Origin of the sequence: Geothrix terrae (assembly GCF_022808775.1) — a bacterium.
GTDB lineage: Bacteria > Acidobacteriota > Holophagae > Holophagales > Holophagaceae > Geothrix > Geothrix terrae.
The window spans coordinates 112013-167341 of the sequence record NZ_JAKZLA010000003.1 but is presented as its reverse complement, the minus strand read 5'-3'; the positions used below and the strand labels follow the sequence as shown (position 1 = coordinate 167341).

Sequence of the window (55329 nt, the reverse complement as noted above, 5' to 3'; positions counted from 1 at the left end):
ACCTGGCCAAGCCCCGCCAGTGGGACATGACCTTCATCCGCAATTTCATGCTGGTGATCGGCCCCGTGAGCTCACTCTTCGATTTCCTGGTCTTCTTCATCCTGCTGAAGACCTTCCATGCCGGCGCGGAGTTGTTCCACACCGGCTGGTTCATCGAATCCATGGCCTCGCAGGTCCTCGTCATCTTCATCATCCGCACCCGCATGAATCCGTTCAAAAGCCGCCCGAACGCATGGATCGTCGCCTGCTCGCTCGCCGTGGTGGCGGTGGCCATCGGCCTGCCCTTCACACCTGCAGGCGTCCACCTCGGGTTCGTGGCGCCTCCGGCCTTCTTCTTCCTGGTGCTGGCCGGCATCCTGGTGGCCTACCTGCTGGCTGTCGAGGGCGTCAAGCAGTGGTTCTTCCGCCACCTGGCCCCGACCTAGATGGTTGTCAGTCCAAACCGAGCCGCGCTCGTAGCGCGACACACGCCCGGGCGCGGTGGCTGAGGGTGTGCTTGGTCTCCGGGGGCAGCTCGCCAAAGGTCCGGTCGAAGCCGTCGGGGATGAAGATGGGGTCGTAGCCGAAGCCGCCGTCGCCGCGGTGATCGAAGGCCAGAGAGCCCTCCACCGCCCCGCTGGCCGTGAGGGATTCGCCGCGCAGGGGCGCGTAGGCCAGCACGCACACGAACCGGGCCGAGCGGTCCGCCCCATCCGGGACCATGGCCAGCAGGCGGCGGTTCTTGTCGCGGTAGGTGGGCAGGTCAGGTGCGAATCGGGCGGACAATACGCCCGGGCCGCCCCACAGCGCGTCCACGCAGAGGCCCGAATCATCCGCCAGCACGCCATCCACGGGCTCCGCACCGTGCTCGCGCCACCAAGCCCGCGCGCCCTCCGCCTTCTGCAGGGCATTGTCCTGGAAGAACGCACCGGTCTCCGGCAGCTCCGGCGCGTCCGCCGGCCAGGGCACGAAGGTGACCTCAGGCAACAGCTCCGTGAATTCGCGCAGCTTTCCGGCGTTCCGGGAGGCGAGAACGATCTTGAGGGGGGAATGGACGATCAAGCATTCACCTGATTGAGAGAGGAATCATGGCTGGGTGGCGAGGTCTTGCGTATCGCCGCAGGCGATACCAAGAGGAGGATCTTCAGCATGGGGATATCACCTGTGCATCAGAGACAAGGAATGTTGAAAGCGGAGGAAAGCAGAGGAGCCGAGGGAAACGGAGGCTGTGGAGGGCGATGATTCTCCGCTTTCCTTCGCCCCCTTCGTAGTCCTCCGCTTATCCCCATTTCTCTTCAGCCTCAGCACCCCACGACCTCGGTGTACCAGCTGCGGGCGCGCTCGGGGGTCATGGGGCCGTGGACGAGGGCGCGGCCGTCGGCGAAGAGGGTGATCTCGTCGGGGCCGTCCTGGCCCTTGAGCATGAGGCCGGCCTGCTTCCAGGGGCTGCGGGTGCGGGTCTCCAGGCGGGCCTTCAGCGCCGCCAGGTCCAGTTTCCCGGGCGGATTGACACGGATCTGCACCCCCTCCAGGCCGCAGAGGGCACTGGCCTTGAGGGTCCAGCGGTCGTCCAGGAATTCGGTGACCTTCTCCGTGCAGAAGCGGCAGCGGGTCTTGGGAGGCTTCAGGAACTGGCGCTCGTCGTGCCAGAAGTCGAAGCGGGCCAGGTCGGCATGAGGCGTCTTCCCCGTAAGGACCTTGATGGCCTCCAGGGCCGCCCAACTGGCGATGACCCCCACGGCGGGGCCCAGCACGCCGGCGCTGTCGCAGGTGTCCACGTCGCCACCCGCCGGGGGCTCCTCGAGGAGGCAGCGCAGGCAAGGCGTGTGCGGCGGGTTCAGGGGCCAGACGACGCCTTCGCCGCCGATGGCGCCGGCGTAGATCCAGGGCGTGCCCGTGAGGATGGCCACATCGTTGATGAGGAAGCGGGCCTCGAAGTTGTCGGTGCCGTCGCAGATGAGGTCGAAGCCCGACAGCAGCTCCCGGGCGTTGCCGCTGGTGAGGTCCGCCACCACGGGCGCCAACTCGATGCTCGAATTGGCTTCATTCAGCCGCTCCGCGGCCACTTCCGCCTTCGGACGGCCCAGGTCCGACTCGCCGTAGAGGAGCTGGCGCTGGAGGTTGCTGGCCTCCACCAGGTCGCGGTCGATGAGGGTGAGGTGGCCCACGCCCGCCCGGGCCAGCCAGGGGGCGATGACCGAGCCCAGGGCCCCCAGGCCCAGGACCGCCACGCGCTTGGACCGCAGAGCCTCATCCGCCTCGCGGCCTAGAAAGATGCGTTGCTTGGCGTAGCGGTCGGACATGGCGCCCTTTTGGCCTCCGCCTTCCAGTCTAGGGGCAATGGCGCTCGGTGGATGCGGCCCATCCGAGGAGCCCGGGAAGTCATCGGGATCTCCGATGGCTTTCATCGAATCTTCCCGTTTCCAGCCGGGGCCCTCCCCCCGGGATACTCCCCCATCCGCCGGGTGACTCCAGCGGGAAGGAGGAACATGGACATGATGAACGCACGCCTGGCCCGCCACATCCTCGTCGTCGGGGGGAGTTCGGGCATGGGGCTCGCCCTGGCGGGGAGTCTGCTGGCCCAGGGTGACACTGTGACGATCGTGGGCCGATCGCCGGAGCGGCTGGCGAAGGCCTGCACCGAACTGGCTGCTCTGGGTCGGCCCAGGGCCCTCGTGGCGGACGCCACGGACGAGGCGGATGTGGTCCGGCTGTTCGAGGAAATCGGGCCGCTGGATCACCTCGTGACCACAGCGGCCGACATGAGCGGCGCCTACGCCCCGCTCCCGGACCTGGAGGTGGCGGCCGCGCGGCGGGTGATGGACTCGAAGGTGATCGGCCCCTGGCTGCTTGCCAAGCATGGCGCGCCGAGGCTGGCTCCCGGAGGAACGATCACGTTCACCTCCGGCATCGCCGCCCATCGCCCGCTGTCCAAGGGTTCCCTGGTCGCGGCGGCCAACGGCGCGCTGGAGTCGCTGGTGCGGGCTCTGGCCGTCGAACTGGCGCCCATTCGCGTGAATGCGGTCTCTCCAGGGTGGGTGGACACGCCGATCTGGGAGGCCGTCGCGGGGGCCGGCAAGGCCGAGATCCTGGAGGGCATGGCGCGACGTCTACCCGTCGGGAGGATCGGAAGACCCGCCGACATCGCCGAAGCCATCGAGGCCGTCATGCGGAATGGATTCATCACGGGAACGGTGCTTCACGCGGACGGCGGCCATCGCCTCATTTGACGAACCAGGGCCCCTGGCGGGCCATGGCCAGGAACGACCCGAGCGCGGGCGGCGGCTCCCGGTGTCTCCGCCACAGCAGGGTGACCTGGGCGGAACGGAGGGGGCCGTCCCAGGGGAGGGCCACGAGGCTCCCGCGCAGGATGGCCTCGGCCACCGCGGCGAACGGAACCAGGGCGCAGCCCGAGCCAGCCTCCACGAGGGACCGGACGGTTCCCAGGCTGCTGAACTCCCCCACGATCCTGGGTGGGGGGAGGGCGGCCGCCTCGAAAGCACGGTCGAGCAGCTGGCGGTAGACGCAACCGGGTTCCGTCGCGAGGAAGGCCTCGGCGGCCAGGTCGGCGGGCCGGACCGGGCCGAGGCCTTCCAACCGGTGTCCCGGGGGGACGGCCAGCACCAGCCGCTCCTCGCCGACCGGTTCTTCCTGGAGGTCGGAATCCTCGCCTGGGGGGCCGAGCACGAAGGCGGCATCCACGGCCCGGCCCTTCACGCGCTCCCGCAGCTCGCGGCTGTTGCCGGTCCCCAGCACGAGCTTCACGCCGGGGTGCGCCCGGCTGTAGGCCGCCAGCAGCGCCGGCACCCGGCCCGAGGCCAGGGTCTCGAGGGTGCCCAATCTCAAGGTGCCCCCCATGGCCCTCGTCGACTTGGCCACGGCGTTCCGGGCCTCCGCGGCCAGGTCCAGGAGCTCCTGGGCGTAGGCCAGCAGCCGGACCCCGGCGGGGGTCAGGGCCAACTTCCGGCCGGAGCGGTCGAACAGGGCGGTCCCGAGGTCCTGCTCCAGGGCCTGGATCTGTTCGGTCACGCTCGACTGGGCCAGGTGCAGCCGTTCGGCGGCGCGCGTGACATTCAGCGTGGCCGCCACCATCGCGAAAGTCTCCAGATGCCGGAACTGCACGTGCCTGCCCTCCCTGGAATGGGCCGGCCGTCAGGGCCGGCTGAAAAAAGCGCGGCGCCCGAGGGCGCCGCGCTGGAAGCCGACAGCCTGTGGGCTGAAGCTCAGTTACCGCCCTGTCCGGCCTCGGCCATGGCCTTCTCGTACTCGGCCTGGAGGCGGCTGGCGTCGGAGATGGCGAACTTGTAGACGTATTCGAAGCGGTCGGCGCCCTTGGTGAGGGCGATGATCACCTCGTAGACGCCTTCGGCGGTCACTTCGAAGGGAGCCGCGATGACGTTGAAGGTGCCTTCCTTGGCGCCGTCGGGGATCTGCACGTCGCTGTCGCGGATCACGTCCTTGCGGTCACCGGTGGGGCTCACGATGGAGAAGCCGAACTTGAACTGGCCGTCCATGCGCGAGAAGCGGGTGTAGAAGCACACCTTGGGCAGGGTGAAGGGCACCTGGGGCACCACGATGTGGTGGTCGTACAGGCCCATCAGCGAGGTCTTGCCGCCCATTTCCTGGCGGATATCATCGCAAAGCAGTGTGAATTCGTGCTTGGGGGCCTTGATCTGGACTTCTTGCATGGGGGCTCCGGAAAGAGGGGGCATCCTTGGGTGAAGGGAAAGTTTACCCTTGAAGACGGTCCCATCCAACCACGGGTTGGCGGCCGGTCCCGGAGGCTGCATGCGCCATTGGTTCTGGATCCTGTTGATCGCGCTGGGCCTCCAGGCCCAAGAGGCCCGGATTCAGATTCTTGGCACCACGGATATGCATGGGCACGTGATGGCCGAGGACACCTTCAGCCTCCAGCCCGCGAACCTGGGCTGGGCGAAGGTCGCCACGCTGATCCGCCGGCAGAAGGCCCTGAACCCGGACACGATCCTGGTGGACTGCGGGGACACGATCCAGGGCGAACCGCTCAACTATGTGCGGAACACCCTCCGCCGCGACCTGCCGGAACCCAGCGTGGCCATCATGAACACGCTGGGCTATGCCGCCATGGCCGTGGGCAACCACGAGTACGACTTCGGCCAGGATCTGCTGCGCGAGGTGGAGAAGCAGGCCCGGTTCCCCTTCCTGTCGGCCAACACCCTCACGGCCAAGGGCGGCCAGGCCTTTCCGGCCCACGTCCTGGTGACCGTCGGCGGCATCCGGGTGGCCCTCGTGGGCTTCACCACCCCCCGGACCGCCGTCCTGGCCGGACCGCAGAACGGGGCCGGCCTGGCGTTCCGGGATATCGTGGCCACCGCCCGCGAGCTGGTGCCCCGCCTCCGCGACAAGGAGAAGGCCGACGTGGTGGTGGCCCTGGTCCATTCGGGCCTGGGGCAGGCCGACGGCAGGGAGGGCGACGAGAATGAGGCGCTCCGCCTGGCGGATCAGGTGCCCGGCCTCGATGCCATCCTCACGGGCCATACCCACCAGGCCATCCAGACCGAGCACAAGGGAATTCCCATCCTGCAGGCCCAGGCCCATGGCCGGGCCCTCGCCGTGGTGGACCTGAGCCTGCGGAAGGAGCGGGGCCGCTGGCAGGTCATCGCGAGCCAAGGCAGGCTCATCCGGCCGGAGTCCGACACGCCGGTGGACCCGGAGGTGCTGAGCCTGACTGCGGACCTGCGCGCAGCCACGGATCGCTACCTCGACACCGCCGCCACCAGCCTGACGGTGGACCTGGACAGCCGCTGGTCCCGCATGGAGGACACCCCGCTGATGCAGTTGATCCACCAGGTGCAGCGGCAGGCCACGGGGGCCCAGCTTTCCGCCGCGGCCAGCCCCGGCGCCAAGCTCTTCATCCCCAAGGGCCCCACCAGCGTGCGGCAGTTCTACGCCCTGTCGCCCTACGAGAACCAGGTGGCGCGCATCCGCATCACCGGGGCCCAGCTCAAGGCCTACCTGGAGCATGCGGCCCGGCACTACACCTACAGCTGGGAGCCAGAACTCTACAACCGCGACGTGCCCATCCACGACTTCGATCTGGTGGATGGCGTGGCCTACGCGCTGGACCTGGGCCGGCCCGTCGGCAGCCGGGTGGTCGGCCTCAGCTTCCAGGGCCAGCCCGTGAAGCCCGCCCAGACCTTCACCCTCGCCCTCTCCACCTATCGCCTGTGGGGCGGCGGAGGCTACATGGAGGCCATCGGCTTCAAGGGCGCTCCGGACCTGGTGACCGAAGCCTCCCAGCGGAACCTGCTGCTGGCCTATGTCCTGGCCCATCCCACGCTGAATCCGGCCGTCCCCAACACCTGGCGGACCATCCCCTACCTGGATCGGGAAAGGGTCCTGAACCAGGCCCGGTGATCCCCGGCTCGGGTGGCTGGAGCTACTTGACGCCCACCAGCATCAGGCCGCCCTTGGGATTGACGAACACCGCATCGGAATCCAGGACACCCACCAGGATGTGGCTCTCGTCCAGGCCGGTGGGCAGGAAGTCGAGGCTGGCGTGCGGGAGGTCCAGCCGGGCCAGGGCCAAGCCCTGGAGGGTGCCCCGCTGGGCCGCCGGCACCTGGGAGGCCTTCACGGCGGCGAAGATCACGCCCTTGCCCACCCAGACCGCCAGGGGGCCGCGGCTGGTGGTGTCGCCCTCGAGGGCCGGAGTGGGGGCGCCGTGGAACTTCAGGGCGGTTTCGCCGATCTTCCGGCCGGTGTTGGCGTCCAGGATGCTGAGGTTCAGGGAGCTGCCATCGGCCATCAGGATGTTGCCGCTGTCGTCAAGCGCGAGGGGACGCCGGTTCTGGGGGGCCGGACCCTCCTTCTTCGAGGGCTTCGCGCCGAAGGACCAGATCACCTCCGCGTTGCGGAAGTCGCGCTTCTCGACATAGGGTTCGGGCGTGCGGAAGGAGAGGATGATGCCCACCGCGTCCCAGCAGACATCGCTCACCTCGGCGTGGAGCTTCACGCTGCCCAGCACCCGGCCGGTCCGGTCGATGTGGGTCAGGGAGGTGCCGTGGGCGATCCAGGCGGTGTTGCGGGGGTCGATGACCCAGCGTTCCGGCTCCTCATCGAGCTTCCCGAGGGGCAGGGTCCCCAGGAGACCGCCGTCCCGGACCCAGGTGTAGAGGTTGCGCGTGGAGGCGTCGTAGAAGGTGAAGGAATCATCCCGGTCCTGCTTGGCCCAACTGGTCGCCTTGCCGGCCGCATCCCAGGCCTGGGCGGAAGCCGTCACGGAGGTTAGACAGAGGAGGGCGCCCAGGATGGACGCGTAGATAGGGAATGACCTCACGAGAGCCTCGGGAAAGAACGCGCTGCCACGGCGGGTTGGGACCAACCATAGGAATTCCAGCGATCTTTCGCAAGGTTTTACTTAGATGTCACGGAAGAAAGTCCGGATCCTGCCTTCGAGCGCCTCGGGGCTGAGGCCTTCTTCTTCCAGCAGGCGCCTGGGATCGCCATGGTGGATGAGATGGTCGGCAACGGCGCAGCGGAGGAGGGGCCGGATCAGGCCCGCATCGGCCAGCGACTCGGCCACGGCTCCGCTGAAGCCGCCCGGGGCGCAGCCTTCTTCGAGGGTCACCACGGCCTTGCAGCGGCCCGCCCAGGCATGGATGAGGGCGCCGTCAAGGGGCTTCACGAACCGCGCGTTGATGACGGCGCAAGAGATTCCCTCTCCGGCCAGGGCCTCCGCGATCTTCCGGGCCGGCTCCACCATGGCGCCCAGGGCGCAGAGCAGCAGGTCGGTTCCTTCGCGCAGCAACTCGCCCTTGCCCACGGGCAGGGCCGTGATGGGTTCCTCCAGGGCCACGCCCAGGCCGTTGCCCCGGGGGTAGCGCAGCGCGGCGGGATGGCCGCAGTAGAGGGCCGTCAGCAGCATGCGCCGCAGCTCGTTCTCGTCCTTGGGGGCCATGAGGATGAGGTTGGGCAGGCAGCGCAGGTAGGCCAGGTCGTAGAGGCCGTGGTGGGTGGGGCCATCGGCGCCCACGATGCCGGCCCGGTCGAGGGCGAAGGTCACGGGCAGGTCCTGGATGCAGACATCGTGGGCCACCTGGTCGAAGCCCCGCTGCAGGAAGGTGCTGTAGATGGCGCACACGGGCCGCATCCCCTGGGCCGCGAGTCCCGCGGCGAAGGTGACGGCGTGCTGCTCGGCGATGCCCACGTCGAAGCAGCGGTCCGGGAAGGCCTTCTGCAGCAGGTTCAGCCCGGTGCCGTCGAGCATGGCGGCGGTGATGCCCACGATCTTCTCGTCCCGCCGGGCCAGGTCCACCAGGGCCTTGCCGAAGATGCTGGTGTAGCTGGGCGGGGCCGGCTTCGCCGGGTCCCCCTGGACCTTGATGATCTCGCCGGATTCGGCGTCGAAGGCCGTCACGCCGTGCCACTTCAGGGGATCCTGCACGGCGGGCTCGTAGCCGTAGCCCTTCTTGGTCTGCACGTGGAGCAGCACGGGGCCGTCCTTCATCTTCTCCTTGGCTTCGGCGAGGGCCTTGGACGTGGCATTCAGGTCATGGCCGTTCACGGGCCCGATGTAGCGGAATCCCAGGTCCTCGAAGAGCAGGCCCGGCACCATCAGGCGCTTGATGCTCTCCTCGCTCCACTTGGCGGCCTTGGCCACGCCCTTGCTGAGGCCTTCCAGCGGGATGGCCTTGATGGCGTGCTCGATGCGGTCCCGCCAGCGCTGGTAGTACTGGCCCGACATGATCTGGTTCAGGTAGCCCTGCAGCGAGCCGACATTCGGGTTGATGCTCATGTCGTTGTCGTTGAGGATCACCAGGAAGTTCTTCGTCTCCAGGTAGCCCGCCTGGTTGAGGCCCTCGAAGGCCATGCCGGCGGTCATGGAACCATCGCCGATGACGGCGATGCAGGCGTGATCCTGCTTCTGGAGATCCCGCGCCTTGGCCATGCCGAGGGCGGCGGAGATGCTCGTGCTGGCGTGGCCGGCGCCGAAGTGGTCGTAGGGGCTCTCGTCCCGCTTGAGGAAGCCCGACAGGCCGTGGTGCTGGCGCAGGGTGGGGAAGCGGTCCTTGCGGCCCGTGAGGATCTTGTGGGGATAGGCCTGGTGGCCCACATCCCACACGATGCGGTCCTGGAGGAAGTCGAAGTGGTGGAAGAGGGCCACCGTCAGCTCCACCGTGCCGAGGTTGGAGCTGAAGTGGCCGCCGGTCTCAGATACGGAGGCGATGATGAAGGCCCGCACCTCCGCCGCCAGCTGCTCCAGCTGCTCCGGGGTGAAGTGGCGGACCTGCTGGGGGGCGACCAGGGAGTCGAGCAGGGGGTACGGGCCGGAGGGCTGGTCCACCTGGACGCCTAATTCGCCCGCTGGGCCAGATACCGGGCCCAGGCTGCCAAGGACGTGCGATTGGGAAGGGCTGCTAGATGACATAAGGCGTTCTCGGTCGCTTCACTCAGGGCTTTGCGGGCACCGTCCAGGCCCAGGAGGGAAGGGTAGGTGATCTTACCCTTGCCCGCATCTTTTCCGGCGCGCTTGCCCAGGTCCGCGTCGGTGGCGGTGGCGTCCAGGATGTCGTCCTGGATCTGGAAGGCGAGCCCGATGGCTTCGCCGTAGGCCCGCAGGGCGGAGCGGTCCGCCGGAGCCGCGCCGCCCAGCACCGCGCCGATCTCCAGCGAGGCGCGCAGGAGGGCTCCGGTCTTGAGGCGGTGGATGAGGCGCAGGTGGTCCAGGTCGTAGCTGTCCAGCTTTTCACCTTCGAGGTCCAGCGCCTGGCCTCCGGCCATGCCGCGCCAGCCGGCGCCTTCGGCCAGCAGCGCCAGGGCCTCGGCCCGCCGGCCGGGATCCAGGTCCGCGGAGGCCAGCACGCCGAAGGCCTCGGTGAGCAGGGCGTCGCCGGCCAGGATGGCGTGGCCTTCGCCGAAAACCTTGTGGTTGGTGGGCCGGCCCCGCCGCAGGTCGTCGTCGTCCATGGCTGGCAGGTCGTCGTGGATGAGCGAATAGGTGTGGACGTATTCCAGGGCCAGGGCGCCGGGGAGTGCCTGTGCCGCCGTCCCCCCCACGGCCTCGGCGGCCAGCAGGCACAGGACAGGCCGCACGCGCTTGCCGCCGGCCTCCAGGCTGTAGCGCATGGCTTCACTCAGGCGGACCGCTTCGCCCTCCTGGAAGGGGGCCGTGAGACGGACGTCCAGCAGGGGGAGCAGACGGTCCAGGTCGGCCTGCACCTGCGAGGCGGGCTCGCTCATCGACCTTCCCTGCCTTCGTCCAGGGGTTCGGCCCGGTATTCACCGCCCAGGCCCGCCTTGAGGACTTCTACCCTGCGTTGGGCCTCCGCCAGCTGCTTCTGCAGCGCCTGGCTCAGCTGGACGCCCTCCTCGAAGCGGGCCAGGGCCTCTTCCAGGCTGAGGCTGCCGGACTCCAGCTGCTGCACCAGGGCCTCCAGCCGGTCGAGGCCATCGTCGAAGGAGGGTTGGGCGCTCATGGGGATTCCGCAAGGAAGGGGCCCGCTAGCTGATCGCTGGGGGCCCCGCCCAGTCTACCGCTTCCCCTTCGCGGCGTCCTTCATCTCCTTGCCGCCGTCCTTCATGGCGTAGCCCGCGGGCAGGGCCCAGGTGCTTTCAGGGATGGCGGCGGTGGAGACTTCCGTGGCCACGGTGGTCACGTCCGTGCCCATGAGCCCGGTGATGTGGGTCTTCAAGGGCACGCCCTTGAGCTTGGCCGTCTCCTGGTAGACCCGCTTGAAGAGGGCGCCCATGGGCCCCGGAACGCGGTTCAGCATGGCCATGGACTTGGCGTAGTCCTTGACGGGGAATTGGAGGGAGGGATCGATGCTCAGTTCCTCCACCATCTTGCCGAGGATGACGCGCACTTTCTTGCAAGGCCGGCCCAGGACGGTGTCCGGGCCTAGCTGCTCGACCTTCACGTCGGACACGTCGCCGAACATCATCTTCGTCACCATCTCGGGCATGCCGGCCATCTGGTCCTCCAGGGCCTGCATGGCTTCCTGCATGTCCTTGAACGTCATCTTGGTGATGACTTTCTTTCCGTGATCGATGCTGTAGAGCACCTCGTGGCCGTAATCCACCAGGCTGTCGACCTTCGATCCGGCATGGTTGATCCGCATCTTCGTGGCGCTGATGTACTGGACTTGGGAGCCATCCTTGGCCAGGGCACCCTTGCCCGTGACCTGGGAGGTGATGGTGAGGTCGCCCGCGGTGAGGCTGGCCATGGAAACGGCCATTCCGAAGGCAAGAGCCAGAAGGGGTCGCATGGGAATTCTCCGTTGGAAGGGTATCGTGAGCATACCCTGGGGACTCGCCGGGGGCCAGGTGGGATACCTTCAAGGGTGGGGGTGGCCATGGCCCGTGTCCTCGTGGTGGACGACAGCAAGGAGACCTGCGAGTTCCTGGAGGAGCTGCTGGGGACCATGGGCCTCGATGTCGCCAAGGCGACGCATCCCGACAAGGCCATCGAGCTGCTGCGGAAGGGAGGCTTCGACCTGCTGCTGTCGGACATCAACCTCGAGGCCAAGAAGGACGGCCTGGACCTCCTGCGGGAGGCCAAGCCCCTGGGGGTGGACACCATCCTGCTGTCGGGCTTCGGCACCCTGGAGACCGCCATCGAGGCCGTGCGGGAGGGCGCCTTCGACTTCCTCAGCAAGCCCTGGAACAACGAGGAGCTGAAGGCCCTGGTGACCCGGGCCCTCGCGCGGCGGCAGTCGGCGGGCCAGGGCGAAACCCAGGACACCTCGCCCAAGGCCAAGCGCAGCCTCATGATCGGCTCCAGCCCGAAGATGATGGTGGTCTACAAGACCATCGCGAGCCTGCAGAACAGCCGGGCCACGGTGCTCATCACGGGTGAGAGCGGCACGGGCAAGGAGCTGGTGGCCCGCAGCATCCACCTCTCCAGCGACCGGCGGGACCGCGCCTTCGTGGCCGTGAACTGCGGCGCCCTCACGGAGACCCTGCTGGAATCCGAGCTCTTCGGCCACGTGAAGGGCTCCTTCACGGGCGCCGTGGGCGAGAAGCCGGGCCTGTTCGAGGAGGCCTCCGGCGGCACCATCTTCCTGGACGAGATCGGGGAGACGAGCCCCAGCTTCCAGGTGCGGCTGCTGCGGGTGCTGCAGGAGCAGGAGATCCGCCGGGTGGGGGGCAACAAGACCATCAAGGTGGACACGCGGGTCATCGCCGCCACCAACCGGGATCTCCAGCAGATGGTGAAGGCGGGCACCTTCCGCGAGGACCTCTACTACCGCCTCAGCGTGGTGGAGCTGGCCGTGCCGCCCCTCCGCGAGCGCGGGGACGACGTGGGCGCGCTCCTGGACCACTTCCTGGCGGAGTTCGGGCAGAAGGACCAGCAGACCTACCGCCTGCATCCGGAGGCCCGGCGGGTGCTGGAGGCCTATTCCTGGCCGGGCAATGTGCGGGAACTGGGCAATGCCGTGGAGAACCTCACCCAGCTGAGCCGCGGCCGGGAGATCACGGTGGACGACCTGCCGGCCAAGATCCAGGCCGACGTGCTCAAGCGGGCCCTGCTCAAGCCCGAACCTTCCGAGGAGGCCCCCTCCCTGATCGGGGATTGGCCTTCCCTGGACGAGCTGGAGCGCCGCTACATCCAGATCCTGCTGGGCCGCCACAAAGAGAAGCAGCGCATCGCCGACATCCTGGGGGTGGACAGGACCACCCTCTACCGGAAGCTCAAGCGCTACGGATTCCACGAAGGCGAGTAGCAGGCTGCCACGAGTGGCAGAATGCAACGGGCTTTCCAGGATCGCACGTTATATAAATATTGATTACAATCATGTTAACATTTGGCCCGGATGATGCAACCCTGGAGGCACTTCCGGCCGTGCCGGATCAACCCAGGGAGAACCCCCATGAAGAAGCTTGCTGCGCTGCTCGTCGCCGCCGCTCTGATCAGCCCCGTGTTCGCGGAAGAGGCGAAGAAGCCTGAAGCGAAGAAGGTCGAGACCAAGAAGGCCGAGAAGAAGGCTGAGAAGAAGGCCGAGCCCAAGAAGGAAGAGGCCAAGAAGGCCCTGACCGTCGCCGAGGAGAAGAAGGCCGAGGCCGCTCCCAAGGCCGAGAAGAAGGCTGAAGCCGCCCCCAAGGCCGAGAAGAAGGCCAAGAAGCACCACAAGAAGGCCGAGAAGAAGGCCGAGCCCGCCGCCCCTGCCGCCGAGAAGAAGGCCCTGACCTCCGAGGAGAAGAAGGCCGAGAAGAAGGCCGAGCCCAAGAAGGAAGAGAAGAAGGCCGAGAAGAAGGCTGAGAAGAAGGCCGAGGCCAAGAAGGCCATGACCGCCGAAGAGAAGAAGGCCGAGGCCGCTCCCAAGGCCGAGAAGAAGGCCAAGAAGGCGAAGAAGGCTGCCAAGAAGGCCGAGCCCGCCGCTCCTGCCGCCGAGAAGAAGGCCCTGACCTCCGAGGAGAAGAAGGCCGAGAAGAAGGCCGAGCCCAAGGCTGAGAAGAAGGCCGAGAAGAAGGCTGAGAAGAAGGCCGAGGCCAAGAAGGCCATGACCGCCGAAGAGAAGAAGGCTGAAGCCGCCCCCAAGGCCGAGAAGAAGGCCAAGAAGGCTGCCAAGAAGGCCGAGAAGAAGGAAGAGGCCAAGAAGTAACAGGCTTCACCAGTTCACGAAAAGGCGGGCTTCGGCCCGCTTTTTCGCGTACGGCTTTCCGGCGGGGCGCCCCCGGGGCCATGATGGGAACCATGATCGACCCGCTGCTCGACCTCACCGCAGAGATCCGTGCCCGGCTTCAGCCGCTTCCCGAGGGCCGGAGGCCCCAGCTCCTGGGGTGCGTGGAGGGCGCCTGCCTGCTCCACGACCATGCGGGGCTGCACCATCGGACCTCGGCGCAGACGGCCCTCCCTGCCGGGCCCTGGGACCTCGCCCCCCTCATCGACCACACCCTGCTGAAGGCCGAGGCCACGGGTGCCCAGGTGGAGGCCCTCTGTGCCGAGGCCCTGGAGCACGGCTTCGCCTCGGTCTGCGTCAACCCGCTGTGGGTGCCGCTGGCCTCGTCCCTTCTGAAGGGCAGCGCCGTCCGGACCTGCACCGTGGTCGGCTTCCCCCTGGGAGCTTCCTCCCTGCTCGCCAAGGCCCACGAGGCAGAAGTGGCCGTGAAGGAGGGGGCGCAGGAGGTGGACATGGTGCTGGCCATCGGCGCCGCGAAGGGCGGCGACTGGGACACGGTCCGCCGGGACCTGGAAGGGCTGAGAGCTGCCGTTCCCGCGCCCACGGTGCTCAAGGTCATCCTGGAGACCTGCCTGCTCGCGGATGGCGAGAAGGAGCGGGCCTCGGCGCTCGCGCTGGAGGCGGGCCTCGATTTCGTCAAGACCTCCACGGGCTTCTCGACGGGCGGCGCCACCGAGGCCGATGTCGCGCTCATGCGCCGGACCGTGGGCACGGGCATGGGCGTGAAAGCCTCCGGTGGCATCCGCACCTACGAGAAGGCGTTGGCCATGGTCCTGGCCGGCGCCACCCGCCTGGGGCTTTCCGCCTCCGTGGCGGTGATTCAGGGGGGGGCCGGCTCAGAGGCTTACTGAAAAGTGCTATCCTCACAGATAGCAGTCCCGGCGGAGGTTCTTGTGGCAAAGCTTGATCTCATCATGTTCGAGGAGGAGTACAAGCTCCTCCACGAGATCATCGGCCGCCTCCAGAAGGATGCCTCCGCCAAGGTGGTGTTCCTGGTGGACAAGAACGGCCAGCAGATCGCCGCCGCGGGCGACGTGAAGAGCATCGACGCCACCAGCCTCGCCTCCCTCACCGCCGGCAATGTGGCGGCCACGGACGGCCTGGCGAAGCTCATCGGCGAAAAGGAATTCAGCCTCCTCTTCCACGAGGGCGAGCGGGACAACCTGCACATCTCGATCGTGGGCAAGCGCGGGATCCTGGTGGTCATCTTCGATCAGAATTCCAGCCTGGCGCTGGTGCGCCTGCGGGTGAAGAAGGCCAGCAAGGAGCTCCAGGAGATCTTCGACCAGGTGGAGCAGCGCGCGCAGAAGGAATCCGACAGCGGCAACCGCTTCGAGAGCCCCTTCTCGGAGATCACCGACGAAGACATCGACCGCCTCTTCGGCGACTGAGCTCCGGGGCCGCGACATGACCTTCATCAACTACGCGTCCCGCGAGATCAACTGCAAGATCGTCTACTACGGCCCCGGGCTCTGCGGCAAGACGACGAACATCCAGTGGATCTACGAGCAGGCGAATCCCGACAAGAAGGGCAAGCTGGTCAGTCTCGCCACCGAGACGGATCGCACCCTCTTCTTCGACTTCCTGCCCCTGGACATGGGCACGGTCAAGGGTTTCAAGGTGCGGTTCCATCTTTACACCGTGCCTGGCCAGGTGTTCTATGACGCCAGCCGCAAGCTCATCCTGCGCGGCTGCGACGGCATCATCTTCGTGGCCGACAGCCAGAAGGCGCGTATGGAAGCCAACATCGAGTCCATCGCGAACCTGGCGACCAACCTCAAGGAAAACGGCTTCGACGTCCGCAACATCCCCTACGTCCTCCAGCTGAACAAGCGGGACATGCCCTCCGCCGTGCCCGTGGCCGAGATGGAGCGCCTGCTCCGGTTCCGGAGCGAGCCCATGATCGAAGCCGTGGCCAGCCAGGGCACCGGCGTCATCGAGACCCTCAAGGCCGCCGCCAGGCAGATCCTGATGGAGCTCCAGAAGAACTAGGATCTGTTTCCAGGGCAGGGTGCGGCCGCGCGACCCGGATCACAGGTCCCAACCCTCCCCGCTTGAATCCAGGCCCACCTCCGGTAGAATGGACGTTCACGCTTTCCGGAGTAGCTCAGGGGTCAGAGCGGGTGACTGTTAATCACTAGGTCGGGGGTTCAAATCCCTCCTCCGGAGCCAAAACAAGAAGAGGTCCCACCGGGACCTCTTCTTGTTTTGGATGAGAATTCGAGGGATTTGAACCCCCGAGTGGCAGCCGGCCCGCGAGCGCGCCGTTCCGGCAGCGCGGGGCGCTGCCGGAACGGATGAAGCGCGAGTGGATGCCGGCAACGGGTTCAAATCCCCACGCCTTTGGGTTCACCTGGACCCCTTGGGGAGCAACCCCCGGATGCTCCGATTCTGCGAGCGAGCGTAGCGAGGAGCGGGAGCGCCCTGCGGGGCAGGGCGCGTCAGGCGGAGGGTGGCCGGCCCGTGAGCGCGCTGTTCCGGCAGCGCAGGGCGCTGCCGGAACGGATGAAGCGCGAGTGGATGCCGGCAACGGGTTCAAATCCCTCCTCCGGAGCCAGGCAAGACGCCCCACCAACTCGGTGGAGCGTTTGATTAACGGGGCAGCGCCGAGGTGGAGGCTGGAATCCCCGCAGCGTCCGGGCGTCCGTGATTCCTCGATCCAGTAGCCGACCGGTGCGCCTCCATCGGACGGTTCCTCGAAGCGCTGACGGTTGAACCTAGCCGATCTGCGCTTCGGCTGATGCCTCCAGTCCGAGAACGCACCGATCTCAAGCCGCACACGACCGCAAGGATCGGAATGCAGGGCGACGTTCTTTCCGGGACGGTGGGGGCGGGCCCTCTTGGGCGCCCTCAGCAAGGAGCGATTATGAACGCAGGACTGGAATACGGGATCCCGGGCAGGCGCCTGGGGGGAAAGGTCGCGCTGGTGACGGGCGCGAGTCGGGGGATCGGGAGGGCCATCGCCCTGCGCCTGGCCCGGGAAGGTGCCTTCACGGTGATCCACTACCGGCGCGAGGAGGCTGCCGCCCAGGCTCTGGTGGAAGAGATCGAGGGAGCCTCGGGAGCGGCCTGGGCCATCCAGGCCGATCTGGGCACGATGGCTGGGATCGAGCGCCTCGTCCGAGAGCTGGAGGAAGGACTCCTCGGGCGGCTGGGTTCCATCGGGCTGGACATCCTCATCAACAACGCGGGGATCGCCTCCCAGGGAACCCTGGGCGCGACGACGGAGGCCGCCTTCGACGAAGTGTTCGCGGTGAACGTGAAGGCTCCCTTCTTCCTGCTGCAGGCCCTGGTCCCCAGGCTCCGCGACGGCGGCAGGATCATCAACCTGTCCTCACTGGTGACGCGCATGGCCTACCCTCCGGAGGCCGCCTAGGCCATGACCAAGGGCGCCATCGACACGCTGAGTCTGCTGCTGGCGAAGGAACTCGGCCCACGCGGGATCACGGTGAACGCGCTCGCCCCAGGCGTCATCGACACGGACATGAACGCCCGAATGCTGAGCGACTCCGGGAACCGGCGTTACGTGGAATCCCTGTCCGCCCTCGGCCGAGTGGGAACGGTCGAGGAGGTGGCCGATGCGGCGGCTTTCCTCGCTGGTCCCGAAAGCCGCTGGATCACGGGCCAGTACCTCGACGTCTCGGGCGGGTCCTTCCTTGGATGAGGGTGACTTGGCCGGTGCCAGGCGACGTCCATGGACTGGTCCATCCCCCTGTGGCGGAGGCTCCATGAAGGCCCGGGCGATCCGTCTCAACCGCACTCGGCGCAACAGACGGGTGGGTCGCGGATCTCCGGCGCCCCACCTTCGACGCAGGACGACCCAGGAGCTTCCGAGATGCACCCCATGAGCCCCGATGTCCACGCCCTTCCCTGGGATCGGGTCCAGGAGGAGCTCTGGTCTCGCGGCGTGGCCCGAATCCCCGGCCTGCTGGCGCCTGCAGCCTGTCAGAAGCTTGCCGCCACCTACGACACGGGGGTCTTCCGCAGCCGCATCGACATGGCCCGTCACCGCTTCGGAAAGGGGGAATACAAGTACTTCGCCGCACCTCTGCCGTCTCTGGTGCAGGCCCTGCGTTCGGAGGTCTACGCCGGGCTGGTCCCCCTGGCGAATGCCTGGATGGAGGCCCTGCGTCAGTCGGTGCGGTTTCCGCCCACCCATGCGGCCTTCCTGGAGGCCTGCGCCGCCGCGGGGCAGACGCGTCCCACGCCCCTGCTCTTGCGCTACGGCCCCGGGGACCACAACTGTCTGCACCAGGACCTCTACGGAGACCTCGCCTTTCCGCTGCAGATGGCGGTCTTCCTCGATGATCCCGGGCTGGACTACGAGGGCGGCGAATTCCTGCTGGTGGAGCAGCACCCCCGGGCCCAGTCCCGAGGCCTGGCCTTCCTCCCGGCCCAGGGCGAGGCCCTGATCTTCCCGAGCCACGTCCGGCCTGGCCGCGGGGAACGCGGCTTCCACCAGGTGCGTGTGCGGCACGGCGTGAGCGAGGTGCGGGCCGGGCGGCGCCATGTGCTGGGCCTGATCTTCCAGGATGCGGCCTGAACGGCGGATCCCAACCCCTGCCATCTTCCAAACCCTCGTCCGTTCCGGGGAGGACTGATCACCGGAACAATCCCATGGGGTGGATCTCTCCAAGCCACTCCGGGCCCGGATCGGGTGCGCCTCTTCCACGCAAGGGGCTATGGGCTATTACTGAGGCTTTTCGTCTCCAGCTAGCGGTGTTCCCTGTTTCGTCTCGAGCTGTTCCCTGATCCTTCCCCAGGGAATCCGTCCGAGAACGAGTGCCATAATGACGGCTGGCTGGTCTTTGGACGCCCACCTGATCCATCAGGGCGATTCGATATTCGCGCCATTCCCTGTTTATGGCCTGTTACCAGGGGATCTGTAGATGCGTCTCACCGGGAAGTTGGTCGGCCGGATTCACTTCGAAGCCCAAACGAAGCCCTGGGATCCAACGATTCTGGGGCTTTTGCGTGTGCCAAAAACCAGTGGCAGATGCCCCTTCCTCGATCTGACAATGAACCCAAGGATTCAAGGGGGAACTTACAATGAAGCGCCAAGCGCTGGGGATGTCTCTATTCTTGTCGCTTTTGTTCCTCGATTGTACTGGTGGATCCGGGACCCCTTCGGCTTCGAGCCCACCCCCACCCCCGCCCCCTCCGCCGAGTCATCAATGGGCCCTTCAGGAAACCGGGTCCCTCAGCCAGGACCGACGTTTGCATACGGCGACCCTGCTCTCCGATGGGAAGGTGCTGATCGTCGGGGGAGAGACCCTCGGCCACACCCTCCTTTCGGGAACTGTGGCGCTTGCAGAGCTCTATGATCCCGCCGCAAAGACGTTCTCGCCCGCAGGCAATCTAAACATTCCCCGGTTCCTGCATGACGCGGTTCTCCTGCCGAGTGGACATGTCCTTGTGGTCGGGGGAGCGGGGCTGAGTTCGGGGAACGGGTTCCCCGTCAGCGAAATAGAAGAATGGAACCCCGATACGAAAACCTTCTCCGTCGTGGGTTCCACAGTGGTCCCGAGACCCGGATGCAAACTGTTTCTTCGGCAAGACGGGAAAGTGCAGATTGTCGGTGGCTATGACGACAATGTCGGGATAACAGCTTCGGATTTTTCTACCGAAGTGTTCGATCCGGCCACTCACCTCGCCCAGTTTGACTTCGCCCTCATGGACGTAGAGCAGAACGCCACCCTCGTGGCTCTGGATCCATCGCACTTCATGCTGATGGGCGGGGAGAATGGCGAGGGAGGCTGGCACCAGCTGAATTCCGCCTATGAATATGTGACCGATGGGAGCCCTCCCAACCCCTCTAGGGGGGGGACGATGCCCTACTCCTTCACCCATGGCGCAGGAGTAAATCTTCCGACGGGCAAAGTGTTTGTCGCTGGCGGGTACTCCTATTCGCTCCCGATTGGAATCCATTCTGCAGGGGGCGTGTTGGCAGAGGGAGTGATCATCGACTACACGAACGTTCCTTCAACCATGGTTCTCATCCCTTTGATGGAGGCGAGGATGGGACATCAAGCCATTCTTTTCCCAGATGGAACCGTGGGGCTGGTTGCAGGGGAAACCTTCACAGGCTATGTGAATACCCAATTTCTCTCTGATATCGAGGTGGTGGATGTCGCGAAGATGCAAAGCCACCTCCTCCAAGCCACCTTGAAATACCCAAGGTCCAATCACACAGTCACCCCACTGAAGGATGGAAGTTTTCTGATTGCAGGTGGTTATAACTATATTTCGGCTAGTTACACATCGATGCGCGAGTGTGAGGTGTTGATCTACCAATAAAAGAACGGGCCTTATCGCTGGCTCTGCATGTTCCAGGGTGGGTGATGGCAGTCACGATCCGTCCCGTCACAGCCACTCAGAGGTGTCGAGAGAGGGCTTGAGAAGTAAGCCGGCGCCGGCAGACTTGAAGCGGCAGGACCTGTCATCACACCCGTTCTGGAGGAGATCCCCATGCCCCATGCGATGCCAGTCTGGCCTCTCGCCCTGCTGGCGCTGACGCTCACGGCGGCGACACCCGCTCAGGCGGCTGGGCGCCCCAAGGCGAAGGCGCCCGCCCTGGTCACCACGGCCAGCGGGTTGAAGTACGTGGACACGAAGGTGGGCGCGGGAGCCGCGCCTCAGCGAGGCCAGCGCTGCGTGGTCCACTACACGGGCTGGCTCTCGGACCACGGGAAGAAGGGGAAGAAGTTCGACAGCTCCGTGGATCGCGGGGAGCCCCTGGCCATCCCCATCGGCGTGGGCCGCGTCATCAAGGGCTGGGACGAGGGGCTCATGACCATGAAGGTGGGCGGCAAGCGCACCTTGTACATCCCGGCGGTGCTGGGCTACGGCGCCCGCGGCGCGGGCGGGGACATCCCACCCAACGCCGATCTGATCTTCGACGTGGAGCTGCTGGGGGTCCAGTAGAGGTCAGTCGAAGGCCAGGGCCCGGGCCAGGTCCGCGCGCAGGTCCTGCACGTCCTCCAGGCCCACGGAGAGCCGGACGAGGTCGTCGCCGATGCCGGCCCGCTGCCGGGCCTCGGGTGTCATGGAGGCGTGGGTCATGGACGCGGGGTGTGCGACCAGCGACTCCACGCCGCCCAGGCTCTCCGCCAGCGTGAACCAGCGCAGCTTCCGGAGCACGTGGTTCAGGCGTTCCGCGCCGCCCTCCTTCAGCTCGAAGCTGAGCATGGCGCCGAAGCCGCGCTGCTGCCGCTTCGCGAGCCCGTGCTGTGGGTGGCCCGGCAGGCCGGGGTAGTGGACCTTCCCCACGGCGGGATGGGCCGCCAGGAACTCCGCCAGCACCTGGGCCGTGGCCTCGTGCTGGCGCATGCGAAGGGGCAGGGTCTTCAGGCCGCGCAGCACCAGGAAGCAGTCGTGGGGCACCTGTGAGGTGCCCAGCAGGTTGTTCACGCTCTGGATCTGCTGGGTGAGGGCCAGGCGGCCGGGCCCCGCCACCACGGCGCCGCCCACCACGTCGCTGTGGCCATTGAGGTACTTGGTCGTGGAGTGGATGACGAGGTCGGCGCCCAGCTCGAAGGGGCGCTGGAGGTAGGGCGAGAGGAAGGTGTTGTCCACGGCCACCAGGCAGTCCGGCTGGCGGTGCCCCAGCTCCGCCACGGCGGCGATATCCGTGAGGCGCAGGAGGGGGTTCGAGGGCGATTCGATCCAGATCAGGCGCGTGTTGGGCCGGATGGCCTCCGCCACCGTGTCGAGGTCTGCGAGGTCGAGGTAGGTGACCTCCAGCCCGTAGAACCGCCTGGCGTGCTCCAGCAGGCGGAAGGTGCCGCCGTAGCAGTCCACGGTGCAGATCAGGTGGCTGCCGTGGGGCAGCAGGTTCAGGGCCACCAGGATGGCGCTCATGCCCGTGCTGGTGCAGGTGGCGCCGTGGCCGCCCTCCAGCAGGGCGAGGGCCTCCTCCAGGGCGGCGCGGGTGGGGTTGCCGCTGCGGGTGTAGTCGTAGCCGGCGTTGGTGCAGATGTCCTTGAAGGCGAAGGTGGACGAGAGGTACAGCGGGGGCATGACGGCGCCGTAGGCCGGATCGGGCTGCACGCCCGCATGCACGCACTGGGTGGCCAGGCCCGCGTCCGGTACCAGCCCGGCCCGGTGGATCCAGCCGGCCTCGCCCTCTCGGGACGGAGGCCGGATGCTGAAGTGGTAGGCCGGGTTGCCCGGCACGTTGGTGTCGAGGTACTGCTCGCTCACAAGAGCCTCCAGGAAGGGAGGACCTCCGTCGTTCCACTGCGATCCAAAAAATGAAGGGGGCCCGATCGCTCGGGCCCCCTTCGCATGTCAGCTTCTGACACGTCAGCATCTCTCCGCGGCCGATCAATCGACCGCGGCAGGAATTGGCACCTTGCTCTCGCAGGTTGCCAAGGTTTCACAGGGCCCGTCCCTCCACCTTTCTGGATATCGCGTGATGAAACTGACAAAGATCCTGTGGCCCATCAGTATGAGGGCGGGAGAAAGGTCTGCCAACAGGTAATTGGCGCCCGACTGCGGGTCAAAGCGTGATGCGGGTCCCGAGCACCTGCAGGAACTGGGCGATCCAGGCGGGATGGGCGGGCCAGGCGGGGGCGGTGACCAGGTTCCCGTCCGTGATGGCGCCGTCGATGGCGATGTCGGCGTACTTGCCCTTGGCCACTTCCACCTCCGCGCGGCAGGCGGGATAGGCCGAGCAGGTGCGCCCCTCCAGCACGCCCGCGGCGGAGAGGATCTGGGCGCCGTGGCAGATGGCCGCCACGGGCTTCTTGGCGGTGAAGAAGTGGCGGACGATCTCCAGCACCTTGGGGTTGAGGCGCAGGTACTCGGGGGCACGGCCGCCGGGGATCACCAGGGCGTCGTACTGGTCTGGCTTGATGTCGGCGAAGGTGGCGTTGAGGGCGAAGCGGTGGCCGGGCTTCTCGGAGTAGGTCTGGTGGCCCTCGAAGTCGTGGATGGCTGTGGCCACGGACTCGCCGGCCTTCTTGTCGGGGCATACGGCGTGGACCGTGTGGCCCACGGCCAGCAGGGCCTGGAAGGGCACCATGATTTCGTAGTCCTCCCCGAAATCGCCCACGAGCATGAGGATTTTCTTCGCGGCCATGTCTGCCTCCTTGGGGTGATGGAACCGCTCCGATCATACGCGTCCGCCTACGAAAAAGCCCGCCAGCGGCGGAGCTTTTTCGTGACGCCTGGTGGCGGGAATCAGGCCTTCTGATAGACCTCTCGACCATGTGGGTCAGGAGCGGACAGCGCGGGGCGATGTCCCGACTGGGGCCCCACAGGGAGCGGATCAAGCCTTCTGATAGACCTCGGCGCCCTTCTGGACGAACGTCTCCGCCATCTCCTCCATGCCCTTCTTCAAGGCCTCTTCCTCGTTGTACCCGTGCGCTTCGGCGTACTGCCTCACGTCGTCCGAGATCTTCATGGAGCAGAAGTGCGGCCCGCACATGGAGCAGAAGTGGGCGGTCTTGGCGCCCTCGGCGGGCAGGGTCTCGTCGTGGAACTCGCGGGCGGTGTCGGGGTCCAGGGCCAGGTTGAACTGGTCCTCCCAGCGGAACTCGAAGCGGGCCTTGCTCATGGCGTCGTCCCAGAGGCGGGCGCCGGGGTGGCCCTTGGCCAGGTCCGCGGCGTGGGCGGCGATCTTGTAGGTGATGACGCCGTCCTTCACGTCCTTCTTGTTGGGCAGGCCCAGATGTTCCTTGGGCGTCACGTAGCAGAGCATGGCGCAGCCGTACCAGCCGATCATGGCGGCGCCGATGGCCGATGTGATGTGGTCGTAGCCCGGCGCGATGTCCGTGGTGAGGGGGCCCAGCGTGTAGAAAGGCGCCTCATCGCACACTTCGAGCTGCTTGGTCATGTTCTCCTGGATGAGGTGCATGGGCACGTGGCCGGGGCCCTCGATCATCACCTGCACATCGTGCTTCCAGGCGATCTTGGTGAGCTCGCCCAGCGTCTCCAGCTCGCCGAACTGGGCCTCGTCGTTGGCATCCGCCGTGCTACCGGGACGCAAGCCGTCGCCCAGGGAGAAGGCCACGTCGTAGGCCTTCATGATTTCGCAGATGTCCTCGAAGTGCGTGTAGAGGAAGTTCTCCCGGTGGTGGGCCAGGCACCACTTGGCCATGATGCTGCCGCCACGGCTGACGATGCCGGTGACGCGCTTGGCGGTCAGCGGCACGTAGCGCAGCAGGACGCCGGCGTGGATGGTGAAGTAGTCCACGCCCTGCTCGGCCTGCTCGATGAGGGTGTCGCGGTAGATCTCCCAGGTGAGGTCCTCGGCCTTGCCGTTCACCTTCTCGAGGGCCTGGTAGATGGGCACGGTGCCGATGGGCACGGGGCTGTTGCGCAGGATCCACTCGCGGGTCTCGTGGATGTTCTTGCCGGTGCTGAGGTCCATCACCGTGTCGGCGCCCCAGCGGATGGACCAGGCCATCTTCTCGACTTCTTCTTCAATGCTGGAGGCCACGGCCGAGTTGCCGATGTTGGCGTTGATCTTCACCAGGAAGTTCCGGCCGATGATCATGGGCTCGGTCTCCGGGTGGTTGATGTTGGCGGGGATGATGGCCCTTCCCTTGGCCACCTCGTCGCGCACGAACTCGGGCGTGATGCGGCTCTTGATGCCCGCGGCCTCGCGGCCGAGGTTCTCGCGGATGGCGATGAACTCCATCTCAGGGGTGACAGTGCCCTGCCGGGCGTAGTGCAGCTGGGTGACGTTGCGGCCGGCCTTGGCGCGCAGGGGCTTGCGGTCCGCGTGGAAGCGGATGGCGTCGAGTTCCTGGTCCCGTTCGCGGAGCTTGCGGTAGAGGCTGGTGGCGCCGGGCAGCGCCTCCACGTCGCCGCGGCCCAGGATCCAGTCCTGGCGCAGGGGGGTCAGGCCCTTGGCCACGTCGATGGTGACGGCGGGATCCGTGTAGGGGCCCGAGGTGTCGTAGAGCACCACGGGCGGATTCTCGGTGAGGCGGTCCTGGAAATCCCGGGTGGGCTGGAGCTGGACCTGCCGGAAGGGCACCCGGACGCCCGGGAGGCTGCCGGCCACGTGGATCTTGGTGGAGGCGGGGAAGGGCTGGAGGCAGGCCGCCAGGGCCGTGCCGTCCACGGGGGCGGAACCGGATTGCATGGTCATGAAAACTCCGGACTTGTTGAGATCGGGCCGGGATTGATCCCTGAATCAGCAAGTTTATCGCGAGGGGGGCCGGGGGGACGAATCCAAAACGCGGCGCACAGGAGAGGTGGAGCGCCGCATCCGTCCGGATGCGCGATAATTGATTACAGGAGGGATCATGCCGCGACGCGTCTTGTTCATCAGCAGCCTGGCCCTGGGGCTGGTGGCCGCCCCGCGGCCCCAGGACGATCCCGTGATGAAGATCCGGGCCCAGCGGGCCTCGGCCCAGGGGATCTCCGAGGGGGATCTCCCACCGGTGCCCAGGGGCATCGTCGAGCCGCCACCCCTGCCGCCGCCGGAAGCCCACGTGAAGGACACGCGGAAAGGCCGGCGGGTCAAGGGCAAGGTCCGCAAGCGGAGCAAGGCGGCTTCGGCCAAGGGCAGGGGCTCCGTGTCCCGCTCCAAGCTGCCCGCCCACCGGAAGGCGAAATGAGGATCGGCGTCCTCACCTCCGGGGGGGACGCTCCGGGCATGAATGCCGCCATCCGCGCGGCGGTCCGCCAGGCGGACGCCCTGGGGCATGAGGCCTGGGGCATCCGGCGCGGCTTCCAGGGGGTGCTGGAAAAGGACTGGGCTCCCATGCCCAGCCGCGCCTGCGCCAACATCCTCCAGCGCGGCGGGACGGTGCTGCACACGGCCCGCTGCCCGGAGTTCCACGGGGCGGCCCGGCGTGCCGAGGCCGCCGAGAACCTGCGGGAAGCGGGCATCCAGGCCCTGGTGGTCATCGGCGGCGATGGCAGCTTCCGGGCCGCCGAGGCCCTCCACCGGGAACAAGGTGTCCCCTGCGCGGGCATCCCGGGCACCATCGACAACGACCTGCCCGGCACGGACCGCACCCTGGGCTTCGACACCGCCCTGAACACCGCCGTGGAGGCCATCGACCGCATCCGGGACACGGCCTCCAGCCACGGCCGGCTCTTCCTGGTGGAGGTCATGGGACGCAGCTCCGGCATGCTGGCCGTCCACACGGCCCTGGCCTGCGGCGCCGAGGCCGTGCTGTATCCCGAGTCGCCGGACGGCTCCTACCAGGCCCTGGTGGCGCGTCTCAACGCCAACTGGTTGCGGGGCAAGCGCAGCTCCATCGTGGTGGTGGCCGAAGGCGACGGCCTGGGCAGCGCCGTGGCCGTGGGCGACCGGCTCCGCCGGGACTACGGCCTGGATCTGCGTGTGGTGGTGCTCGGCCACATCCAGCGGGGCGGGAGCCCTTCGGCCCTGGACCGCATCTGGGGCTGCCGCTGGGGCGCCGAGGCTGTGCGGCTCCTCGATGCAGGGAAGGGGGGCTTCTACCTCGGCGAGGTGGCCGGGGCCCTCGCGGTCCAGCCCCTGGCCCGCATCCTTGATTCTCCGCCTGCGCCTCCGGAGGACCTGAGCGATCTGGTGGACATCCTTTCACGCTAGATGGCTTGTGAGGGGCGCGGGGCCCATGTTCCCCTGGAAGGTGGCAGGATTGCAGGAGGCAGGTGATGTCGGATAGCCACAAGGATTCCCTGGTCGCCGTCGTGATGGCCGGGGGGCGGGGGACCCGGTTCTGGCCCCGCAGCCGCAACGCCCGCCCCAAGCAGTTCCTGGCCATCGTCGGCACGGAGACCCTGCTGCATCAGACCGTGCGCCGCCTGGACGGCCATGTGGCCCCCGAGCGCATCTTCGTGGTGACCACGGAGGACCTGGCCGCCGAGACGCGCCGCATGCTGCCCGAGCTGCCACCGGAGAACGTGATCGTGGAGCCCGAGGGCCGCAATACCGCCCCCTGCCTGGCCCTGGCCCTGGTGCAGATCGAGCGGAAGGTGCCCCATGGCGTCATGGCCGTGCTGTCGGCGGACCACTGGATCGGCGATCGGGACCTGTTCCTGGAGGACCTGGACACGGCGGTGAAGCACGCCGCCTGGGAGCATGAGCTGGTCACCTTCGGCATCAAGCCCACCTATCCGGAGACGGGCTACGGCTACATCGAATCCGAGGGCCACGGCCCCGTGCAGAAGGTGGTGGCCTTCCGCGAGAAGCCGCCGGTGGAGGTGGCGGTCCAATACCTCGAATCCGGCCGCCACTACTGGAACGCCGGCATGTTCGTGTGGACCCTGGCCGATTTCCGCGAGGGGCTGGCGAAGCATGCGCCGGAAGTGCTGAAGCCTTTGGACGCCTGGGTGGAGGCGGGCGCCGATCCGGCGGCCCTCGGTGCCGCCTATCGCCAGCTGCCCAAGGTGGCCATCGACGTGGCGCTCATGGAGAAGGCCGAGACGGTGGCGGTGGTGCCCACCCGCTTCCGCTGGTCCGACGTGGGCTCCTGGCCCGCGGCCATCGAGTTCCAGGAGACCGATCCCGAAGGCAACGTGAGCCAGGGCGAGACCCTGCTCCTGGACACCCGCAACAGCGCCTTCTTCGGGGGCAAGCGCCTCATCGCCGCCAGTGGCGTGGACGACCTCATCGTGGTGGACGACGACGATGCCCTCCTCATCTGCCACCGCGACCGCGCCCAGACCGTCAAGCAGATCGTCGAGCGCCTCAAGGCCGAGGGGCGCGAGGATCTGCTCTAGACCCGAGACTGAAACCTGAGGACCGAGGACCGACCCATGCAGCGACCCGACACCCTCCACATAGACAAGCCCTGGGGACGGGGCCCCGTCCGCGAATCCGGAGGATGAGCGGGAGCGCGCCACAGGCGTGGCGTGCGATCCGGGGGTAGTCCCGGAGCCCCCCGCGAGGCGAGCCGAGCGGTGATGATGAACGGACCTTTCCAGCGAGCAGAGACCATGCAGCGACCCGACACCCTCCACGTAGACAAGCCCTGGGGCTCGTTTGACCAGTACGCCCTCAACACGCCCTGCACGGTGAAGATCCTCACCTGCAACCCGGGCCAGAAGCTCAGCCTCCAGCGCCACGCGCACCGCGGCGAGCTGTGGGTGGCCCTGGATCCGGGCGTGGTGGTGGACCGCGATGGCGCGGAGCTGCGTCCCACCGTGGGCGAGGAGGTCTGGCTGCCCCAGGGCAGCACCCACCGCCTGCGCTGCGATGCCGGCGCCCTCCATCCGGTGCGCGTGCTGGAGGTGAGCCTGGGCACCTTCGACGAGGCGGACATCGAGCGGCTCCAGGACGACTACGGGCGCCGCTGATGCGGACAGCCCTGCTCTTCGCCGCCGCCCTGCCTGTCCTGGCGCAGAGCCCCGCTCCGGAGGGCGGGGAGATCCTCGGCCGGGTGGACCGCCTGCGCCACCCCTGGCCCGCCTTCACGGTGGAGCTCGCCATGAAGGCGCCGGGGGTGGTCCAGCGGTGGAAGGTGTCGGCCCGCGAGAACGGCGACGCCCGGCTGGACGGGCTCTCCGAGAAGGAGAAGGGCCGCGCCGTGCTGCTCCTGGGCGACGAGATGTGGCTGCTGCTCCCCGGCACGAAGCGGCCGGTGAAGGTCTCGCCCCAGCAGCGCCTCATGGGCCCCGCCGCGGGCGGAGACGTGGCCCGCACGCGGTTCCGGGATGACTATGCGGTGCGGGAGGTGACGGAAACCTCCCTGGAGGACCGAGCCTGCTGGCGGCTGGACCTGGCGGCCAGGCGGCCCGCCCTCAGCGCCCGTCAGGTGGTCCTGTGGGTGGCCAAGGAGGGCTCGCTGCCCCTGAAGGCGGAATTCCGGCTGGCCTCCGGGCGCCTGGCCCGCACGGCGCGCTTTGGCCCGCCGGTCCAGACCCATGGCCAGCCCGTGCTGTCGCGCCTGGAGATCGAGGAGGCTGGCGGTGGCAAAGCGGAGCTGACCTTCGCGAACTGGACCCGGGGCGGCGTGGTGCCGGGAGCCTTTGAGGTCCCGGGGGCCGGGCGGTGATAGAATGGTCGGCGAGGTGCCCGCAAGGGCTTCCCGCCACCAACCGTCCCACCAATCGATCCCAGTCCCGTTCGCGGGGCTCCCGCTGAAACGCCCCACCACTCGAAACCCCGCCAAATCTACCCTCACGAAGCGCCCGTACCTCCGGGCGCTTCCTTTTGGGACGAGCTTTTGGGAGGGGGTGTAGGGTCGCAATCTGCCCTCGGACCCGGATGGGGCCGCTGGCACAATGGAAGGATTCGGAGGATTTATGTCCACGCCCAAGCTCGGACCCGTCGGCAGCTATGTGAAGCACCACTTCCGGCACTTCAATGCCGCGGCCCTGGTGGATGCCGCCGAGGGCTACCGGGTCTACCTGGAGAAGGGTGGCAAGATGATGGTGACCCTGGGCGGGGCCATGAGCACCGCCGAGCTGGGCCTCTCCTTCGCCGAGATGATCCGCCAGGACAAGGTGCACCTCATCGTCTGCACCGGCGCCAACCTGGAGGAGGACATCTTCAACCTGGTGGCCCACGACTTCTACGAGCGCGTGCCCCACTATCGCGACCTGACGCCCCAGGACGAGAAGGCCCTCCTGGACCGCCACATGAACCGCGTGACGGACACCTGCATCCCCGAGATGGAGGCCATGCGCCGCATGGAGAAGGCCATGCTCGAGGTGTGGATGGAGGCCGACGCCAAGGGCGAACGCTACTTCCCCCACGAGTTCTTCCAGAAGGTGCTCCGATCGGGGAAGTACGAGCAGTACTACCAGATCGACCCCAGGCACTCCTGGATGCTGGCCGCCCTCGAGAAGAACGTGCCCATCGTGGTTCCCGGCTGGGAGGACAGCACCCTGGGCAACATGTTCGCGGCGGCCGTCATCCGCGGCGACGTGAAGAACGTCCACACGGTCCGCACCGGCATCGAGTACATGACCTGGCTGGCCAAGCACTACCAGGAGGTCACCAAGACCTCGCCCCTGGGCATGTTCCAGATCGCCGGCGGCATCTCCGGCGACTTCCCCATCTGCGTGGTGCCCATGCTGCACCAGGACCTGGAGCTCACCGAGGTTCCGCTCTGGGGCTACTTCTGCCAGATCAGCGACTCGACCACCAGCTACGGCTCGTATTCCGGCGCCGTGCCCAACGAGAAGATCACCTGGGGCAAGCTGGGCATCGACACCCCCAAGTTCATCATCGAAAGCGACGCCACCATCGTGGCCCCGCTGATCTTCGCGTATCTGCTGGGATGGTAGCTCTCAGCTGTCAGCTTTCACCTGAGAGCTGACAGCCGGTAGCTGATAGCCGATCGCTTCCCATCACCCATGACCCTCGGCCGCTTCGCGCCTTCGCCCACGGGCATCCTGCACCTGGGAAACCTGCGCACGGCGCTGGCCTCGTGGCTGTCGGCGCGCGCGACGGGGGGCCCCTGGCTCATCCGCCTGGAGGACGTGGACGGTCCCCGCTGCCGCCGGGACCTGGGCGAGGCGCAGCTGCGGGACCTGGCGGCCCTGGGGCTGGTGTCGGACGCGCCCGTGATCTGGCAGTCCGAACGCGGCGCGGCCTACCGCGCGGCCCTGGCGGCGCTGCACGCGGCCGGGCGCCTGTACCCCTGCGCCTGCACCCGCAGGGACCTGCAGCTGCTGGCTTCCGCCCCTCATGCGGAGGACGGCCTGCGGCCCTATCCCGGCCGCTGCCGGGACCGGGCCTGGGAGGGCTTTGACCGGGCGTTGCGACTTCGGCTGCCGGAAGGTCCGGTGACCTGGGAGGACCGCGTGCTCGGGCCCCAGGCGGACGATCCCGCCGCCCTCACGGGTGATCCGCTCCTGTTCCGCCGGGACGGCTGCTTCGCCTACCACCTGGCGGTGGTGGTGGACGACGGGGCCCAGGGCGTGACGGAGGTGGTGCGGGGCGCGGACCTGCGGCCCGTCACCGCCACCCAGATCCGCCTGCAGGAGGCCCTGGACCTGCCGCGCCCCGCCTACGCGCATCTGGGCCTGGTGGCCGCGCCGGACGGGGGTCGCCTGGGCAAGCGGGCTGGAGCGCTGGGCGTCGAGGCTCTGGCGGGGCGGGGGGTGGCCGTGCCGGAGATCCTGGGCTGGCTGGGCTGGAGCCTGGGCTGCCTGGACCGGCCCGAATCCTGCGCCGCCGCCGACCTGATCCCCCACTTCGGCTGGGCCCGCGTCCCGAAGGGTGAGGTCCGTGTGCCCGACCCTTGGGCTACTTGATCGAGGGGTCCAGCCTCTTCAGCTCGGTCCAGAGGAAGTCCGCGCTCGTCACCTCGCGGCCGTCCTTGTAGCGGATCCTGTAGGGCTGGCCGCTCAGGGAGCTGCCCGTGCCGCAATAGCGGATGAAGTCCGCCGCGGATTGGACGCGCTTGCCGGCATTCTTCCACTTCAGGCGCAGGTGGTCTCCCGCGGCCTTGGCGTCGTGTTCTGAGCCGTTGCGCAGGAACAGGGCCTGGCCCTGCAGGGCCTCAATGGCCTTGATGAGCGCCTCGATCTTTTGGGTCTCGGGCGCGGGGGCCTGGACGAGGAGGACGATGGGCATGAAAGCACCTTAGCCGAGGGCCGTGAGCTTACGGGGCGCCGCGACGGCCCTCAGCCAAAGGATACGGCCCTCTCCGTCCACATCCAAATGCAGGGTCCACCGCGGCGCCACCTGGGCGTTGGCCGGAGTCCAGGTGCCCACCTGGGCGGGCAGGCCATTGAGTTCCTGCAGCTCCAACCGGAGGTCCGCGCCCAGCTTCGGGAGGCCCGCGAAGAAGCGGGCCACCGCAGCCGCGCCGACGATCGGCGCCTTGCCCGCGGCGTAGACACCACCGCCGTCTCCGCAGGCTTTCACCTCGGGCGCGAAGAGGGCCTCCAACGCCGCCAGGTCCTGCTGGGCGAGGGCCTGCTGGAAGGCCATCAGGGCGCGCTGGGTGAGCTCCCGCTGCGCCTTCGAAGGATAGGCGGGGCGCTGCAGGGCCTTCTTCGCGCGGTGGAGGACCACCTTCACGTTGGCCTCGCTCAGCCCCAGGGCCGCCGCCGCCTCTTGCACCGAGTGGTCGAAAACCTCGCGCAGCAGGAAGACCGCGCGTTGCTGGGGTGTGAGCTTTTCCAGGGCGACGAGGAAGGCGTAGGAACCGCTCTCCAGCAGGTCGAAACATTCCTGAGGCGGCGCCACCGCAGGTGCTTCCACTTCCAGCGGCGCAGGGCCCGGAAGCCAGATGCCGGGGTAGGTTTGGGAGCGCCGGCGGCGCAGCAGATCCTTGGCGAGGTTCACCGCTACCGCCACGAGCCAGGGCTTCAGCGGTGCGGCCGTATCCTTGGGCGGCCGCTCCAGGGCGCGGAGGTAGGTCTCCTGGACGACATCTTCCGCGTCGGCGACGCAGCCCGTCATGCGGTAGGAGAGGCTCCACAGGAGGCGCCGGTGCGCCTCGAAGGCCTCCGTGAGCATGGCGGCCTCCATCAGGCGCAGGCCGCCATGGCCGCCGCGGCCAGGCCCGCACGATGGCCACTGGCCAGGCTCGCGTCCGCCAGCCAGCCTACTTCGCCCACCCAGTCCCCGGCGAGGTGGACACCTGGAAGGCCGAGATCCTCCGAGACGGGCCGCCGCCGGCCTGGTTCGTCCAGCACGGAGGCGACGGGGGCGCTGGGGAGGAAGCGGGCGTGGAGCAGTACCTTCCGCCACCCCGGCTGCAGCCGATCCATGAAGGCTTCCAATTGCGAGCGCATCGCGGCAGGTTCCTCCCCGGGACGGCCCTCATGGTAGCGAACCAGGTGGACGAGGGCGGCGCCTTCAGGCGCGATGTGGGCCGCTTCGGATTGGGCCACCATGAAAAGAGGGGCGTCGATGCCGAGGCCCAGGTTCACGGCGTGGTTCGGCAACCGCGAGAGGCAGAGATCCAGGCAGGAGACCGTGACGGCCCGCGCCTCGCCGAGGACGGCACGCAGCCGCGAGGCCGCAGGCGAGGGCAGCAGGTCGAGGGTCTCGGCGGGAGGAAGGGCGAGGATGACCTCGCTGGCTTCGTAGGTATCCCCTGATTTCGTGCGAACCAGGCGGGCCTCGCCGTGGGCCTCCACGCCCGCCACGGCTTGGCCGCCTTTCAGGGCCGCCCCTGCGGCTTCGGCGGCCCGGGCGAGGCGCTCCACGAGGCGGGCCCATCCGCCGTGGACATAAAAGACGCCCTTCTGGCTCTGCTGCATGCGGCGCAGGGCCGTAGAGGCCCGCAAGCGGTTCAGGTCCCCCGCGTAGGCGTTCGTGCGCAGGGTGGCGTCCATGACCTGTCGCAGCCGAGGATCAGAGACGTGCCGTTCCAACCACTGACGGCAGGTGAGATCGGCGGCCTCTCGCAGATCCGCCTTCGACAGGCGGCCCATGAGGGAGAGGAAGGCCCTCTTCTCTTTCCAGCTCAGCAGACCCGTCGAAAGCATGGAGAGGGGACCCACGGGCAGGAGGTTCAATCGGCCTTCCCGCAGGGTGAGGCCCTTGGGCTTCGGTTCCGCCCCCTCGGGCAGGAGGTTCAGGTCTCGAAGCAGGGCGTAGCCCGGACCCGCCTTGTAGAGGGCGTGACCCCCCAGGTTGAGGTGGAAGCCATTCCAATCCTGGGTCTGGGCGCGGCCCCCGAAGGCCTCGCCTCGCTCCAGCACAAGGGTGCTCCTGCCCGCCCGGGCGGTCGTGAGGGCGGCCATGAGTCCAGCCAATCCCCCTCCGATGACGACGACGTCGGTCTTCCGTTGCATGTGAACCTCCTGCCCACCTCACGGAGCAGGGGGGTGCTTGGTTACACCTTCATGCAAAAGGACCCGGCCAAGCCGGGTCCTTGTCGATATATCAGAGCAGCCGTTAGGCCAGCTTGTTCACTTTGTCGGCCAGGCGGGACTTGGTGCGGTCGGCGGCGTTCTTGTGCATGACGCCCTTCCGGCAGGCCTTGTCCACCAGGCCCTGGGTCAGGGGGAGCTGCTTGGCGGCCTCGGCCTTGTTGCCGCCGGCGATGAGGGCCAGGAAGCTCTTGACGGCCGTCTTCAGGGTCGAGCGGTTGCTGCGGTTGCGGAGGCGAGCCTCGGCATCGCGACGGGCCTTCTTGGCAGCGGACTTGTGGTTGGCCATGGGCGGGATCTCCAGCTCCCCTGGAAACCCCGGGAAGCGCGAAAGACCATCCTATCGCAAAATGCCTGATGGTCAAGGGCAAAAGGCGGGGCTGAAGGCCCATTCGCCCCCTTCCGGAGCACCCCTCCCTAGGGCATCCTAGTCGGAGGCGAATGGCCTCCCGGGAAGGATGGGGTCATGCCTCAGAAGAAATTGGAGTCCGTCGTGGATCTGGCGGCGAAGGCGAAAGCCTTGCGCCGGGACGTGCTGCTGCAGGTCTACAAGGCCCAGAGCGGCCATCCCGGCGGCAGCCTGAGCTGGATCGACATCGGCGTGGCGCTCTATTTCCACGAGATGACCGTGTTCCCCGAGGATCCCGCGAACCCGGCCCGCGACCGCTTCGTACTCTCCAAGGGCCACGCCTGCCCCGCCCAGTACGCCCTCCTCGCGGACCAGGGCTTCTTCCCGAAGGCCTGGCTGGAGACCTTCCGCCAGTACCCCACGAAGCTCCAGGGCCACGCGGAGAACCACTACACGCCCGGCGTGGAGGTCACCACCGGCAGCCTGGGCCAGGGGCTGCCCCAGGCCGTGGGCATCGCCCTGGGCCTGAAGGTGCAGAAGGCCGCCCAGCGCGTCTACTGCGTGATCGGCGACGGCGAAAGCCAGGAGGGCGTCATCTGGGAAGCGGCCATGGCCGCGCCCCACCACAAGCTGGACAACCTCTGCGTCTTCCACGACCTCAATGGCCTGCAGATCGACGGCGACGTGAAGAAGGTCATGAACATCAACCCCGTGCCCGACAAGTGGCGTGCCTTCGGGTGGGCCGTGAAGGAGATCGACGGCCACGACTTCACCCAGATCCTGGAGGCCCTGGCCTGGGCCCGGACGGTGAAGGGCCAGCCCGCCATGATCTGCGCCCGGACCGTGAAGGGGAAGGGCGTGAGCTTCATGGAGAACCAGGCCGGCTGGCACGGCGTGGCCCCCAAGACCGAGGACTACGAGAAGGCCCTGGCCGAGCTGGCCGATTAAGGACTGAGGACTGACCCTGATGGATGCTTTGCGACACACCTTCGAACAGCGGCTGGCGGCGGCCCTTCCCGGCGTGGAGATCGCGCTGGAGCGGCCGAAGTCCGGCGAGCTGGGGGACCTGGCCTTCCCCTGTTTCCGCGCCGCCAAGCAGGTGGGGAAGAACCCCGTGCAGCTGTCGCAGGAGCTGGCGGCTTCCATCGCCATCGAAGGCGCCACGCTGATCGCCGCCGGCCCCTACCTGAACCTCAAGCTGGCTCCGGAGACCCGCGCCAAGGCCGTGCTGGGGGCCATCCTGGAGGCGCCCGCGGGCCGGCCCTACGGTTCGCGGCCGGCCAACGGCAAGAAGGTGATCGTCGAGTACAGCTCGCCCAACATCGCCAAGCTCTTCACCATCGGCCACCTGCGCTCCACCATGATCGGCCACACCCTGGCCCAGGCCCACCAGTTCCTCGGCTACGAGGTGATCCGCCTCAACCACCTGGGCGACTGGGGCACACAGTTCGGCACGCTGCTGGCCGCCTACACCCGCTGGGCCCAGGACGGGAACGCGGATCTGGAGCAGGATTTCGACTGGGCCGAGCCCGCGCCGGAGAAGCGCCGCACGCCGTTGTTCCGCCTCTTCCAGCTCTACGTGCGCTTCCACGCCGAGGAGGAGAACGACCCGGCCATGCGCGACGAGGCCCGCGGCTGGTTCCGGCGCCTGGAGGAGGGCGACCTTGAAGCGCGCCGCCTCTGGAGCTGGTTCCGGGAGATCTCCCTGCGCGAGTTCCAGCGCATCTACGACCGCCTGGGCGTGAGCTTCGACACGCTGGAGCAGGGCGAGGCCTTCTACGAGGACCAGCTGGTTCCCACCATGAAGCGGCTCGAGGAGGCAGGTCTGCTGGTGGAGGGCAACAACGGCGCCCGCATCGTGGACCTGGAGGATGTGGGCATCAGCACGCCCTGCCTGGTGCAGAAGGCGGATGGCACGAGCATCTACGCCACCCGCGACCTGGCGGCGGCCCTGTACCGCAAGCAGGCCTACGCCTTCGACCGCTGCCTCTACGTAGTGGGCACGGACCAGGTGCTGCACTTCCAGCAGATCTTCGCCGTCCTCGACAAGCTGGATCCCTGGTTCAAGGGCCGCATGCTGCACACGCCCTTTGGCATGATCAAGCTGCCCGAAGGCAAGATGAGCACCCGCAAGGGCAATGTCATCTTCCTGGAGGACGTGCTGGACGAGGCGCACGAGCGCGTGGCGGCCATCATCGCGGAGAAGAACCCCGACCTGAAGGACAAGGAGGCCGTGGCCGAGATGCTGGGCATGGGTGCCGTCGTGTTCTTTGACGCCATGAACGACCGCGTGAAGCCCATCACCTTCACCTGGGACCGCGTCATCGCCCTCGACGGCGACACGGGCCCCTACGTGCAGTACGCCCACGCCCGCATCATGAGCGTACTGCGGAAGGCCGGCGGCGACTGGGCGGCGAAGGCCCAGGCCGAGGCGGACGGCCCCTCCCTGGTCTTCCCGGGATCGGCCGTGCCCGCGGAGCTCGCCGGCCTGGCCGCGCCCGAGGCCCAGGCCCTGCTCTTCGAGCTGGCGGGCCTGCCCGGCGCCATCGCCGCCGTGGCGGACGGCTGCATGGCCACGCCCCTCGCGCGCCAGCTGGTGGCCCTGGCCCGGTCCTTCAGCGGCTACTACACCAACTGCCCCATCCTCGCCCCGGAGAACGCGCCAGACGTCCGCGACGCGCGCCTCACCCTCTGCGTCGCCACCGCCCGCGCCCTCCGCCAGGGCCTCTACCTCATGGGCATCCAGGCCCCGGAGGAGATGTGATCCCCCCCATTGCCGATTCCAGGAGCTCCCATGACTAAGTATGTGTTCGTGACCGGTGGTGTGCTGAGTTCGCTGGGCAAGGGGATCGCGGCGGCCAGCTTGGGCGCGCTGCTGGAGGCCCGGGGGCTGAAGGTCACGCTCATGAAGATGGATCCCTACCTCAACGTGGATCCGGGAACCATGTCGCCCTTCCAGCACGGCGAGGTGTTCGTCACGGACGACGGCGCGGAGACGGACCTGGACCTGGGCCACTACGAGCGCTTCACCTCGGTGCCCACCACGCAGAACCACACCATCACGACGGGCCGGATCTACAACACCGTGATCCAGAAGGAGCGGCGCGGCGACTACCTGGGCAAGACCGTGCAGGTGATCCCCCACATCACCGACGAGATCAAGGGCGTGATGAAGAAGGTCGCCAAGGACATGGACGTGGTGATCATCGAGATCGGCGGCACGGTGGGCGACATCGAGAGCCAGCCCTTCCTGGAGGCCATCCGGCAGTTCAAGCTGGAGGTGGGCCTGGATACCCAGATGAAGGCCAACGCCCTCAACATGCACCTCACCTATGTGCCCTACATCAAGGCCGCGGGTGAGCTGAAGTCGAAGCCGACCCAGCACAGCGTGAAGGAGCTGCGGGCGCTGGGCATCCAGCCGGACGTCCTGCTCTGCCGCGCGGAGCAGGACATCCCCCGCGACCTGAAGGACAAGATCGCCCTGTTCTGCTCCGTGACGCCGGATGCCGTGTTCAGCTGCCGGGACGCCCACTCCATCTACGAGGTGCCCCTGAACCTGCACCTGGAGGGCCTGGACGCCAAGGTCGCCGCGCTGCTGGGCCTCGGCGAGAAGGAGCCGGACCTGAGTGCCTGGCAGAACCTCCTCCAGCGCATCCGCAACCCCAAGGGCAGCGTGCGCATCGGCATCGTGGGCAAGTACGTGGAGTTCAAGGAGAGCTACAAGAGCCTCATCGAGGCCCTCCACCACGCCGGCTATGGGCTGGAGACCCACGTGGACCTCAAGTGGATCGAGGCCGAGGAACTGGAAAATCAGGATCCGGCGGCCTTCCTCCAGGACTGCCACGGCATCCTCGTGCCCGGCGGATTCGGCGTGCGCGGCACCCGGGGCATGATCAAGTCCATCCAGTACGCCCGCGAGCACAAGATCCCCTTCTTCGGCATCTGCCTGGGCATGCAGATGGCGTCCGTGGAGTTCGCGCGGAACGTGGCGGGACTCGAGGGCGCCGATTCCACCGAGTTCGACGACGCGCCCAAGCACCGCGTGATCTTCAAGCTGCGCGAGCTGGTGGACGTGGAGGAGCTGGGCGGGACCATGCGCCTCGGCGCGTATCCCTGCCGCCTTGCGCCGGACAGCCAGGCCGCGAAGGCCTACGGCAGCACGGAGATCAGCGAGCGGCACCGGCACCGCTACGAGTTCAACCACGAGTACCGGAAGGCCCTGGAGGACAAGGGCCTCCGCTTCACGGGCATGAGCCCGGACGGCGTCTTCGTGGAGATCGTGGAAGTGAAGGATCACCCCTATTTCCTGGCCTGCCAGTTCCACCCCGAGTTCAAGAGCCGCCCCCTGAATCCCCACCCGCTGTTCACTGCCTTCGTGAAGGCGAGCGCCACGAATCGCGGCTGATTATCTCCGCGCAGAAGAAAAGGGCGGGCCAGCTGGCCCGCCCTTTTTCTGCTTCTGATGGCTGACAGCTACTTCCGTCCACCCTTGGCCGCCCAGTCCTCGAGCATGGCCGTGGTGACGGACTTGGGGCGCTCGATGGGGTAGCCCAGGGCGCGGTCCCAGGTGATGTTGGCCAGCACGCCCAGGGCGCGGCCCACGCCGAAGAGCACGGTGTAGAAGTCGTACTCCTTCAGGCCGTAGTACCACTGGATCACGCCGCTCTGCGCGTCGACGTTGGGCCAGGGGTTCTTGGTCTTGCCCTGCTCGGTGAGCACGCCGGGGGCCACCTTGTAGATCATGTTGACCAGCTTGAAGAGCGGGTCGGTGGGCAGGTGCTTGAGGCAGAACTCCATCTGCGCGGTGTAGCGCGGATCGGTCTTGCGCAGCACGGCGTGGCCGTAGCCGGGGATGACGTGGCCGGAGTTGAGGGTGTCCCACAGGGCCTTCTTGACGTTCTCCTCGGTGGGCTCCGCGCCGCCCATCTGCTTCTGGAACTGCATGATCCAGTCCAGCACTTCCTGGTTGGCCAGGCCGTGCAGCGGGCCCGCCAGGCCGTTGATGCCGGCGGAGAGGCTGTAGTAGGCGTCGGACAGGGCGGAGGCCACCAGGTGGGTGGTGTGGGCGCTGACGTTGCCGCTCTCGTGGTCGCTGTGGAGGATGAAGTACATCCGGGCCACGTCGTCATAGGGCTTGGCGATGCCCATCATGTGCGCGAAGTTGGCGCCCATGTCCAGGCCGGCCTTGGGGGCGATGATGTCGCCGTTCTTGTACTTGTAGCGGTAGATGAAGGCGGCGATCTCGGGGAGGCGGGCCACCAGGGTGGTGGCGTCCTCATACATGTTCTCCCAGTAGTCGGTCTTCTTGGTCTCGTGGTACTTCGCGGCGAACTGGCTCTCCTTCTGCATGGAGAGGATGGCCGCGGACAGCATCACCATGGGGTGGCTGTCCTTGGGCATGGCCTTCAGCATGTCGAAGACGTAGGCGGGCACCTTGGAGCGGCTCTGGAAGTCTGCCAGCACCTCGTCCACCTCGGCCTGGGTGGGGATCTCGCCCGTCAGCAGGAAGTACCAGAAAGATTCCACCGTCGGGTACTCGCCGCCCTTGGCCTTGGGGAGCGCGGCGAAGGTCTCGGGGATGTTCTTCCCGCGGAAGCGGATGCCTTCCTGGGGATCCAGGTAGGAGATGTCCGTCACCAGCGCATGGATGTCGCGCGCGCCCCCGATGACCTGGCCGATGTTCACCTGGTCGATGACGACGTCCGCGAACTCTTTGGTGAGCTTCTGCGTGCGGGGGCGGTGCTCCTGGATCTTTTCCAGCAGGCGGGTTTTCAGGCGTGACATGGCTGGCTCCATGAAATGAGGGAGGGTGGATGGGGTGGCTTTGGAAGGAGCAGGGGTCCGATCATCATACGGGCATCATCTATCGATGCCATGGCCTTTCGATCTTTTGATGACCTAGTGGGAATTAATCGAGGTGACCGTGACCCATAACCAGAGTATGTATGGAGTTCAGAGGAGATGCCGTGACCTGCGTCAATCTGAAAGTATTGGTGTTCGCAATGGTGGCGGGGATCCTCACGGCCCAGGAGACGCCTCGGCCCAATCGGGTGGCCTGGTTCGAGGGTTTCCCCGAGCCCCTGCCGGAGGGGGTGGCCGAGCTGGCGCTGGAGGCGACCAGCCAGATGCTGCGGCCAGACCTGGAGCATAGCGCCGATGGGCGGACCTGGGCGCGTCTGGATGGCGAGGAATGGCAGCTGACCTGGGACTGGGCCGTAAAGGCGGGATCCTCGCGGATCAATGTCCGGACCCGGGTCGCCTCGCGCTCCGGCGGCATCGCGGATCAGGCCATTGCGAACTGGCACACCCTCCTCAACCTGCCCCAGGGCGGGCGGGAGGACGCGCCGAAGAACCGCCTGGTCTACCACCTGGAGCGCGATGGCCGCGTGATCGGCGACCTGAGCCGGCCGGGCGTGGCCCTGATGGATCTGGACGTGGCGTGGGTGCGGCCCTTTGGCACCGCGGACGCGGGTGGGCGCATCGGCGCGTCGCTCCAGCTGCCCACGGGCAGGCAGTCCGACTTCTCCGGCAGCGGCGGCACCGATGGTCTCGTGGGGGCGGCGGCCTGGAAGCGCCTGGGCCGCATCAAGCTCTTCGGCCAGGCGGAGCGCGTGATGCTGGGGCTTCCCCAGCACAGCCCGCTGCGGGAGGTCATGGACCACACCTCCTTCAACCGGGCCTGGGCCACGGTGGCCTGGCTGGGGCAGGGCCGGGGTCTCATCGACGGCCTCGGCCTCGAGGTCAGCGTGGGCTACGCCGGCAGTCCCTACCGCACGGGCCTGGCGCGGCTGGACCGGGCGGGGTGGCAGCAGCACTGGACCCTCCGCCACACGCGGCTGCCCCGCTGGCGCTTCGGATTCAGCGAAGAGGCCGGCACCTTCACGGCTCCGGACATCTCTGCCTACGTGGCCTACCGCTTCGACGGGAGCTGACCTGCCTGTAAACTAGATGATTCGTGCCGGAGCTCCCATGCAGCCCAACCAGTACCGCGACATCCGCCTTGAGAAGCTCGACAAGCTCAAGGCTCTGGGACTGGACGTCTGGCCGCGGAAAGCCAAGCGCACCCACGGCATCGCCCAGCTCGCGGAGATCTACGCGGACGCCGAGGCCTGGCCCAACGAGAAGCTCGAGGGGCTGGGGATGACCGCGTCGGTCATGGGCCGGGTGCTCACCATCCGGGAGATGGGCAAGAGCGTCTTCGCGCACCTCACGGAGAACGGCGAGAAGCTCCAGGCCTTCTTCCGCAAGGATGACGTGGCCGAGCCCGGCTGGGACGTGCTCAAGCTCCTCGACATGGGTGACTTCGTCAGCGTCACAGGCCCCCTCATGCGCACCAAGACCGGCGAGCTGAGCGTGCGGGTGAAGGAGGTCCAGTTCCTCAGCAAGGCCCTGCTGCCCCTCCCCGAGAAGTGGCACGGCCTCCAGGACAAGGAGCAGCGCTACCGCCAGCGGTACCTCGACCTCATCTCCAACGGCGACGTGCTGAAGACCTTCCAGACGCGCTCGCGCATCGTGAGCGGCATCCGGCGCTTCATGGAGGGCCAGGGCTACCTGGAGGTCGAGACGCCCATGATGCAGCCCATCCCCGGCGGCGCCACGGCCCGGCCCTTCATTACGCACCACAACGCCCTGGACATGTCGCTCTACCTCCGCATCGCGCCGGAGCTCTACCTCAAGCGGCTCATCGTGGGCGGCTTCGAGAAGGTCTTCGAGATCAACCGCAACTTCCGCAATGAAGGCCTCAGCGTCCGCCACAACCCCGAGTTCACCATGATGGAGTTCTACGCCGCGGGCCAGGATCTGCGCGACATGATGGCCCTCACGGAGGATCTGATCTCCGGCCTGGCGCGGGACGTCATGGGTTCCGAGACGCTTCCCTGGGGTGAGCAGCCCATCTCCTATGCCAAGCCCTTCCGGCGCCTGACCCTCAAGGACGCCATCGCCGAGTACGGCCACATCGACCGGCACCTGCTGGAGGATGGCGACAGCGTCCGCGCCCTGGCCAAGGCGGTCCACATCGAGGACGCCGGCGCCAAGACCGTGGGCACCTTGCTGGGCGACCTCTTCGAGCACCACGCGGAGAAGCAGCTCATCCAGCCCACCTTCATCACGGACTACCCCATCGAGCTGTCGCCCCTCACGAAGACCCTGGAGGGCGACGACCGCTTCGTGGACCGCTTCGAGCTGTTCACCGGCGGCATGGAGCTGGCCAACGCCTACTCGGAGCTGAACGACCCCGTCGACCAGATGGGCCGCTTCCAGGCCCAGATGGCCGAGCGGGATGCCGGCAACGACGAAGCCATGCTGCTGGACATGGACTTCGTCACCAGCCTGGAGCACGGCTTCCCCCCCTGCGGCGGCGAGGGCATCGGCATCGACCGCCTGGTCATGCTCCTCACCAACAGCGCCAGCATCCGCGACGTCATCCTGTTCCCGCTCATGCGGCCGACGAAGCCCAGCGAGACCGAAGAAAAGGAATGACTTTGGACCACGAAGACGGGAAGACCACGAAAACCAGATAGAGGCTTTTCTTCGTGGTCTTCCCGTCTTCGTGGTGAATCCGCTATTGCTTTGATGTCCGCCGTCCCGATGTGACGGAATCTCGCTTGACCCGCTGGCATACTTGAAAACCCTGATTGGAGGCTCCCATGGCCGTCCCGATGCTTGAGCTCGCCCCGCAGAATGCCGCCGTGAAGGCGAAGGTGCTGGAGGGGCTCTCGGGCCTCATCGACCGCTCCTCGTTCATCCTGGGCGAGAACGTGAAGGGCCTGGAGGCCGAGATCTCCGCCTACGCCGGCGCCGCCCATGCCGTCGCCATGTCCAGCGGCACGGACGCCCTGCTGGCGGCCCTCATGGCCCTGGGCATCGGCCACGGCGACGAGGTGATCGTCCCCAGCTTCACCTTCTTCGCGTCGGCGGGGGTGGTCTCGCGCCTGGGCGCCAAGCCCGTCTTCATCGACCTCGACCCGGCGACCTTCAACGCCACCGGCGCCCTGGTGGAAGCCGCCATCACGCCCCGCACCAAGGCCATCATGCCCGTGCACCTCTTCGGCCAGCTGGCGGAGATGCCCGCCATCATGGCCGTGGCGAAGAAGCACGGCATCCCGGTGCTGGAGGATGCCTGCCAGAGCCTGGGCGCCAAGGGCTGGGGCAAGTCCGCCGGCCAGTTCGGCGACATGACCGCCTACAGCTTCTACCCCACCAAGAACCTCGGCGCCTTCGGCGACGCGGGCATGACCGCCATCCGCGACGACGCGACCCTGGGCGCGCGGGTGCGGCGCATCCGCGTCCACGGCATGGAGCCGGTCTACATGCACCACGAGGTGGGCATGAACGGGCGCATGGACGAGTTCCAGGCCCTGGTGCTCCGCGCCAAGCTGCCCATGCTGGACGGCTGGCACGAGGGACGCCGGAAGCACGCCGCATGGTACCTGGAGCGCATGAAGGGCCTGGCCGCCGACGAGGCCGTGCTGCCCCGCGAAGTGGTCCCCGATGGCCGCCACATCTACAACCAGTTCACCATCCGGGTGAAGGGCGGGAAGCGTGACGCGCTGCAGGCCCACCTCAAGGAGCGCGGCATCGGCAGCGCGATCTACTATCCCATCTGCCTCCACGAGCAGCCCTGCTTCAAGGACCTCGGGTACAAGACCGGCCAGCTGCCCGAGTCCGAGCTCGCCGCCAAGGAAGTGCTCAGCCTCCCGGTCTACCCCGAGATGACGGCGGCCATGCTCGAAGAGACGGCGATCGCGATCCTGGCCTTCTTCGGGAAGAAGTAGCGTCCTGGAGGTTCAGGCCCCCGCCCCCCCGGCGGCGGTGACCGTCTCCACCCAGACGGCCAGCGCCTCCCGGGTGGCCTGGGGCACGTCCTGGAACTGCAGGCCCATCCCCACCTGTTCCTCCGTCTGGCCGCTGGCGGAGTACCCCAGCATGTAGGCGACGGTCGCCGTGATGGGGTGCTTGGGAAGGTCGGGATGGCCGAGCACCAGGTCGTCGAGGGTCGTTCCCGGCAGGAAGAAGCGGGCGGTCCGCCCCAGGACGAGGGCAAAACAGCCGCCCGCGCTCAGGTTCATGATGCGGACTTCCCGGAAATCGTAGCCATTCAGGCGGAACGAGATGGTGAATTCAGGGCCGGTGACGACACGGGTCTCGCGGCGGTGATCATGGCTGTTCATGAACGGAGCCCCCTCGATCCGGAAATCCCTGGTTGGGTATCGGACGATCCGTGGATAAACTGGACTTTCTGATCGGCCTGAACCCACCGGGGGACAGGGCGGGTTCCTGGGAATCCGGCCCTGACGGCGCATGACGCCGTCTCACCCAAGCGGGGACAACGCGGGCAAGAAGCGCTGGCCGGACCATCCACCCATTCTATTCCTGGAGTTCCCATGGAAATCCTCCTCATCGAGAACGTGCCCAGCCTCGGCGCCCGCGGCGACGTCGTGAACGTCAAGGACGGCTATGCCCGCAATTTCCTGCTGCCGCGCAAGATGGCCCTGCCCGTCACCGCCGGCAACAAGCGCCAGATCGAGCTCGAGAAGATCCGCGCCGAGAAGCTCCGCGCCAAGGAACTGGCCGACGCCAAGAGCCTGGCCGAGAAGCTCGAGGCCGTGAGCCTCGCCGTGGCCAAGAAGGCCGGCGAGAACGGCCACCTCTTCGGTTCCGTCACCAACGCCGATGTCGCCGAGCTCTTCAAGGGCAAGGGCTTCACCCTGGACCGCCGCGACATCACCGTGCCCCACATCAAGGACGCGGGCACCTACACCGTGGATGTCCGCCTCTACAGCGGCGTGCACGCCAAGGTCAGCCTCGAAGTCACCGCCACCGCGGCCGAGTAGGCCCGCCCAGAACCCATCCCCCCACCCGGCCGGCTCCTCGCGGAGGCGCTGGTCCTGCCGGGATTCCGCGTCGTCGGATCCCGCCACACCCCATCCCAAGGAGTCCATCCATGGCGAAGACCACTGCCAAGCCTGAAACCCTCGGCATCGCCGAACTCGCCGCCACTCTGGCGGAGGCCCAGGACCTGTCCAAGGCCCGCGCCAAGGCCATCCTGGACGGCGTCCGCGACCACATCGTGGAGACCCTGCTCTCCGGCCAGCGCGTCAACCTCTTCGGTCTCGGCACCTTCGAAGTGCGCGCCACCAAGGAGAAGATGGGCCGCAACCCCAAGACCGGTGAAAGCATCCAGATCCCCGCCGGCCGCAAGGTCGTGTTCAAGACCGCCAAGGGTCTCAAGGATCAGATGTAACCGACCGCCGGGTGACTCCGAACGCGCCAGTGGCGCGTTCGGAGTCGGGACCCGGCGAGGAGGTTATGCCACAGACGCAGAAGGCCGCCGCGAGGCGGCCTTCGTCGTTGAGCCGGGGCCGTGCTCGGCAGGAGTCGGGACCCGGCGAGGAGGTTATGCCACAGACGCAGAAGGCCGCCGCGAGGCGGCCTTCGTCGTTGAGCCGGGGCCGTGCTCGGCAGGAGTCGGGACCCGACGAGGAGGCCTTCTTCGTTTAAGAGGATCTTCTTCTGCTGCCAGCCAAGCTGGCAGACCTGCGCCAAACCGCATCGCGGTTTGGCGCCATCCAGGCGCATGATCGATCATGGCCCTCATCTACCTCCACGGCTTCTCCTCCGCCCCCGGCGGGAACAAGGGGCGCTTCACGCGGCAGTGGGCGGAGGCCCATGGAATCGCCTTCCATGCGCCGGACCTGAACCTGCCGACCTTCGAGGCCCTCACGGTCACGGCCCAGGTGGAGGCGGTGGAGGCCCTGGTGCGGAGCCTTCCCGAACCGCCGGTGCTGGTGGGGAGTTCCATGGGCGGCTTCGTCGCCACGGCGGTGGCCCACCGGGGCAGCCCTCTGCGCTCGCTGATCCTGTTGGCCCCGGCCATCCACTTTGCCGCACGCCGCATGACCCATCCCGCCTGGGCCGCCTACCGGGAGCGCGGGGAGATGGAGGTCTTCCACCACGGGGAGGGACGGCCCCTGCGGCTGGGCCCGGACTTGCTCCGGGACCTCCCGCGCTGGCAGGGCGACGATGCATGGCGCATTCCCGTGCCCACGGTGATCCTCCATGGCCGGGCGGACGAATCCGTCCCCCTGGCTGAGAGCGAAGCCTATGCGGCCAGGAACCGGGGCACGGTCCTCCACGTCCTCGAGGATGACCACGGGCTGCTGGCGCCGCCGTCGCTGGCCTGCCTGGAAGCGGCACTGGAGGCGGCCTTCAGGAGCCGAATTCCGCCGGACTCAACGACTGCAGGTACCGTGTGAGCAGCTTCTGCTTCTCCTGGCCGGCCTTCACCTTCTTCTGGTAGATGGAGAACCGGTCCTCGGCGGGGCGGATGGTGGGGAAGAGGGCCACGAGGTCACCCCGCTCCAGCTCCTCCAGCACGCTGTAGCGCGGCACCAGCAGCGCGCCCATGCCTTCCGCCGCGGCGTGGATCATGGCGCGGATGTGGTCGACGGCGATGAACCGCTCCAGCTGAGGCTGGTCCCGGCCGGGGATGGCCATGAGGAAGCGGTTCCACCAGGTTCCGGCCTTGTCGAGGGACAGCACCGGGCACCGGCCCAGGTCACCGGGGACCCGGATGCGGTGGGCCTTGCGGAACGCAGGCGCGCAGGCCACCACGTAGGTTTCCCGGAAGAGGGGGGTCTTCTTCAGGGTGGGCAGCAGGTATTCCTGGCAGTCGATGATCAGGTCAAGGTCGTCGCGCAGGAGGGGCGCCAGCAGATCGTGGCTGAGGGTGAAGTCGATCTCCAGATCCGGGTTCGCGGCCAGGAAGGGCTGCATGTGGCGCATGAGGATGCTGCTGCCGAACTCCACGGTGGCGCCCACGCGCAGCCGGCCCTTCGACAGGCTCTGATGGCGGCGCAGGTCCTCCGAGGCCGCGTCCAGGGTCGCAAAGACCTGCTCGCAGGCCTGGTAGAGCCGGCGGCCCTCCTCGGTCAGGCCCAGGCTGCGCCCCCGGCGTTCCAGGAGGCGGACGCCGGCCAGCTCCTCCAGCTTGGCCATGGCGTGGCTGACGGCGGACTGGGTGCGGTTCAGCCGGCGGGCGCAGGCGGTGAAGCTGCCGGTCTGGGCCAGGGTGAAGAAGGTCCGGAGCTGGGGGAGATCCAGGAGGGCATCCATGATCATGAATCATATTCATGTCAGGCGTGAATCGAATGAATTTCATCATTGACACAAAAAAAGATACAAATGCCGTAGGGAGGTGCGGCCATGCAGGACGTGCTGAAGGCGCTGGGCATGTCGGATTCGAATCGGGGCGGGTTCTCGGGCGAGTGGACCGGAAGCGGGAAGATCCAGGCCGTGGTGTCCCCCATCGACGGCGCGAAGCTGGCCGATGTGGCCAACGTGACGCCTGCGGAATTCGAGGCCGTCCTGGCCCGCTGTCATGCGGCCTTCGCCTCCTGGAAGCTGGTGCCCGCGCCCAAGCGGGGCGAGGTGGTGCGGGCCCTGGGCGACGAGCTGCGGAAGCACAAGGAGGCCCTGGGCACGCTCGTGAGCCTCGAGATGGGCAAGGCCCTGCGCGAGGGCCTGGGCGAGGTCCAGGAGATGATCGACATCTGCGATTTCGCCGTGGGCCTCTCCCGCCAGCTCTATGGCCTCACCATGCCCAGCGAGCGCCGCCAGCACCGCCTGCAGGAGCAGTGGCATCCCCTGGGCGTGGTGGGCGTCATCACCGCCTTCAACTTCCCGGTGGCGGTGTGGAGCTGGAACACGGCCCTGGCCCTGGTCTGCGGCGACACCGTGCTGTGGAAGCCCTCCTCCAAGACGCCCCTGACCGCCATCGCCTGCACCCGGATCGCCGAGAAGGTGCTGCGCGACTTCGGCTACGACCCCGCCATCTGCAGCCTGGCCATCGGCAAGGGCAGCGAGATCGGCGACCTCATCAACACCGATCCGCGCGTGGCCCTGGTGTCGTACACGGGCTCCGTGCCCGGCGGCAGGCACGTGGGCAGGTTGGTGCAGGAGCGCTTCGGTCGCCACATCCTCGAGCTGGGCGGCAACGGCGCCGTGATCGTCAGCGAGAAGGGGGACCTCGAGATCGCGCTGCGCTCCATCTACTTCGGCGCCATCGGCACCTCCGGTCAACGCTGCACCTCCACCCGCCGCGTCATTGTCCACGAGTCCATCTACCCGGCCTTCCGCGACCGCCTGCTGGACCTCTACCGCAAGACGCCCATCGGCGATCCCCGCATGGACGGGAACCTCATGGGCCCCCTGGTGGACAGGGCCGCCGTGGAGACCATGCTCGCGGCCATCGAGACGGTGAAGGTCCAGGGCGGGAAGGTCCTCTTCGGTGGCGAGAAACTGCCGAACGCCGGCGGCTGCTACATCACGCCCTGCCTCGTCGAGGTGCCCGGCAACCTGCCCATCGTGAAGGAGGAGACCTTCGCGCCGGTGCTCTACCTCATGGCCTACCGGACCATCGAGGAGGCCATCGCCCTCCAGAACGGCGTGTCCCAGGGCCTTTCCAGCGCCATCATCACCAACGACCAGCGCGAGAGCGAGCTGTTCCTGTCCGCGGCCGGCAGCGATTGCGGCCTGGCCAATGTGAACACGGGCACCAGCGGCGCGGAGATCGGCGGGGCCTTCGGCGGGGAGAAGGAGACCGGCGGGGGCCGGGAGAGCGGCTCCGACGCATGGAAGGCCTACATGCGCCGCCAGACCAGCGCCATCAACTTCAGCGGCCAGGTGGAGTTGGCCCAGGGCATCACCCTGGAGCTCTGAATCCGCTGGCCGGGTTTCAGCCGGGCCATTCCAGAGGCACTCGGGTAGACTCTAGGCAGAATTAACCGTGAGGCTGACCAGTGCCCGGGCCAACCCCCCGTCTCCATCCGTCTGACCCAGCGGCGGCTCCGGTCTCCGCCGGGGGAGGCGGCGCTTTGGCCCGGACGGCCCGGGGCGCGCTGGTGGTGGCCTGGCTCGGCGTGACGCTGGCGCACCTGGCCCTTCCGGCGGCGCAGCGCGTCCATGCGTGGCCCCTGGGCTATCTGCTCCTGGAGATCCTGGCTTTCCTGAGCCTGAGCCACCGGGCCTGGCGGGCTCCGTCGGGCGAGCGGATGGCCTGGCTGCTGCTGGCCGTGTCCGCCTTCTTCGAGGTGCCCAGCCTGCTCCTCACCTTCAGCAGCCACGGACAGGCGGTGCCGGAGATCTCCTTCCTGGTCAGCCTCCTGAGCCTGGCCACGGGCATCCTGGCCTTGGCGGGCGTCCTGAGCTTTCCGAAGGAACCGGGGCCGGGCAGCCTGTTCCGCAGGCGGGCCCTGGACAGCCTCATCTTCGCCACTTCCCTCCTCTTCCTGCTCCTCGCGATGGGCGTGCAGGGCTCCCTGCGCGCCTCGAGCCAGGGTATGGGACTCCGGGTCCTGGCGGCCTACCTCAACGCGGCCCTCCTCGGGGGCGGCCTGGTCTTCATGACCTCCTATCATCCCGGCCACATCCGGGGTCCCCTCGGATGGCTGTCCGCCTCGGCCCTGGCTTGGCTCTCGGCCCTGTCCTGCTGGGCCCTGGCCGGCCTGCCTTCCGTCACCTCGCCCCACGCCTGGATCGTCCTGGCCGGGGGGATCCCGTTCTTCCAGGGCCTGGCGGCCTGGTCCCCGCAGCCCAAGGTGTCGCGGGCCTCGCGGGCGACCGACGGGAAGCGGCTGGTGCGGCTGTTCCCCTACCTGCCAGTTCTCGCCGCGATCCTCGTCCTGGCGGCCCTCCTGCCCCGGGGGCCGCTGGAGTTGATGCGCGGCGCCATCGGCGCCTTCCTGCTCATGGTCGCCCTCCTGCTCCTGCGCCAGTTCCTGGCCATCCTGGACCTCCGGGCCGCCCGGCGGACCTTGGAGGAGCGGGTCCAGCATCGGACGGAGGCTCTCGAGCATGCCCAGGAGGCCCTGCTGAGGACGGAGCGCATGAATACGCTGGCCCTCATGGGCGCCGGGCTGGCCCACGATCTGAACAACCTCCTGAGCGTCCTGAAAAGCTCCGCGGAGCTGGCCCTCATGAACCTTGAGGAAGGCCGGCCCGCGGGCCCGGAGGATCTCCAGAGAATGACCTCCGCCGCCAGTCGCGCCGCCACCCTGACCAGCCGGCTCATGCGGTTCGTGAGCCGCGAGTCCGAGGACCTGGCGCCCGTGGACCTGGGCCAGGAGCTGCGGGACATGGAGGCGACGCTGCGCCTCCTCATTCCCCGGACGGTGGAGCTGTGCATCGAAGTGGCCCCTTCCGAGACCCTGATCGTGCAGAGCTCCAGGCTCCGGCTGGAGCAGATGCTGGTGAACCTGGTGGCCAATGCGCGGGATGCCATGGTCGAGGGCGGAAAGCTCGCCATCCGGGCGGGGGCCGACGGACCCGAGACGGCCATGGCGCGGATCGATGTGGTCGATTCCGGGATCGGCATGCCCCCGGAGATCCTCGACCGCATCTTCGATCCCTTCTTCACCACCAAGGCCCCCGGCAAGGGCACCGGGCTGGGCTTGCCCTCCCTCAAGGCGCTGGTGGAGGAAGGCGAAGGCCGCATGGAGGTGGCCAGCGAACCGGGCAAGGGCTCCCGGTTCACCATCTTCCTCCCGCGGCTGAACGCCCTCTGAATCAGCCCCCGCTGATGAGGTGGATGACCTTCACCACGGCCCCGTCGGGGACCGTGGTGGTGTCGTAGTCGGCCTTCGCCACCAGGACGTCGTTCACGTGGATGACCAGCATGGGAAAGCGGTAGTTCCGGACGCGGAGGATGTCCCGGACTGTCATGCCCGCATGCCAGTTGAGCGGCTCCTCATTCACCAGGATCATCGGTTTCCTGCCTATGCTTTTTACCAAGAAAACCGGCCGCGAATGCGGCCGGTTTTCTCAGAGGTGCTGCTTGACCACGTCCACCACTTCCGGGAAGGCGTCGAGGCCCAGTTCCTGGAGGCGCGCCAGGGTGGGCACGCCATCCAGCGTCCAGCCGCGGCGGGTGTAGACGCTGTCCATGAGCTTGGAGAAGCGATCCGTGCGCCACTTCCGGTGCATGGCCATCTTCTCCTCGGTGCTCTTGCCCGCGGGGTCGAGGCCCATCTCCGTGATGATCTGCTGGTCGTAGCGCTCGGCGCGGGACTCGTACTCCTCCTTCGTCACGGGGCCCAGGGAGCGGTAGGGCGCCGCGTCGTGGAGCCTCAGGCCCTTGCCCATGCGGATGTTGAACACGCGCTGGAAGTTGTAGACCCGCGCGGACTGCATGATCAGGTCTTCCTTGTCGATCTTCACGCCCGTGGTGGCGCTGAAGAGGTCCACATAGTTCTGCACGTGCTCGGGCACCTTGTGGGCCTCGGGCTGCTCGGAGTTGTTGGCGGGAACCACGTCATTCCAGGGCAGCTTGCAGAAGCCGTTGAGGCCGAACCAGGTGCGGAAGAGGGGGAAGTAGTAGAGCGCTTCCGCCTTGTCCTCGAAGGTGGGGATCTGCTTGTTCACCATGTCCATGAAGATCAGCCAGGCCTCGTCGTGCTGGGGGCCCTTGTTGGTGAGCGCGTAGCCGCCCTGCTGGGCCAGCGATTCCTTCGACATGTACTGGGAGTACTCCAGGCCCTTGTTCTCCATGCCGATGTCGTTGATGAGCTGCGGATCGCCCCAGCCCTGCTGGATGAAGTACTCCTTCATCTTCTTCACACCCAGGCCGGCGATCTTGCCGAAACCCTCGCCGCGGGCCATCCGGTGCATCATCTCGAGGTCGGCCTCGGCGTTGCCCCAGGTCATCTCCAGGCCGCCGGTGCGCTCCTTGTTTAGGATGCCGCGCTGGTAGCACTCCATGACGAAGGCCGTGAGGGTGCCGTAGGTGATGGTGCAGATCCCGTAGGTGTCGCAGTAGAAGTTCAGTTCCAGCAGGTAGTCGGGGTCGAAGACGCCGCAGTTGGAGCCCAGGCCCGCCGCGTTCTCGTACTCGGGGCCGTCCACGGTGACCATGTCCCCCTTGTAGGGGCCGGTCTTCAGCACCAGGCCGTCGGCGCCCTTGGCGCAGGCCATGGAGCAGCCGTACCAGCAGCCGTCCACGGTGTGCTGGGTGCAGCGCTGCTGCCAGTAGCTGGAGTCGATCTTGTGGACCTCCGGGTGCGAGCCGTACTGGAAGTTGTGGACGGGCAGCAGATCGTAGGCGTCCATGATCTCGACGATGTGGGCCGTGCCGTTGCGGCGCATCATGCACTGGCCGCCGTCGTTCTCCCGGATCTCCTTGTGGTACTTGATGCCGGTCTTGGCGATGGTCTCGGGATCCACCGGGTGGTTCAGGTCGCCCGCGACCTTGGGCCCGCGGACGACGAGCGCGCGGATGCGCTTGTCCCGGAACACGGTGCCGATGCCGCCCCGGCCCGCCTGCTTGAAGCGCACGCACTTGCGGCGGCGGTCGTAGAAGGAGAAGTTGAGCATGCCGATGAGGCTGTGGGCGGCGGCGGCGCCGGTGGAGACCACCGAGACATTCGGCAGGTCCTTCTCACCCTCGGCATAGAGGTGCGTGAGCAGCTCGGCCAATACGTGGCTGTCCTCGGGTCCGCCCGCCACCTCCTCGACGCGGATGAGGCCCTTCACGCCGTCGATGAACAGGATGATGTCCTTCTCGGCCTTGCCCTGGAGCTCCAGCGCGTCGAAGCCCGAGAACTTCAGCAGGGGGCCGTAGAAGCCTCCCACGTTGGAGTCGATGGGGATGTCCGTCTGGGGCGAGAGGCTCACCACCAGCGACTTGCCCGTGCCCGCGTACTGGGTCATGCCGGCCACGGGCCCGGGGCTGATGACGATCTCGTTCTCGGGATCGTTCCAGCGGGTGGTGGGCTTCACGGCGTTCCACAGGTGGTAGAGGCCGAAGCCGCGGCCGCCGATGAAGACGTCCTTCATCTGCTGGGTGACAGGCTTCTCCGTGACTTCGAGGCTTCCCACGTTCACGTAGAGCGTGCGGTTGGTGTAGCCCTTGTCCGGCAGGCTGGGCTGGAAGGGCACCTCCTTGACGGTGCGCATCCCGGCGCGGAGGGCCTCGAGCTGGTCGAGGTACTCCGTGCGCTTCGTGTAGTCGATGTCCATGACTTTGCTGGGATCGAAGACGAGCTGGCTCATGGGATTCCCTTTCTCAGATGATCCGGACGGCCGGCTCGGGGACGTCTTGAATGGAGAGGGCCCCGTGGGGGCAGACCTTCACGCAGACGCCGCAGGACGTGCACTTGTGGGGGACGATCCAGTCCGGGTTCCGCATGAAGGCATCCTTCTCGCAGAAGCCGATGCACATGTAGCAGCCCACGCAGAGCTGCTTGTCGATCATCACCACGCCCAGCTTGTTGCGCTTGAGGGCCTCGGAGGGGCAGACCACGATGCAGTCACCGCACTGGTCGCAGAGGACGGCCTTGCCGCCGCCGTCCTCGTAGGCCTTGATCTGGAGGGCGGCCTGGGCGGGGTCATCCACCTTGAAGACCTTGACGGCGCACTCCATCTCGCACTCGTGGTTGCAGTTGCGCCCTGCATCGCACTTCTGGAAATCGATCACCAGCTGTTTCATGGCTCGGAGGCCTCCGGGAACGGACCTTTGACGACACGCCAATCTGAAGTGGTCGGGACCACCCCAGATGCGAGGCTAGTCCGGGCTCGGACCCCCGGCAATGGACGCGGTCACACTTCGGAGTCGAGGCCCTCCCGCCGGATGAGGTGGGCGGCGGTGGCCTTGAAGGAGGCCACGATGGCGCCGCCTGGGGCAAGCCCCAGTTCTGCCAGGGATTGCGCGGTCACATAGGCCGCCAGGAAGAAGCCGCAATCCAGCTCCACCTTGAAGAAGGGGCCCCGGGGGACGACCTTCGTGACAGTGCCCGGGAAGGCGTTCCGGGCGCTGCTGGATTTGTCGGTCTGTAAAGACAGGGCCACGTGCTCCGGGCGGATGCCCACCAGGATCGTCTGGCCGGGCCGTGCCTCGCCCACGGCCAGGACCTCGTGGCCGTCTCCGCCCTTCCCGAGGCGCAGGGTGAGCAGGCCCTCGCCGCTGGCGGCCACCTGGCCCTTGAGCAGGGTCTCCATGCCCACGAAGGCGGCCACGAAGGGATCCTCGGGGTGGTTCATGACCTCCCGCAGGCCCCCGGTCTGGAGGACGCGCCCATCCCTCATCACGGCCAGGCGGTGCCCGAGGCGCGCGGCCTCGGCCTGGTCGTGGGTGGAGAGGACGGCGGTGCTGCCGGTTTCCGCCAGGATGCGGCCCAGGTCGTCGAGGAGGCCCTCCCGGGCGGGCGCGTCCAGGGAGGCGAAGGGTTCGTCGAGGAAGAGGATCTCCGGCCCCAGGGCGAAGGCCCGGGCCAGGGCCGTGCGCTGGGCCTCGCCGCCGGAGAGCTGCCGGGCCGGGCGACCCAGCAGGTGCCCGATGCCCAGGCGCTGGGCCCAGGCGCGCACGGCGGGCTCGCGCACGGCGGCGGGGATGCCGCGCAGCTTGAGGCCCGCGGCGATGTTCTGGGCCACGGTGGTGTCGAAGAGGAGCGGATCCTGGAAGACCATGGTCATGCGGCGCCGGTAGGCCTCGCGCTCCGGTCGGGAGCCGAGTTCCGCGCCCTTGAAGCGGAGGCTCCCCCGGGACAGGGGCAGCAGGCCCGCCAGAGCCAGCATCAGCGTGCTTTTCCCGGCGCCGTTGGGGCCCATGAGGGCCAGCACTTCGCCCGCCCGCAGGTCCAGCGCGGGCACGTCGAGGACCTGCACCTGGCCCCGGTGGACCTGGAGGTTCCGCGCCTCCAGCACGGTCGCGCGGCTCATCGGGGCCGGTTCCGCTGCTGCAGGTGCGTCAGCACGGCGTTCACCGTGAAGGCCAGCACGAGCAGGAGGATGCTGAGGGCGAAGGCCACCTCGAAGTTGCCCTTGCTGGTCTCCATGACCGTGGCCGTGGTGAGCACCCGCGTCTGGCCCTTGATGTTGCCGCCCACCATGATGGAGGCGCCCACTTCCGAGATGACGCCGCCGAAGCCCGCCATCACGGCCGCCAGCAGGGGCAGGCGGGCCTCCTTCAGCAGCAGCCACACCATCTGGGGCCGCGAGGCGCCCAGGGCCAGGATCTGCAGCCGCAGGCCCGGCGGCAGGTGCTGGAGGGCCGAGAGGCTGATGCCGGCGATGATGGGCGAGGCGATGACCGCCTGGGCCAGAATCATGGCCGCGGGGGTGTAGAGGATCTCCAGGAAGCCGAAGGGGCCGTTGCGCCACAGCAGCACGGTGACAAAGAGGCCCACCACCACCGGCGGCAGGCCCATGCCCGTGTTGAGGAGGGCGATGACGAGCCGCTTGCCGGGGAATTCGTTCAGGGCCACGGGCACGGCGATGCCCAGGCCGATCACCAGGCTGATGAGGGTGGCCAGGCCCGACACCTCGAGGGAGAGCAGGGTGATCCGGAGGACCTCGGGATCCAGCGTGAGCAGCAGCTCCAGCGCCTTCCGAAGGCCCTCCCAGATCAGGTCCATGGGCTCCTATTCTTGCTCGAGGAACGGGAACTTGAGGTCCCGCGGTGGCGTGAAGCTCTCCTTGATGGTGCGGGGAGAGGTCCAGCGGATCAAGTTGAGGAAGCTGCCCGCCTTGTCGTTGGTGCCCGAGGCGCGGGCCCCGCCGAAGGGCTGGTGGCCCACCACGGCGCCGGTGGGCTTGTCGTTGATGTAGAAGTTCCCG

The 55329-nt window shown here is 67.6% G+C and carries 54 protein-coding genes, 1 tRNA gene, 1 pseudogene and 1 riboswitch (2 of these 57 only partly in view); of the genes and pseudogenes, 31 read left to right on the top strand and 25 right to left on the bottom strand.

The features are described from left to right. Positions 1-425: the 3' end of a magnesium-translocating P-type ATPase gene (gene mgtA, locus MLE42_RS06750; RefSeq protein WP_243287119.1), read on the top strand. It extends 2116 nt beyond the left edge of the window; 425 of the gene's 2541 nt are visible here — the last part of the coding sequence; the start codon falls outside the window, past its left edge; its stop codon occupies positions 423-425. 7 nt (positions 426-432) lie between these two features. On the opposite strand, the gene MLE42_RS06745 is transcribed toward mgtA, so the two are convergent. Both MLE42_RS06745 and MLE42_RS06740 read right to left on the bottom strand, forming a co-directional pair. Then, positions 433-1041, bottom strand: coding sequence for a non-canonical purine NTP pyrophosphatase (locus MLE42_RS06745; RefSeq protein ID WP_243287118.1), 609 nt, complete (start codon positions 1039-1041; stop codon positions 433-435). Between the two features lie 239 nt (positions 1042-1280). Then, on the bottom strand, positions 1281-2282 hold the full coding sequence (locus MLE42_RS06740) for a ThiF family adenylyltransferase (protein WP_243287117.1): 1002 nt from the start codon (positions 2280-2282) through the stop codon (positions 1281-1283). A 192-nt stretch (positions 2283-2474) separates the two neighbouring features. Here MLE42_RS06740 and MLE42_RS06735 point away from each other — a divergent pair, with 192 nt between their 5' ends. Next, positions 2475-3209, top strand: a complete 735-nt coding sequence (locus tag MLE42_RS06735) for an SDR family oxidoreductase (protein ID WP_243287116.1) — start codon at positions 2475-2477, stop codon at positions 3207-3209. Here the strand turns inward: MLE42_RS06735 and MLE42_RS06730 are convergent. Together MLE42_RS06730 and MLE42_RS06725 are read right to left on the bottom strand one after the other, a co-directional pair. Next, positions 3202-4101 carry a LysR family transcriptional regulator gene (locus MLE42_RS06730; RefSeq protein WP_243287115.1) on the bottom strand — a complete coding sequence of 300 codons (900 nt, stop codon included), beginning with the start codon at positions 4099-4101 and terminating at the stop codon, positions 3202-3204. The two genes, MLE42_RS06735 and MLE42_RS06730, sit on opposite strands and share 8 nt — an antisense overlap. 101 nt (positions 4102-4202) lie before the next feature. After that, on the bottom strand, positions 4203-4667 hold the full coding sequence (locus tag MLE42_RS06725; RefSeq protein ID WP_243287114.1) for a DUF6941 family protein: 465 nt from the start codon (positions 4665-4667) through the stop codon (positions 4203-4205). Positions 4668-4767: 100 nt separating this feature from the next. Here MLE42_RS06725 and MLE42_RS06720 point away from each other — a divergent pair, with 100 nt between their 5' ends. Beyond that, entirely contained in the window at positions 4768-6375 is a 1608-nt protein-coding gene (locus tag MLE42_RS06720) for a bifunctional metallophosphatase/5'-nucleotidase (RefSeq protein WP_243287113.1), read from the top strand. 22 nt (positions 6376-6397) lie between these two features. Here the strand turns inward: MLE42_RS06720 and MLE42_RS06715 are convergent, their stop codons facing one another. The 5 genes from MLE42_RS06715 to MLE42_RS06695 all read right to left on the bottom strand — a co-directional run bounded on the left by MLE42_RS06715 (position 6398) and on the right by MLE42_RS06695 (position 11225). Continuing rightward, on the bottom strand, positions 6398-7297 hold the full coding sequence (locus tag MLE42_RS06715; RefSeq protein ID WP_243287112.1) for a hypothetical protein: 900 nt from the start codon (positions 7295-7297) through the stop codon (positions 6398-6400). Positions 7298-7378: 81 nt separating this feature from the next. After that, a complete protein-coding gene (gene dxs / locus MLE42_RS06710; protein WP_243287111.1) occupies positions 7379-9304 on the bottom strand; it encodes a 1-deoxy-D-xylulose-5-phosphate synthase in 1926 nt (641 codons plus the stop codon). 8 nt (positions 9305-9312) lie between these two features. Then, positions 9313-10200, bottom strand: a complete 888-nt coding sequence (locus MLE42_RS06705; protein WP_243287110.1) for a polyprenyl synthetase family protein — start codon at positions 10198-10200, stop codon at positions 9313-9315. Further along, positions 10197-10436: an exodeoxyribonuclease VII small subunit gene (gene xseB, locus MLE42_RS06700; protein ID WP_243287109.1), complete on the bottom strand. Its 240-nt coding sequence runs from the start codon at positions 10434-10436 to the stop codon at positions 10197-10199. The genes MLE42_RS06705 and xseB overlap by 4 nt, the downstream gene beginning before the upstream one ends. Positions 10437-10490: 54 nt before the next feature. Then, positions 10491-11225, bottom strand: a complete 735-nt coding sequence (locus MLE42_RS06695; protein WP_243287108.1) for a DUF4412 domain-containing protein — start codon at positions 11223-11225, stop codon at positions 10491-10493. A gap of 87 nt (positions 11226-11312) precedes the next feature. On the opposite strand from MLE42_RS06695, the gene MLE42_RS06690 reads away from it, so the two are divergent. The 10 genes and pseudogenes from MLE42_RS06690 to MLE42_RS06645 all read left to right on the top strand — a co-directional run bounded on the left by MLE42_RS06690 (position 11313) and on the right by MLE42_RS06645 (position 20564). Next, positions 11313-12683, top strand: a complete 1371-nt coding sequence (locus MLE42_RS06690) for a sigma-54-dependent transcriptional regulator (protein ID WP_243287107.1) — start codon at positions 11313-11315, stop codon at positions 12681-12683. A 147-nt stretch (positions 12684-12830) separates the two neighbouring features. Beyond that, positions 12831-13562: a hypothetical protein gene (locus MLE42_RS06685; RefSeq protein ID WP_243287106.1), complete on the top strand. Its 732-nt coding sequence runs from the start codon at positions 12831-12833 to the stop codon at positions 13560-13562. 92 nt (positions 13563-13654) lie between these two features. Continuing rightward, on the top strand, positions 13655-14491 hold the full coding sequence (gene deoC / locus MLE42_RS06680; protein WP_243287105.1) for a deoxyribose-phosphate aldolase: 837 nt from the start codon (positions 13655-13657) through the stop codon (positions 14489-14491). Between the two features lie 42 nt (positions 14492-14533). Continuing rightward, positions 14534-15031, top strand: a complete 498-nt coding sequence (locus MLE42_RS06675; protein ID WP_338028454.1) for a roadblock/LC7 domain-containing protein — start codon at positions 14534-14536, stop codon at positions 15029-15031. Positions 15032-15047: 16 nt separating this feature from the next. Next, positions 15048-15632 (top strand): GTP-binding protein, encoded by a 585-nt coding sequence (locus tag MLE42_RS06670; RefSeq protein ID WP_243287104.1) that lies wholly within the window; start codon positions 15048-15050, stop codon positions 15630-15632. A 104-nt stretch (positions 15633-15736) separates the two neighbouring features. After that, positions 15737-15812 (top strand) — tRNA-Asn (locus tag MLE42_RS06665). A 694-nt stretch (positions 15813-16506) separates the two neighbouring features. Next, positions 16507-17304, top strand: a pseudogene (locus MLE42_RS06660) (SDR family NAD(P)-dependent oxidoreductase). A 180-nt stretch (positions 17305-17484) separates the two neighbouring features. Next, the gene (locus MLE42_RS06655; protein WP_420843085.1) at positions 17485-18183 is read left to right on the top strand and encodes a 2OG-Fe(II) oxygenase; all 699 of its coding nucleotides are present in this window, start codon (positions 17485-17487) and stop codon (positions 18181-18183) included. 707 nt (positions 18184-18890) lie between these two features. After that, on the top strand, positions 18891-19937 hold the full coding sequence (locus MLE42_RS06650) for a Kelch repeat-containing protein (RefSeq protein WP_243287102.1): 1047 nt from the start codon (positions 18891-18893) through the stop codon (positions 19935-19937). 171 nt (positions 19938-20108) lie between these two features. After that, positions 20109-20564, top strand: a complete 456-nt coding sequence (locus MLE42_RS06645; RefSeq protein ID WP_243287101.1) for an FKBP-type peptidyl-prolyl cis-trans isomerase — start codon at positions 20109-20111, stop codon at positions 20562-20564. Positions 20565-20567: 3 nt separating this feature from the next. On the opposite strand, the gene MLE42_RS06640 is transcribed toward MLE42_RS06645, so the two are convergent. From MLE42_RS06640 to thiC, 3 genes are all read right to left on the bottom strand, one after another. Beyond that, positions 20568-21842 (bottom strand): trans-sulfuration enzyme family protein, encoded by a 1275-nt coding sequence (locus tag MLE42_RS06640; RefSeq protein WP_243287100.1) that lies wholly within the window; start codon positions 21840-21842, stop codon positions 20568-20570. Between the two features lie 102 nt (positions 21843-21944). After that, positions 21945-22053: riboswitch (SAM riboswitch) on the bottom strand. A gap of 87 nt (positions 22054-22140) precedes the next feature. After that, entirely contained in the window at positions 22141-22722 is a 582-nt protein-coding gene (locus MLE42_RS06635) for a DJ-1/PfpI family protein (RefSeq protein ID WP_243287099.1), read from the bottom strand. A 189-nt stretch (positions 22723-22911) separates the two neighbouring features. Beyond that, positions 22912-24741: a phosphomethylpyrimidine synthase ThiC gene (gene thiC / locus MLE42_RS06630; protein WP_338029964.1), complete on the bottom strand. Its 1830-nt coding sequence runs from the start codon at positions 24739-24741 to the stop codon at positions 22912-22914. A 157-nt stretch (positions 24742-24898) separates the two neighbouring features. On the opposite strand from thiC, the gene MLE42_RS06625 reads away from it, so the two are divergent. From MLE42_RS06625 to gluQRS, 7 genes are all read left to right on the top strand, one after another. Further along, on the top strand, positions 24899-25213 hold the full coding sequence (locus MLE42_RS06625; protein WP_243287098.1) for a hypothetical protein: 315 nt from the start codon (positions 24899-24901) through the stop codon (positions 25211-25213). Then, positions 25210-26178 (top strand): ATP-dependent 6-phosphofructokinase, encoded by a 969-nt coding sequence (locus MLE42_RS06620; protein ID WP_243287097.1) that lies wholly within the window; start codon positions 25210-25212, stop codon positions 26176-26178. The genes MLE42_RS06625 and MLE42_RS06620 overlap by 4 nt, the downstream gene beginning before the upstream one ends. 65 nt (positions 26179-26243) lie before the next feature. After that, positions 26244-27311, top strand: coding sequence for a mannose-1-phosphate guanylyltransferase (locus MLE42_RS06615; protein WP_243287096.1), 1068 nt, complete (start codon positions 26244-26246; stop codon positions 27309-27311). A 216-nt stretch (positions 27312-27527) separates the two neighbouring features. Then, positions 27528-27887: a phosphomannose isomerase type II C-terminal cupin domain gene (locus tag MLE42_RS06610; protein WP_243287095.1), complete on the top strand. Its 360-nt coding sequence runs from the start codon at positions 27528-27530 to the stop codon at positions 27885-27887. Beyond that, complete coding sequence (locus tag MLE42_RS06605; RefSeq protein ID WP_243287094.1) at positions 27887-28585, top strand: outer membrane lipoprotein-sorting protein; 699 nt, start codon at positions 27887-27889, stop codon at positions 28583-28585. Before MLE42_RS06610 ends, MLE42_RS06605 begins: the two co-directional genes overlap by 1 nt. A gap of 250 nt (positions 28586-28835) precedes the next feature. Beyond that, positions 28836-29822 carry a deoxyhypusine synthase family protein gene (locus MLE42_RS06600; protein ID WP_243287093.1) on the top strand — a complete coding sequence of 329 codons (987 nt, stop codon included), beginning with the start codon at positions 28836-28838 and terminating at the stop codon, positions 29820-29822. 69 nt (positions 29823-29891) lie between these two features. Further along, positions 29892-30794 (top strand): tRNA glutamyl-Q(34) synthetase GluQRS, encoded by a 903-nt coding sequence (gene gluQRS, locus MLE42_RS06595; RefSeq protein ID WP_243287092.1) that lies wholly within the window; start codon positions 29892-29894, stop codon positions 30792-30794. On the opposite strand, the gene MLE42_RS06590 is transcribed toward gluQRS, so the two are convergent. The 4 genes from MLE42_RS06590 to rpsT all read right to left on the bottom strand — a co-directional run bounded on the left by MLE42_RS06590 (position 30787) and on the right by rpsT (position 33660). Next, positions 30787-31116, bottom strand: coding sequence for a DUF5329 family protein (locus MLE42_RS06590; RefSeq protein WP_243287091.1), 330 nt, complete (start codon positions 31114-31116; stop codon positions 30787-30789). The genes gluQRS and MLE42_RS06590 overlap by 8 nt on opposite strands. Before the next feature lie 9 nt (positions 31117-31125). Next, positions 31126-32007, bottom strand: a complete 882-nt coding sequence (locus MLE42_RS06585) for a sigma-70 family RNA polymerase sigma factor (protein ID WP_243287090.1) — start codon at positions 32005-32007, stop codon at positions 31126-31128. Between the two features lie 11 nt (positions 32008-32018). After that, positions 32019-33293 carry a phytoene desaturase family protein gene (locus MLE42_RS06580; protein WP_243287089.1) on the bottom strand — a complete coding sequence of 425 codons (1275 nt, stop codon included), beginning with the start codon at positions 33291-33293 and terminating at the stop codon, positions 32019-32021. Between the two features lie 103 nt (positions 33294-33396). Beyond that, positions 33397-33660, bottom strand: coding sequence for a 30S ribosomal protein S20 (gene rpsT / locus MLE42_RS06575; RefSeq protein WP_243287088.1), 264 nt, complete (start codon positions 33658-33660; stop codon positions 33397-33399). A 177-nt stretch (positions 33661-33837) separates the two neighbouring features. Here rpsT and MLE42_RS06570 point away from each other — a divergent pair, with 177 nt between their 5' ends. From MLE42_RS06570 to MLE42_RS06560, 3 genes are read left to right on the top strand one after another with little or no spacing between them, the layout of a single operon-like run. Further along, complete coding sequence (locus MLE42_RS06570; protein ID WP_243287087.1) at positions 33838-34668, top strand: transketolase; 831 nt, start codon at positions 33838-33840, stop codon at positions 34666-34668. 19 nt (positions 34669-34687) lie between these two features. Next, positions 34688-36484 carry an arginine--tRNA ligase gene (gene argS, locus MLE42_RS06565; protein ID WP_243287086.1) on the top strand — a complete coding sequence of 599 codons (1797 nt, stop codon included), beginning with the start codon at positions 34688-34690 and terminating at the stop codon, positions 36482-36484. Between the two features lie 30 nt (positions 36485-36514). Next, positions 36515-38125, top strand: coding sequence for a CTP synthase (locus MLE42_RS06560; protein WP_243287085.1), 1611 nt, complete (start codon positions 36515-36517; stop codon positions 38123-38125). Between the two features lie 68 nt (positions 38126-38193). Here the strand turns inward: MLE42_RS06560 and MLE42_RS06555 are convergent, their stop codons facing one another. Continuing rightward, positions 38194-39504, bottom strand: a complete 1311-nt coding sequence (locus MLE42_RS06555; protein ID WP_243287084.1) for a citrate (Si)-synthase — start codon at positions 39502-39504, stop codon at positions 38194-38196. A 182-nt stretch (positions 39505-39686) separates the two neighbouring features. Between MLE42_RS06555 and MLE42_RS06550 the strand changes: the two genes are divergently transcribed. From MLE42_RS06550 to MLE42_RS06540, 3 genes are all read left to right on the top strand, one after another. Then, positions 39687-40652: a DUF3187 family protein gene (locus tag MLE42_RS06550; protein WP_243287083.1), complete on the top strand. Its 966-nt coding sequence runs from the start codon at positions 39687-39689 to the stop codon at positions 40650-40652. 37 nt (positions 40653-40689) lie between these two features. After that, positions 40690-42201 carry a lysine--tRNA ligase gene (gene lysS / locus MLE42_RS06545; protein ID WP_243287082.1) on the top strand — a complete coding sequence of 504 codons (1512 nt, stop codon included), beginning with the start codon at positions 40690-40692 and terminating at the stop codon, positions 42199-42201. A gap of 167 nt (positions 42202-42368) precedes the next feature. After that, positions 42369-43496 carry a DegT/DnrJ/EryC1/StrS family aminotransferase gene (locus MLE42_RS06540; protein ID WP_243287081.1) on the top strand — a complete coding sequence of 376 codons (1128 nt, stop codon included), beginning with the start codon at positions 42369-42371 and terminating at the stop codon, positions 43494-43496. A gap of 12 nt (positions 43497-43508) precedes the next feature. Here MLE42_RS06540 and MLE42_RS06535 read toward each other — a convergent pair whose 3' ends face one another. Beyond that, a complete protein-coding gene (locus MLE42_RS06535; protein ID WP_243287080.1) occupies positions 43509-43892 on the bottom strand; it encodes a PilZ domain-containing protein in 384 nt (127 codons plus the stop codon). A gap of 213 nt (positions 43893-44105) precedes the next feature. Between MLE42_RS06535 and rplI the strand changes: the two genes are divergently transcribed. The 3 genes from rplI to MLE42_RS06520 all read left to right on the top strand — a co-directional run bounded on the left by rplI (position 44106) and on the right by MLE42_RS06520 (position 45977). Further along, the gene (gene rplI, locus MLE42_RS06530; protein WP_243287079.1) at positions 44106-44555 is read left to right on the top strand and encodes a 50S ribosomal protein L9; all 450 of its coding nucleotides are present in this window, start codon (positions 44106-44108) and stop codon (positions 44553-44555) included. A gap of 110 nt (positions 44556-44665) precedes the next feature. Further along, positions 44666-44965: an HU family DNA-binding protein gene (locus MLE42_RS06525; RefSeq protein WP_026853313.1), complete on the top strand. Its 300-nt coding sequence runs from the start codon at positions 44666-44668 to the stop codon at positions 44963-44965. Between the two features lie 343 nt (positions 44966-45308). Beyond that, positions 45309-45977, top strand: a complete 669-nt coding sequence (locus MLE42_RS06520; RefSeq protein WP_243287078.1) for a YqiA/YcfP family alpha/beta fold hydrolase — start codon at positions 45309-45311, stop codon at positions 45975-45977. Here the strand turns inward: MLE42_RS06520 and MLE42_RS06515 are convergent. Further along, complete coding sequence (locus tag MLE42_RS06515) at positions 45931-46842, bottom strand: LysR family transcriptional regulator (RefSeq protein WP_243287077.1); 912 nt, start codon at positions 46840-46842, stop codon at positions 45931-45933. The genes MLE42_RS06520 and MLE42_RS06515 overlap by 47 nt on opposite strands. A gap of 84 nt (positions 46843-46926) precedes the next feature. Between MLE42_RS06515 and amaB the strand changes: the two genes are divergently transcribed. Continuing rightward, the gene (gene amaB, locus MLE42_RS06510; RefSeq protein WP_243287076.1) at positions 46927-48441 is read left to right on the top strand and encodes an L-piperidine-6-carboxylate dehydrogenase; all 1515 of its coding nucleotides are present in this window, start codon (positions 46927-46929) and stop codon (positions 48439-48441) included. 155 nt (positions 48442-48596) lie between these two features. Further along, positions 48597-50285, top strand: coding sequence for a sensor histidine kinase (locus tag MLE42_RS06505; RefSeq protein ID WP_243287075.1), 1689 nt, complete (start codon positions 48597-48599; stop codon positions 50283-50285). Position 50286: 1 nt separating this feature from the next. On the opposite strand, the gene thiS is transcribed toward MLE42_RS06505, so the two are convergent. From thiS to pruA, 6 genes are all read right to left on the bottom strand, one after another. Next, the gene (thiS, locus tag MLE42_RS06500) at positions 50287-50484 is read right to left on the bottom strand and encodes a sulfur carrier protein ThiS (RefSeq protein WP_243287074.1); all 198 of its coding nucleotides are present in this window, start codon (positions 50482-50484) and stop codon (positions 50287-50289) included. Positions 50485-50541: 57 nt separating this feature from the next. Next, the gene (locus MLE42_RS06495; RefSeq protein WP_420843084.1) at positions 50542-52671 is read right to left on the bottom strand and encodes an aldehyde ferredoxin oxidoreductase family protein; all 2130 of its coding nucleotides are present in this window, start codon (positions 52669-52671) and stop codon (positions 50542-50544) included. A gap of 109 nt (positions 52672-52780) precedes the next feature. After that, entirely contained in the window at positions 52781-53203 is a 423-nt protein-coding gene (locus tag MLE42_RS06490; protein WP_243287072.1) for a 4Fe-4S binding protein, read from the bottom strand. 110 nt (positions 53204-53313) lie between these two features. After that, the gene (locus MLE42_RS06485; RefSeq protein WP_243287071.1) at positions 53314-54432 is read right to left on the bottom strand and encodes an ABC transporter ATP-binding protein; all 1119 of its coding nucleotides are present in this window, start codon (positions 54430-54432) and stop codon (positions 53314-53316) included. Beyond that, positions 54429-55127 (bottom strand): ABC transporter permease, encoded by a 699-nt coding sequence (locus MLE42_RS06480; RefSeq protein ID WP_243287070.1) that lies wholly within the window; start codon positions 55125-55127, stop codon positions 54429-54431. Before MLE42_RS06480 ends, MLE42_RS06485 begins: the two co-directional genes overlap by 4 nt. 6 nt (positions 55128-55133) lie before the next feature. Then, a protein-coding gene (pruA, locus tag MLE42_RS06475; RefSeq protein ID WP_243287069.1) for an L-glutamate gamma-semialdehyde dehydrogenase crosses the window boundary here: on the bottom strand, positions 55134-55329 show its 3' end. Its footprint extends 1436 nt past the window's final position; 196 of the gene's 1632 nt are visible here — the last part of the coding sequence; its start codon lies off the right edge, out of view — the gene reads right to left on this strand; the stop codon is at positions 55134-55136.

What these genes read in the sequence shown, in the direction of transcription:
- MLE42_RS06690 (WP_243287107.1), top strand. Translation starts at nt 11,313, where the DNA reads ATGGCCCGTGTCCTCGTGGTGGACGACAGCAAGGAGACCTGCGAGTTC.
- MLE42_RS06560 (WP_243287085.1), top strand. Translation starts at nt 36,515, where the DNA reads ATGACTAAGTATGTGTTCGTGACCGGTGGTGTGCTGAGTTCGCTGGGC.
- MLE42_RS06720 (WP_243287113.1), top strand. Translation starts at nt 4,768, where the DNA reads ATGCGCCATTGGTTCTGGATCCTGTTGATCGCGCTGGGCCTCCAGGCC.
- MLE42_RS06735 (WP_243287116.1), top strand. Translation starts at nt 2,475, where the DNA reads ATGATGAACGCACGCCTGGCCCGCCACATCCTCGTCGTCGGGGGGAGT.
- MLE42_RS06685 (WP_243287106.1), top strand. Translation starts at nt 12,831, where the DNA reads ATGAAGAAGCTTGCTGCGCTGCTCGTCGCCGCCGCTCTGATCAGCCCC.
- argS (WP_243287086.1), top strand. Translation starts at nt 34,688, where the DNA reads ATGGATGCTTTGCGACACACCTTCGAACAGCGGCTGGCGGCGGCCCTT.
- MLE42_RS06605 (WP_243287094.1), top strand. Translation starts at nt 27,887, where the DNA reads ATGCGGACAGCCCTGCTCTTCGCCGCCGCCCTGCCTGTCCTGGCGCAG.
- MLE42_RS06600 (WP_243287093.1), top strand. Translation starts at nt 28,836, where the DNA reads ATGTCCACGCCCAAGCTCGGACCCGTCGGCAGCTATGTGAAGCACCAC.
- MLE42_RS06705 (WP_243287110.1), bottom strand. Translation starts at nt 10,200, where the DNA reads ATGAGCGAGCCCGCCTCGCAGGTGCAGGCCGACCTGGACCGTCTGCTC.
- deoC (WP_243287105.1), top strand. Translation starts at nt 13,655, where the DNA reads ATGATCGACCCGCTGCTCGACCTCACCGCAGAGATCCGTGCCCGGCTT.
- thiC (WP_338029964.1), bottom strand. Translation starts at nt 24,741, where the DNA reads ATGACCATGCAATCCGGTTCCGCCCCCGTGGACGGCACGGCCCTGGCG.
- MLE42_RS06625 (WP_243287098.1), top strand. Translation starts at nt 24,899, where the DNA reads ATGCCGCGACGCGTCTTGTTCATCAGCAGCCTGGCCCTGGGGCTGGTG.
- MLE42_RS06570 (WP_243287087.1), top strand. Translation starts at nt 33,838, where the DNA reads ATGCCTCAGAAGAAATTGGAGTCCGTCGTGGATCTGGCGGCGAAGGCG.
- MLE42_RS06655 (WP_420843085.1), top strand. Translation starts at nt 17,485, where the DNA reads ATGAGCCCCGATGTCCACGCCCTTCCCTGGGATCGGGTCCAGGAGGAG.
- MLE42_RS06480 (WP_243287070.1), bottom strand. Translation starts at nt 55,127, where the DNA reads ATGGACCTGATCTGGGAGGGCCTTCGGAAGGCGCTGGAGCTGCTGCTC.
- MLE42_RS06585 (WP_243287090.1), bottom strand. Translation starts at nt 32,007, where the DNA reads ATGCTCACGGAGGCCTTCGAGGCGCACCGGCGCCTCCTGTGGAGCCTC.
- gluQRS (WP_243287092.1), top strand. Translation starts at nt 29,892, where the DNA reads ATGACCCTCGGCCGCTTCGCGCCTTCGCCCACGGGCATCCTGCACCTG.
- MLE42_RS06725 (WP_243287114.1), bottom strand. Translation starts at nt 4,667, where the DNA reads ATGCAAGAAGTCCAGATCAAGGCCCCCAAGCACGAATTCACACTGCTT.
- MLE42_RS06485 (WP_243287071.1), bottom strand. Translation starts at nt 54,432, where the DNA reads ATGAGCCGCGCGACCGTGCTGGAGGCGCGGAACCTCCAGGTCCACCGG.
- MLE42_RS06695 (WP_243287108.1), bottom strand. Translation starts at nt 11,225, where the DNA reads ATGCGACCCCTTCTGGCTCTTGCCTTCGGAATGGCCGTTTCCATGGCC.
- amaB (WP_243287076.1), top strand. Translation starts at nt 46,927, where the DNA reads ATGCAGGACGTGCTGAAGGCGCTGGGCATGTCGGATTCGAATCGGGGC.
- MLE42_RS06580 (WP_243287089.1), bottom strand. Translation starts at nt 33,293, where the DNA reads ATGCAACGGAAGACCGACGTCGTCGTCATCGGAGGGGGATTGGCTGGA.
- lysS (WP_243287082.1), top strand. Translation starts at nt 40,690, where the DNA reads ATGCAGCCCAACCAGTACCGCGACATCCGCCTTGAGAAGCTCGACAAG.
- thiS (WP_243287074.1), bottom strand. Translation starts at nt 50,484, where the DNA reads ATGATCCTGGTGAATGAGGAGCCGCTCAACTGGCATGCGGGCATGACA.
- MLE42_RS06740 (WP_243287117.1), bottom strand. Translation starts at nt 2,282, where the DNA reads ATGTCCGACCGCTACGCCAAGCAACGCATCTTTCTAGGCCGCGAGGCG.
- MLE42_RS06535 (WP_243287080.1), bottom strand. Translation starts at nt 43,892, where the DNA reads ATGAACAGCCATGATCACCGCCGCGAGACCCGTGTCGTCACCGGCCCT.
- rplI (WP_243287079.1), top strand. Translation starts at nt 44,106, where the DNA reads ATGGAAATCCTCCTCATCGAGAACGTGCCCAGCCTCGGCGCCCGCGGC.
- MLE42_RS06610 (WP_243287095.1), top strand. Translation starts at nt 27,528, where the DNA reads ATGCAGCGACCCGACACCCTCCACGTAGACAAGCCCTGGGGCTCGTTT.
- MLE42_RS06525 (WP_026853313.1), top strand. Translation starts at nt 44,666, where the DNA reads ATGGCGAAGACCACTGCCAAGCCTGAAACCCTCGGCATCGCCGAACTC.
- xseB (WP_243287109.1), bottom strand. Translation starts at nt 10,436, where the DNA reads ATGAGCGCCCAACCCTCCTTCGACGATGGCCTCGACCGGCTGGAGGCC.
- MLE42_RS06495 (WP_420843084.1), bottom strand. Translation starts at nt 52,671, where the DNA reads ATGCGCACCGTCAAGGAGGTGCCCTTCCAGCCCAGCCTGCCGGACAAG.
- MLE42_RS06515 (WP_243287077.1), bottom strand. Translation starts at nt 46,842, where the DNA reads ATGATCATGGATGCCCTCCTGGATCTCCCCCAGCTCCGGACCTTCTTC.
- MLE42_RS06490 (WP_243287072.1), bottom strand. Translation starts at nt 53,203, where the DNA reads ATGAAACAGCTGGTGATCGATTTCCAGAAGTGCGATGCAGGGCGCAAC.
- MLE42_RS06555 (WP_243287084.1), bottom strand. Translation starts at nt 39,504, where the DNA reads ATGTCACGCCTGAAAACCCGCCTGCTGGAAAAGATCCAGGAGCACCGC.
- MLE42_RS06520 (WP_243287078.1), top strand. Translation starts at nt 45,309, where the DNA reads ATGGCCCTCATCTACCTCCACGGCTTCTCCTCCGCCCCCGGCGGGAAC.
- MLE42_RS06670 (WP_243287104.1), top strand. Translation starts at nt 15,048, where the DNA reads ATGACCTTCATCAACTACGCGTCCCGCGAGATCAACTGCAAGATCGTC.
- MLE42_RS06645 (WP_243287101.1), top strand. Translation starts at nt 20,109, where the DNA reads ATGCCCCATGCGATGCCAGTCTGGCCTCTCGCCCTGCTGGCGCTGACG.
- MLE42_RS06540 (WP_243287081.1), top strand. Translation starts at nt 42,369, where the DNA reads ATGGCCGTCCCGATGCTTGAGCTCGCCCCGCAGAATGCCGCCGTGAAG.
- MLE42_RS06620 (WP_243287097.1), top strand. Translation starts at nt 25,210, where the DNA reads ATGAGGATCGGCGTCCTCACCTCCGGGGGGGACGCTCCGGGCATGAAT.
- rpsT (WP_243287088.1), bottom strand. Translation starts at nt 33,660, where the DNA reads ATGGCCAACCACAAGTCCGCTGCCAAGAAGGCCCGTCGCGATGCCGAG.
- MLE42_RS06590 (WP_243287091.1), bottom strand. Translation starts at nt 31,116, where the DNA reads ATGCCCATCGTCCTCCTCGTCCAGGCCCCCGCGCCCGAGACCCAAAAG.
- MLE42_RS06615 (WP_243287096.1), top strand. Translation starts at nt 26,244, where the DNA reads ATGTCGGATAGCCACAAGGATTCCCTGGTCGCCGTCGTGATGGCCGGG.
- MLE42_RS06635 (WP_243287099.1), bottom strand. Translation starts at nt 22,722, where the DNA reads ATGGCCGCGAAGAAAATCCTCATGCTCGTGGGCGATTTCGGGGAGGAC.